General features: G+C 55.6%; 51 protein-coding genes, 1 pseudogene and 1 CRISPR repeat array (2 of these 53 only partly in view). Of the genes and pseudogenes, 31 read left to right on the top strand and 21 right to left on the bottom strand.

Annotated elements, in window-relative coordinates; translation table 11 throughout:
* The 3 genes in view from cas4 to cas2 are tightly spaced (at most 12 nt apart) and all read left to right on the top strand, a layout consistent with a single transcriptional unit that may run on beyond the window.
* Window positions 1-244, top strand: the final stretch of a protein-coding gene (cas4, locus tag DPF_RS10805; RefSeq protein ID WP_069859660.1) for a CRISPR-associated protein Cas4. The gene continues 383 nt to the left of window position 1, outside the view; only the last 244 of its 627 coding nucleotides appear in the window; the start codon falls outside the window, past its left edge; its stop codon occupies window positions 242-244.
* On the top strand, window positions 241-1,272 hold the full coding sequence (gene cas1c / locus DPF_RS10800; protein ID WP_069859659.1) for a type I-C CRISPR-associated endonuclease Cas1c: 1,032 nt from the start codon (window positions 241-243) through the stop codon (window positions 1,270-1,272). The genes cas4 and cas1c overlap by 4 nt, the downstream gene beginning before the upstream one ends.
* Window positions 1,273-1,284: 12 nt before the next feature.
* On the top strand, window positions 1,285-1,575 hold the full coding sequence (gene cas2 / locus DPF_RS14120) for a CRISPR-associated endonuclease Cas2 (protein WP_069859658.1): 291 nt from the start codon (window positions 1,285-1,287) through the stop codon (window positions 1,573-1,575).
* A 175-nt stretch (window positions 1,576-1,750) separates the two neighbouring features.
* A CRISPR array of direct repeats spans window positions 1,751-2,644; the repeat unit is 32 nt; unit sequence GTCGCCCCTCACGCAGGGGCGTGGATTGAAAC.
* Window positions 2,645-2,749: 105 nt separating this feature from the next.
* Here the strand turns inward: cas2 and DPF_RS10790 are convergent.
* Window positions 2,750-4,039 (bottom strand): acetamidase/formamidase family protein, encoded by a 1,290-nt coding sequence (locus DPF_RS10790; RefSeq protein ID WP_069859810.1) that lies wholly within the window; start codon window positions 4,037-4,039, stop codon window positions 2,750-2,752.
* Window positions 4,040-4,490: 451 nt separating this feature from the next.
* Here DPF_RS10790 and DPF_RS10780 point away from each other — a divergent pair, with 451 nt between their 5' ends.
* Both DPF_RS10780 and DPF_RS10775 read left to right on the top strand, forming a co-directional pair.
* Entirely contained in the window at window positions 4,491-5,156 is a 666-nt protein-coding gene (locus tag DPF_RS10780; RefSeq protein ID WP_088178336.1) for a SagB/ThcOx family dehydrogenase, read from the top strand.
* A 57-nt stretch (window positions 5,157-5,213) separates the two neighbouring features.
* On the top strand, window positions 5,214-5,873 hold the full coding sequence (locus tag DPF_RS10775) for a nitroreductase family protein (protein ID WP_069859656.1): 660 nt from the start codon (window positions 5,214-5,216) through the stop codon (window positions 5,871-5,873).
* Window positions 5,874-5,897: 24 nt separating this feature from the next.
* On the opposite strand, the gene DPF_RS10770 is transcribed toward DPF_RS10775, so the two are convergent.
* The gene (locus tag DPF_RS10770) at window positions 5,898-7,340 is read right to left on the bottom strand and encodes a heterodisulfide reductase-related iron-sulfur binding cluster (protein ID WP_176724242.1); all 1,443 of its coding nucleotides are present in this window, start codon (window positions 7,338-7,340) and stop codon (window positions 5,898-5,900) included.
* A 332-nt stretch (window positions 7,341-7,672) separates the two neighbouring features.
* Here DPF_RS10770 and DPF_RS10765 point away from each other — a divergent pair, with 332 nt between their 5' ends.
* Together DPF_RS10765 and DPF_RS10760 are read left to right on the top strand one after the other, a co-directional pair.
* On the top strand, window positions 7,673-9,064 hold the full coding sequence (locus tag DPF_RS10765) for an MFS transporter (RefSeq protein ID WP_069859654.1): 1,392 nt from the start codon (window positions 7,673-7,675) through the stop codon (window positions 9,062-9,064).
* A 132-nt stretch (window positions 9,065-9,196) separates the two neighbouring features.
* The gene (locus DPF_RS10760) at window positions 9,197-9,736 is read left to right on the top strand and encodes a ferritin-like domain-containing protein (RefSeq protein WP_069859653.1); all 540 of its coding nucleotides are present in this window, start codon (window positions 9,197-9,199) and stop codon (window positions 9,734-9,736) included.
* A gap of 105 nt (window positions 9,737-9,841) precedes the next feature.
* Here DPF_RS10760 and eutC read toward each other — a convergent pair whose 3' ends face one another.
* From eutC to DPF_RS10735, 5 genes are all read right to left on the bottom strand, one after another.
* The gene (gene eutC / locus DPF_RS10755; RefSeq protein ID WP_069859652.1) at window positions 9,842-10,642 is read right to left on the bottom strand and encodes an ethanolamine ammonia-lyase subunit EutC; all 801 of its coding nucleotides are present in this window, start codon (window positions 10,640-10,642) and stop codon (window positions 9,842-9,844) included.
* Window positions 10,635-12,020 carry an ethanolamine ammonia-lyase subunit EutB gene (locus tag DPF_RS10750; RefSeq protein ID WP_069859808.1) on the bottom strand — a complete coding sequence of 462 codons (1,386 nt, stop codon included), beginning with the start codon at window positions 12,018-12,020 and terminating at the stop codon, window positions 10,635-10,637. Before DPF_RS10750 ends, eutC begins: the two co-directional genes overlap by 8 nt.
* A 121-nt stretch (window positions 12,021-12,141) precedes the next feature.
* A complete protein-coding gene (locus DPF_RS10745; protein WP_069859651.1) occupies window positions 12,142-13,467 on the bottom strand; it encodes a TRAP transporter large permease in 1,326 nt (441 codons plus the stop codon).
* The gene (locus DPF_RS10740) at window positions 13,464-14,000 is read right to left on the bottom strand and encodes a TRAP transporter small permease subunit (protein WP_069859807.1); all 537 of its coding nucleotides are present in this window, start codon (window positions 13,998-14,000) and stop codon (window positions 13,464-13,466) included. The genes DPF_RS10745 and DPF_RS10740 overlap by 4 nt, the downstream gene beginning before the upstream one ends.
* Before the next feature lie 140 nt (window positions 14,001-14,140).
* Window positions 14,141-15,190, bottom strand: a complete 1,050-nt coding sequence (locus DPF_RS10735) for a TRAP transporter substrate-binding protein (protein WP_069859650.1) — start codon at window positions 15,188-15,190, stop codon at window positions 14,141-14,143.
* Window positions 15,191-15,777: 587 nt separating this feature from the next.
* Here DPF_RS10735 and sfsA point away from each other — a divergent pair.
* From sfsA to DPF_RS10685, 10 genes are all read left to right on the top strand, one after another.
* Window positions 15,778-16,491, top strand: a complete 714-nt coding sequence (sfsA, locus tag DPF_RS10730; RefSeq protein WP_088178340.1) for a DNA/RNA nuclease SfsA — start codon at window positions 15,778-15,780, stop codon at window positions 16,489-16,491.
* Window positions 16,492-16,770: 279 nt separating this feature from the next.
* On the top strand, window positions 16,771-17,535 hold the full coding sequence (locus tag DPF_RS10725) for a hypothetical protein (protein ID WP_069859649.1): 765 nt from the start codon (window positions 16,771-16,773) through the stop codon (window positions 17,533-17,535).
* Entirely contained in the window at window positions 17,532-18,674 is a 1,143-nt protein-coding gene (locus DPF_RS10720) for an AI-2E family transporter (RefSeq protein ID WP_069859648.1), read from the top strand. Before DPF_RS10725 ends, DPF_RS10720 begins: the two co-directional genes overlap by 4 nt.
* Before the next feature lie 18 nt (window positions 18,675-18,692).
* Window positions 18,693-19,691: a lipoate--protein ligase gene (gene lplA, locus DPF_RS10715; RefSeq protein WP_069859647.1), complete on the top strand. Its 999-nt coding sequence runs from the start codon at window positions 18,693-18,695 to the stop codon at window positions 19,689-19,691.
* Between the two features lie 132 nt (window positions 19,692-19,823).
* Window positions 19,824-21,629 (top strand): tetratricopeptide repeat protein, encoded by a 1,806-nt coding sequence (locus DPF_RS10710; RefSeq protein ID WP_069859646.1) that lies wholly within the window; start codon window positions 19,824-19,826, stop codon window positions 21,627-21,629.
* An 81-nt stretch (window positions 21,630-21,710) separates the two neighbouring features.
* The gene (locus DPF_RS10705) at window positions 21,711-22,856 is read left to right on the top strand and encodes a hypothetical protein (RefSeq protein ID WP_069859645.1); all 1,146 of its coding nucleotides are present in this window, start codon (window positions 21,711-21,713) and stop codon (window positions 22,854-22,856) included.
* Between the two features lie 47 nt (window positions 22,857-22,903).
* The gene (locus tag DPF_RS10700) at window positions 22,904-24,613 is read left to right on the top strand and encodes a uracil-xanthine permease family protein (protein WP_069859644.1); all 1,710 of its coding nucleotides are present in this window, start codon (window positions 22,904-22,906) and stop codon (window positions 24,611-24,613) included.
* A 179-nt stretch (window positions 24,614-24,792) separates the two neighbouring features.
* On the top strand, window positions 24,793-25,995 hold the full coding sequence (locus DPF_RS10695; protein WP_069859643.1) for an argininosuccinate synthase: 1,203 nt from the start codon (window positions 24,793-24,795) through the stop codon (window positions 25,993-25,995).
* 21 nt (window positions 25,996-26,016) lie between these two features.
* A complete protein-coding gene (gene argH, locus DPF_RS10690) occupies window positions 26,017-27,426 on the top strand; it encodes an argininosuccinate lyase (RefSeq protein ID WP_069859642.1) in 1,410 nt (469 codons plus the stop codon).
* Window positions 27,423-27,758, top strand: a complete 336-nt coding sequence (locus DPF_RS10685) for a hypothetical protein (RefSeq protein WP_069859641.1) — start codon at window positions 27,423-27,425, stop codon at window positions 27,756-27,758. Before argH ends, DPF_RS10685 begins: the two co-directional genes overlap by 4 nt.
* A 97-nt stretch (window positions 27,759-27,855) precedes the next feature.
* Here DPF_RS10685 and DPF_RS10680 read toward each other — a convergent pair whose 3' ends face one another.
* From DPF_RS10680 to DPF_RS10650, 7 genes are all read right to left on the bottom strand, one after another.
* Complete coding sequence (locus tag DPF_RS10680) at window positions 27,856-28,842, bottom strand: patatin-like phospholipase family protein (RefSeq protein WP_176724241.1); 987 nt, start codon at window positions 28,840-28,842, stop codon at window positions 27,856-27,858.
* A gap of 101 nt (window positions 28,843-28,943) precedes the next feature.
* Window positions 28,944-30,896, bottom strand: coding sequence for a PEP/pyruvate-binding domain-containing protein (locus DPF_RS10675; protein ID WP_069859639.1), 1,953 nt, complete (start codon window positions 30,894-30,896; stop codon window positions 28,944-28,946).
* Entirely contained in the window at window positions 30,893-32,983 is a 2,091-nt protein-coding gene (locus DPF_RS10670; protein ID WP_069859638.1) for an ATP-binding protein, read from the bottom strand. Before DPF_RS10670 ends, DPF_RS10675 begins: the two co-directional genes overlap by 4 nt.
* Window positions 32,980-33,978 carry a phosphate/phosphite/phosphonate ABC transporter substrate-binding protein gene (locus DPF_RS10665; protein WP_069859805.1) on the bottom strand — a complete coding sequence of 333 codons (999 nt, stop codon included), beginning with the start codon at window positions 33,976-33,978 and terminating at the stop codon, window positions 32,980-32,982. The genes DPF_RS10670 and DPF_RS10665 overlap by 4 nt, the downstream gene beginning before the upstream one ends.
* A 133-nt stretch (window positions 33,979-34,111) precedes the next feature.
* The gene (locus DPF_RS10660) at window positions 34,112-34,681 is read right to left on the bottom strand and encodes a hypothetical protein (RefSeq protein ID WP_069859637.1); all 570 of its coding nucleotides are present in this window, start codon (window positions 34,679-34,681) and stop codon (window positions 34,112-34,114) included.
* Window positions 34,682-34,820: 139 nt separating this feature from the next.
* Window positions 34,821-35,978 (bottom strand): sulfite exporter TauE/SafE family protein, encoded by a 1,158-nt coding sequence (locus DPF_RS10655; RefSeq protein ID WP_069859636.1) that lies wholly within the window; start codon window positions 35,976-35,978, stop codon window positions 34,821-34,823.
* Window positions 35,979-36,040: 62 nt separating this feature from the next.
* Entirely contained in the window at window positions 36,041-36,811 is a 771-nt protein-coding gene (locus tag DPF_RS10650; RefSeq protein WP_176724240.1) for a DUF169 domain-containing protein, read from the bottom strand.
* Between the two features lie 560 nt (window positions 36,812-37,371).
* On the opposite strand from DPF_RS10650, the gene DPF_RS10645 reads away from it, so the two are divergent.
* The 5 genes from DPF_RS10645 (at window position 37,372) to DPF_RS10625 (ending at window position 42,391) form a co-directional block, all read left to right on the top strand.
* On the top strand, window positions 37,372-37,728 hold the full coding sequence (locus DPF_RS10645) for a response regulator (RefSeq protein ID WP_069859634.1): 357 nt from the start codon (window positions 37,372-37,374) through the stop codon (window positions 37,726-37,728).
* Window positions 37,729-37,742: 14 nt separating this feature from the next.
* On the top strand, window positions 37,743-40,163 hold the full coding sequence (locus DPF_RS10640; RefSeq protein ID WP_069859804.1) for a PEP/pyruvate-binding domain-containing protein: 2,421 nt from the start codon (window positions 37,743-37,745) through the stop codon (window positions 40,161-40,163).
* A complete protein-coding gene (locus tag DPF_RS10635) occupies window positions 40,160-41,215 on the top strand; it encodes a phosphatase domain-containing putative toxin (RefSeq protein ID WP_069859633.1) in 1,056 nt (351 codons plus the stop codon). Before DPF_RS10640 ends, DPF_RS10635 begins: the two co-directional genes overlap by 4 nt.
* Before the next feature lie 167 nt (window positions 41,216-41,382).
* A complete protein-coding gene (locus DPF_RS10630; RefSeq protein WP_069859632.1) occupies window positions 41,383-41,880 on the top strand; it encodes a DUF456 domain-containing protein in 498 nt (165 codons plus the stop codon).
* Window positions 41,881-41,899: 19 nt separating this feature from the next.
* Window positions 41,900-42,391: a CinA family protein gene (locus DPF_RS10625; RefSeq protein ID WP_069859631.1), complete on the top strand. Its 492-nt coding sequence runs from the start codon at window positions 41,900-41,902 to the stop codon at window positions 42,389-42,391.
* 112 nt (window positions 42,392-42,503) lie between these two features.
* Here the strand turns inward: DPF_RS10625 and DPF_RS10620 are convergent, their stop codons facing one another.
* Window positions 42,504-43,004, bottom strand: a complete 501-nt coding sequence (locus DPF_RS10620) for a hypothetical protein (RefSeq protein ID WP_069859630.1) — start codon at window positions 43,002-43,004, stop codon at window positions 42,504-42,506.
* 187 nt (window positions 43,005-43,191) lie between these two features.
* Here DPF_RS10620 and DPF_RS10615 point away from each other — a divergent pair, with 187 nt between their 5' ends.
* The gene (locus tag DPF_RS10615) at window positions 43,192-43,812 is read left to right on the top strand and encodes an L-threonylcarbamoyladenylate synthase (RefSeq protein WP_069859803.1); all 621 of its coding nucleotides are present in this window, start codon (window positions 43,192-43,194) and stop codon (window positions 43,810-43,812) included.
* A 325-nt stretch (window positions 43,813-44,137) separates the two neighbouring features.
* Here the strand turns inward: DPF_RS10615 and DPF_RS10610 are convergent, their stop codons facing one another.
* Window positions 44,138-45,070, bottom strand: a complete 933-nt coding sequence (locus tag DPF_RS10610) for a glycosyltransferase family 9 protein (RefSeq protein WP_069859629.1) — start codon at window positions 45,068-45,070, stop codon at window positions 44,138-44,140.
* A gap of 282 nt (window positions 45,071-45,352) precedes the next feature.
* Between DPF_RS10610 and glgA the strand changes: the two genes are divergently transcribed.
* Both glgA and DPF_RS10600 read left to right on the top strand, forming a co-directional pair.
* Window positions 45,353-46,858 carry a glycogen synthase GlgA gene (glgA, locus tag DPF_RS10605; protein WP_069859628.1) on the top strand — a complete coding sequence of 502 codons (1,506 nt, stop codon included), beginning with the start codon at window positions 45,353-45,355 and terminating at the stop codon, window positions 46,856-46,858.
* 125 nt (window positions 46,859-46,983) lie between these two features.
* Complete coding sequence (locus DPF_RS10600) at window positions 46,984-47,292, top strand: isoamylase early set domain-containing protein (RefSeq protein ID WP_069859627.1); 309 nt, start codon at window positions 46,984-46,986, stop codon at window positions 47,290-47,292.
* 140 nt (window positions 47,293-47,432) lie between these two features.
* On the opposite strand, the gene DPF_RS14115 is transcribed toward DPF_RS10600, so the two are convergent.
* Entirely contained in the window at window positions 47,433-47,576 is a 144-nt protein-coding gene (locus DPF_RS14115; RefSeq protein ID WP_176724239.1) for a hypothetical protein, read from the bottom strand.
* Between the two features lie 46 nt (window positions 47,577-47,622).
* Here DPF_RS14115 and DPF_RS10590 point away from each other — a divergent pair, with 46 nt between their 5' ends.
* From DPF_RS10590 to DPF_RS10565, 6 genes are all read left to right on the top strand, one after another.
* Window positions 47,623-48,183, top strand: coding sequence for a helix-turn-helix domain-containing protein (locus DPF_RS10590; RefSeq protein WP_069859625.1), 561 nt, complete (start codon window positions 47,623-47,625; stop codon window positions 48,181-48,183).
* Between the two features lie 161 nt (window positions 48,184-48,344).
* Window positions 48,345-49,955, top strand: coding sequence for an AMP-binding protein (locus DPF_RS10585; RefSeq protein WP_069859802.1), 1,611 nt, complete (start codon window positions 48,345-48,347; stop codon window positions 49,953-49,955).
* Between the two features lie 330 nt (window positions 49,956-50,285).
* Window positions 50,286-51,443: a CgeB family protein gene (locus DPF_RS10580; RefSeq protein WP_069859624.1), complete on the top strand. Its 1,158-nt coding sequence runs from the start codon at window positions 50,286-50,288 to the stop codon at window positions 51,441-51,443.
* 131 nt (window positions 51,444-51,574) lie between these two features.
* Window positions 51,575-52,582, top strand: coding sequence for a glycosyltransferase (locus DPF_RS10575; RefSeq protein WP_069859623.1), 1,008 nt, complete (start codon window positions 51,575-51,577; stop codon window positions 52,580-52,582).
* Between the two features lie 111 nt (window positions 52,583-52,693).
* Entirely contained in the window at window positions 52,694-53,233 is a 540-nt protein-coding gene (locus tag DPF_RS10570) for a glycosyltransferase family 2 protein (protein WP_141721113.1), read from the top strand.
* A gap of 108 nt (window positions 53,234-53,341) precedes the next feature.
* Window positions 53,342-54,571 (top strand): glycosyltransferase family 2 protein, encoded by a 1,230-nt coding sequence (locus DPF_RS10565; protein WP_069859622.1) that lies wholly within the window; start codon window positions 53,342-53,344, stop codon window positions 54,569-54,571.
* A 409-nt stretch (window positions 54,572-54,980) separates the two neighbouring features.
* Here DPF_RS10565 and DPF_RS10560 read toward each other — a convergent pair whose 3' ends face one another.
* The 4 genes and pseudogenes from DPF_RS10560 to DPF_RS10545 all read right to left on the bottom strand — a co-directional run.
* Window positions 54,981-55,940: a UDP-glucuronic acid decarboxylase family protein gene (locus tag DPF_RS10560; protein WP_069859621.1), complete on the bottom strand. Its 960-nt coding sequence runs from the start codon at window positions 55,938-55,940 to the stop codon at window positions 54,981-54,983.
* 194 nt (window positions 55,941-56,134) lie between these two features.
* Window positions 56,135-56,674: pseudogene (locus DPF_RS10555) on the bottom strand (transposase); the annotation flags it as partial.
* A gap of 34 nt (window positions 56,675-56,708) precedes the next feature.
* On the bottom strand, window positions 56,709-57,428 hold the full coding sequence (locus DPF_RS10550) for a formyltransferase family protein (protein WP_069859620.1): 720 nt from the start codon (window positions 57,426-57,428) through the stop codon (window positions 56,709-56,711).
* On the bottom strand, window positions 57,425-57,671 hold the 3' portion of the coding sequence (locus DPF_RS10545) for a hypothetical protein (RefSeq protein ID WP_069859619.1). Its footprint extends 329 nt past the window's final position; only the last 247 of its 576 coding nucleotides appear in the window; the start codon falls outside the window, past its right edge; it ends in the stop codon at window positions 57,425-57,427. The genes DPF_RS10550 and DPF_RS10545 overlap by 4 nt, the downstream gene beginning before the upstream one ends.

Genomic DNA, 57,671 nt, shown 5'->3' with positions numbered 1-57,671 from the left:
TTGTGGCGCACTTTTTTATGGAAAACAAAAACGGCGACTGCCCGTCGAGTTCGATGAAATGTTACGCGCAAAGACCGAAAATACCGCACGTGCCATTCACGAAATGCTCGCACAAGGTGTGACCCCTGCAGTCAAATGGACAAAAAAATGTGAGCGTTGTTCATTGTTGGAGGTCTGTATGCCGGAGAAAACCGGGAGCAGATGTTCAGCTTCCCGATATCTAGCTTCGATTTTATCGACATGAAAAAACATCTGAACACGTTGTTTATTACAACGCAGGGGACATATCTTGCCAAGGAAGGCGAATGTGTTGTCGTTCTGGTTGAGAAAAAGGCCCGGGCCAGAATCCCCATTCATACTTTGAACAGCATCGTGTGTTTTGGACAGGTATCATACAGTCCGTATCTTCTGGGACATTGTGCCGAAAACAATGTTTCTCTCTCCCATTTAACGGAGTACGGAAAGTTTCTGGCCAACATGCAGGGGCCTGTTTCCGGGAATGTACTTCTACGCAGGGAACAATACCGGAAGGCAGATGACCCTGACGCCTGTGGAAAGATCACCAAGGGGCTTCTTGCAGGGAAAATTGCCAATTGCCGGACGGTGTTGCAGCGGGGAGCTCGTGATCATGGAGACAAGGGGAACAAGGATTATCTGCGTCGAGCTGCCGATCAACTCACTCTGGGAATGCAACGCTTGAAAAGTGTGAATTCCGTGGATTCATTGCGTGGAATTGAGGGCGATGCAGCCAATACCTATTTTGGAGTGTTCAACCATCTGATCACAAGTAAAGATCCCTGTTTTTGTTTTTCCGGTCGTAATCGTCGTCCCCCTTTAGATGCTCCCAATTGTTTGTTATCGTTCATATATACATTACTTGTCCATGATGTGAGAAGTGCCCTGGAATGTGTCGGTCTTGATCCGGCAGTGGGATATCTCCACAAGGATCGCCCCGGCAGACCCAGCCTCGCTCTTGATCTTATGGAAGAATTCAGGCCTTTTTTTGCAGATCGTCTGGCCCTGACCCTCATTAATCGTGGGCAGATTACTTCCAAGGGGTTCCAGGTGACGGACAGCGGGGCGGTTCACATGAGTGAGGATGCCCGCAAGACTCTCTTGGTAGCCTATCAGAACAGAAAGCAAGAGGAGGTGATGCACCCCTTTCTCAGAGAAAAGATGACCATAGGCATGCTCTGGCATATTCAGGCCCGTCTGCTGGCCCGTCATCTAAGAGGCGACCTGGATGCTTATCCGCCTTTTGTCTGGAAATAGGAGGCGAAGTGTATGATGGTCTTGGTAAGTTATGATGTTTCCCTGAAGGATGCAGACGGGCCGCGCCGGTTGCGACGCATTGCCAAGGTCTGCACCAATTATGGACAGAGAGTACAATTCTCGGTTTTTGAATGTATTGTTGACCCTGCTCAATGGGCCTGTTTACGGGCTCAACTTATTCAGGAGATGGATGAAACCCAGGACAGTCTTCGTTTTTATTTTCTTGGAGCCAACTGGAGACGTCGCGTTGAACATATCGGTGCTAAAGCCGGAATTGACCAGGAAGGTCCCTTGGTTTTGTGACCCGCGAACCCCGAGCTGACATGTTTTATTAGGGAGGTTCGCAATATATTTTGTTGTTGTTTTACAGTATGTTAAAATGAAATATCAACAATGTTTGTTCCTTTGAGCTTACTGGTTGCTTGTTCGCGGGATCATGCCGCTCAAGGTATGACCCATAAGGCTTCTCAGATGAGCAGTCGCCCCTCACGCAGGGGCGTGGATTGAAACGCCCTGCCTTATTTTGATAAGTTATTTGTACAGTGGTCGCCCCTCACGCAGGGGCGTGGATTGAAACAAATAATGTGTGAAGTTGAGGAATGTCTAACCAAGTCGCCCCTCACGCAGGGGCGTGGATTGAAACGCCATCTTTTTATGGCGATCAAACGGACCGCCTTGTCGCCCCTCACGCAGGGGCGTGGATTGAAACTTGCAAAAACGATTAGGCACGCTTGATGATGCGAGTCGCCCCTCACGCAGGGGCGTGGATTGAAACAATGGCACATGGAAGACAACTGGAAGTGACATAAGTCGCCCCTCACGCAGGGGCGTGGATTGAAACCCTATCTCGCTCATCCGTGTTGCCGCAAGTTCGTGTCGCCCCTCACGCAGGGGCGTGGATTGAAACCAACCTGCAGAGCCTGAACCGAAGAGCGCCCATTGTCGCCCCTCACGCAGGGGCGTGGATTGAAACAACACCATCTTTAGTCGCTGAAACCAATTTTGCCCGTCGCCCCTCACGCAGGGGCGTGGATTGAAACTTTTTCACGACCAGGACCGGCAACAATCACTAAAGTCGCCCCTCACGCAGGGGCGTGGATTGAAACTTTCCCGCAATTTGTCTCAAAGCCTTTGTCCGGCGTCGCCCCTCACGCAGGGGCGTGGATTGAAACTAGCATGTACGTCCTCCATCAATTGCGGCATCAAGTCGCCCCTCACGCAGGGGCGTGGATTGAAACGACTCCATCATCCGTCGTCTCGGCATGGCAACTGGTGTCGCCCCTCACGCAGGGGCGTGGATTGAAACATCCACAACAACGCAACCAGCGAATGGCTGCGATGTCGCCCCTCACGCAGGGGCGTGGATTGAAACACGATTGGGTACAAATCAACGGCATGTCCCCAAGTCGCCCCTCACGCAGGGGCGCGAACCAGAAAGGCCCCCGGGAAGTCATTCCCGGGGGCCTTTTTCCTGAGGTTATTTCAAGTATTGCTCAGCAACCATTTCATACAAGCCCAGTTCTTTCAGCTTGTCCACCGGCACTCTGAATGTTGCCGTGACAACACCTGGCGCTCTTCCTATTTCTATATTGCCCGTGATGGTGCATCTGTTCATGACTTCGGGAACGGTCATGCCCAGAAGATTGCCCGCTCTGGTAAGGGCTACCTGAACCGCGTGGTTGAGGTCTTTGCCTGTGCCCACAAAGGCCAGGGGGGCGGAATCTTCAACAGGAACGTTCCATTTTGCTGACTCGGCCTGGGCAAGGGCCTTTTCTTTTTTGGATAAGGGTTTGGCCAGATAGGGGAGATCTTCGGGAACCGGGAGGATGATGGGGCCTTCTATGTTCAGGCCTTTCAGAACAGTGACCTGCATGGTCACAATGCCGCACACATCCGTGGTGTGCCCGGCAATTTCACCATCACCCTGCATGGCATGCATGTCACCCACGTACACCCCGCCGCCTTTTACCCGAACAGGCGCGATGACCATTGCTCCCTGCCTGACTCTGGCAATATCCATGTGTCCGTCAGTCACCTGCAGATCATCATAATCCTGTATGCCGAATTCGTGCGGTGCATTGACCAGGAACGCACCAAAATCACCGGCATTGTGGGAATCGGGTCTGTCCACTGCAGGCACTGTACCCAACTGGCCCACAAAGGGGCGCATCCTGGCAACCACTCCGGGAATATCATGGGCCTGCATGACAACTGCCGGATTCTGAATGGAGTTGTCAGGGGTATGCATGTAGTGTTTGGCATTGCTGGCTGTTTTCTTGCTGGCCTCTTCATCAAGGGTAATGCCAATGGTTTTGGAACTGTCAAAAGCTATGGTGTACCCGTTGGAAAAGGTGAAGGGTGAACAGGGCTGTTTGCATTTTTTGCACACAACACTGTTTTCACCAATGCCGATGGTTTCCGTAGGTGGATTGACTGTTCCGCAATGGGGGCATTTGCCTGCCACGTAGGGATCGCCAACACATTTTTCCGGGTCAATGATATCATTGCCCGATGTGGTGACTTCAGAGGTGACATCAATGGATACCAGTCTGATGGCAATGGCATCACCTATTTCGGCATTTTCCACCAGAACCGGTGAGGTGACTTCATGGCCGCCATGAAGTTCCGGGGTAATCATGGGTCCCCAGCACCCTGCGGCTGTCTGGGCAACAATAAATCCCCCATCTACAACAGGTCCCACCATTTTGGCACTGGGTCCTACAATGCCGTTGGTAAAGGTGTTCACAAAGACTGTTTGTTGAGCCATGTTTTTGTCCTCCTTTGGAATCTGTTTTTCGTGCAGGCCATAATCGATATCACACTGTTTTTTGGACATTTGATCACAAAGTCGCCTTCCCAGGAATCCTCAGGCAGTATGGCGGGATTCCGGATGGGCTCCCAAGGCGTTTTTGTCCGGGTGTGGTTGAAAATCTCAGGAACGGGCTTCAAAGGCAAGGGATTTTGGCCAGGGTAACAGACCCGTGGCACCCGGGCAATGCATGGTGTTCATCTGATGTTTTTTCTGATTCCCGGGAGTGGTCTGCGGCAGGGAATGCGCGACAGGCCTGTTTGTGTCAGGGAAACCTGTACAAGGGGAGACATCATGGGCTAGAATATCATGCCGGAGTGGGACCCGGGACAGCTTCAAAGGGGCCGGGTGATCATGACCCGGACTGGTTTGCTGGAAGACAGAACATTCAGACAACAGGGGAGGTTTCATGAAGGTTTCACGAAGAAAGGTTTTGGGAATGCTGGCAACAGGAGCCGTGGCCGGGGTCATGGGGTCACATCATGTACTGGCTGCTGACAAGGATCCGGGTGCTTTGCCCGAACCCGCTCCGGGTGCTGCCGGATCCCTTGTCAGGGCACTTAAGCTTCGCCAAAGCACCAGATCCTTTTCCCCCGAACCGATCCCCCGGCAATTGCTTTCGGATCTCCTTTGGGCGGCCTTTGGCATCAACCGGCCCGCATCAGGCAAACGCACGGCACCCTCGGCTTTTAACAGCCAGGAAATCGATCTGTATGTGATCATGCAGGACGGGGTGTTTGTGTATGAACCCCAGGCTCACCGTCTGAACCTGGTGACCTCGGCCGATGTGAGGGAGCTGGCCGGTCGCCAGGGGTATGTGCGCAAGGCGCCGGTGAATATCATGTATGTTGCTGATTACGCCCGGATGAAACGGATTTCCCCGGAGCAAAAACCCGTGCTCACGGCCGCCAATGCCGGGTGCATCAGCCAGAATGTCTATCTGTTTTGCGCCCTGAACGCTTTGGGCACTGTTGTTCGGGACGGCATCGACAGGGATGCCCTGGCCCGGGCCATGTCCCTGGGTAAGGATCAGCACATTGTTCTGGGCCAAAGTGTGGGCTATCGGAAATCATGAGTTATTTGAGAGAAATATAACCAGTTTTACATTTGATTGTTTTCTAAGGAGAAATACATGACACACCCCGTTATCAAGGATCTCACCCGTCGGTACGCCACCAAAAGATACGATGCCACCAGGCGCATTGCCCCCCGGGACATGGAGGTGATCAAGGAGGCGCTGCGTCTCACCCCCTCTTCGGTCAATTCCCAGCCGTGGAAGTTCATCATCATTGAAAGCGATGAAGCCAAACAGCGCTTGCATGCCACCTTTGCCCGCAAATTCCAGATGAACCAGAAGCATGCCCTGGAGGCCTCCCATATCATCCTGTTTGCCTACAATCCCTGTTTTACCCGGGAGAACTACAAAAGGGTGGTGGACGTGGAAGTGGCCTCGGGGCATCTGCCGGCTGACAAGTATGACGAGATGATGGACAAGGGGTTTTTCTTTGCCCAGATGAACATGGATGAAACAGGGTGCAATGGCCATTGGACCAGGGCCCAAACCTATCTTGCCCTGGGCAATGCCCTGCACACGGCTGCCCGTCTTGGCATTGACGCCACGCCCATGGAGGGGGTTGACAAGGATCTCATTGGAGAGGTCTTCCGCAAGGAGCTTGGGGGATACGTGTGCGAGGTTGCCCTGGCCCTGGGGTATCATCTGGAGGGCCAGGACTATAACCAGGGGCTTCCCAAGGCGCGATTGCCCCTGGAAGATGTTGTTACGGTGATATGAAGGACGCCTTAAGCCCCGCCGGGGTCACTGGTTATCGGGAACCCGGTTCAGCAGTTCCACGGGATGGCGCACCGGGTAGTTGCTCATCTGCTCAAATTGCAGGCGGCAGCTCAGACATTCGGTGACCAGCAGGTCGGGTGACAGGGCGTTGATGTGCTCCATGAGTCTGCTGCCCAGTTGCAGGGATGCCTGGTGAAAGGTGTCCTTGAAGCCCATGATCCCGCTGCACCCGCAGCACAGGGTGGAGTTGTTTTCAATGGCGCCCAGGCGGGAGAGGTCCATGAGGCCAAGGAGCTCCATGTAGGGATTGCCTGGGCCCATTTCCCGCTGGTGGCAGGGCGGATAGTAGAGCACATTGGCTTCAAGGGGAGCAAAGGAAGTGGAAAGCCCGCCCTTGTGGTAAAGGCCCAGGAGATATTCCCCCAGATCCTGGCAGTTTTCCGCCACATGGATGCGCTGCAAGGGGTCGATGTCGGCCAGGTAGCCATCATCTTTCATGATCCGGCCATAGGTGGATCGGTCAAGGACGCGCAGGGTAACCTCCTGGTGGCGGCCCGTACCGGGATGTTTCAGGGTTACGGTTTCCTGGCTCTTGCCAGGGCGGGCCAGGGAAGAAAGGGGTGTGGGAGACGGTGTGGAGGAAAACACGTGTTCCGGCACCTTGATCTGCCTGTTGGTTCCGCCCACCAGGTGCTGGTACGCTTCTGAATAATAGGCCCCCTGGGGGATGACTTTTTTGAGCATGTACCCGCAGGTGGGGCAGGAGCAGACAATGGTGTATCCGTCCCGGACCAGTTGGCTCAGGTGATGGATGGTTTCCCGGGCCGAGGCAAGGGTCTTTTGCCGGTCCCCCTCCACCATGCTGGGCATGCCGCAGCAGGGCAGCCGGGGACATGTTACCGTGACCTGGTTGCGTTCCAGAAGCTCCACGGTTGCTCTGGCCACTTCTGGAAAGAGATGGGTGGCCGTGCAGCCTGCAAAATAGGCAACTTTGGGATTGGAACCGGATGCAGGCGGGTGGTGCAGGTTGTTGCGCCGGGCCCAGGTTGTAAAATTCTCCCGGGGAATGGAAGGAAGCCGGCGGTCAGGATGGATGCCTGTGCAGGCGCGAACAAGTCGTCCCGTGACCCGGCCCTGGAGAAGACGGTTGGAAAGCCAGGGCATGGCCCCGCACCAGGTGCCCACCCGCTGCACATCTTCCAGAAAACGGATGGAAAGGGGCAGACCGTCCCGGTCCATGAACAGGGTTTTGGCGGTGATGATGTCCTGGCGGATATGGGGGCAGGGGCACAGAGTGCAGTAGTGGCACAGGTGGGCCAGGGCACGCAGCTCCTGGGGAGTGATCTTTTCGCCTGTGTCCTCTTCCCGGTCCCAGAGTTCATGGAGGCGGGGAAAGAAATGGCAGTTGGTGTCCATGAGATCGCGGCAGCAGCCGCAATCCGCACACTCTTCAACAATCTGTCGCATCAGTTGTTCCGCCCTGTCCATCTGGTACCTCCCTGACTGTTCAAACATTGTCCCATGTCCCTGTTCAAGGGTGCTGTGCCGGATACGAAAAGAGGGGTGCAGGGCGCAGTGGGTATGCAATTTCAAACCCAATGTCCACCATCCCGATTCCGCCATCTTTCGGAATCGGCCGGATGTGTTGACAGGTCAGTACTCCCGGACATACCCGGGCGTTTTTTTCGGAGAAGCGATCAAGCATGGGCGCTCATGATTGCTGCTCCGAGTCGTGTCCCGGTTGGGCCGTGAGATCAAACCGGGATACGAGTACGGTTTACACCACAACGGAGGAATTCATGGCCCGGATGGATGAGCGCACGGCAGGGTTGTACACCATCACCCTTTCCCAGTTCGCCCTGGTTTTCATGCTTTCGGCCGTGGCCGTGGCCGTGCCTGCCCTGGGGCGTGAATTCGGGGCCAGCGCCTCCCGTCTGGGGCTGGTGGAGTCGGGGTATATTTCCGCAGCCGCCATGCTGCTTTTGCCCGTGACCCGCCTGGCCGAGAAAATCGGACGCGGCACAACCTTTGCCGGGGGCATTCTGCTCTTTTCCCTGATCAGTTTCATCCTTCCCCAGGCCCGGACCATTGATCAATTCATTGTTCTGCGCGTGTTCCAGGGAGGCGGTGGGGCCATGATGATCTCCACGGGTCTGGCCATTCTGGCAGATCTGTATCCCGGAGCCGGACGGGCCCGGGCCCTGGGCATTGCCTCGGCCGGCATCTACCTGGGACTTTCTGCCGGACCGTGGCTGGGGGGCATCCTTGTCACCCATCTGGGCTGGCGCTGGATTTTCTACAGCGGAGCTGTTCCCTGTCTGCTGGGATTTTTCCTGTCCCTGAAAACCCTGCCTGTCCGTCCTGTCATTGTACCCAAGGTGCGCTTTGACTGGCTGGGCGCCCTGTTGTGCGCCCTGGGCATGATCATGATCTCCCAGGGCGGTTCCCATCTGCAGGATGCAACAGGCATCCTTCTGGTGGTGGGCGGTCTTTTTTGCCTGGTCGCCTTTGTGTTCTGGGAAAGCCATGCCAGGGCCCCCCTGCTGGACATGAGCATCTTCAGCAACAATCCGTCCTTTTCCCTGGGAAGTCTGGTGCAGTTCATGAGCTATGCCTCAACCTTTGGGGTGACCTTTTTGCTCTCCCTGTACCTGCAGGTGGTCCAGGGCATGACCGCCAGCCAGGCCGGGATCATTCTCATGGCCCAGCCTGTGGTGCAGGTGATCTTTTCCCTGGTTTCCGGCAACTGGTGCGAGCGGTGGCCTGCCCATCACGTGGCCACCCTGGGCATGACCATCGCCACCCTGGGTCTGGCCGCGGCCATACCTGTGGGGCATGGGGCCACGCTGCCCCATCTTCTCACGGTGCTGATCCTGTGCGGGGCAGGAAACGCCATTTTTGCCACGGCCAACACCGCGGTCATCATGGGGGCTGTGCAGCGGGAATGGTATGGCGTGGCCTCTGCGGTTGTTGCCGGTGCCCGGACCACGGGCATGACCTTTGGTCTGGTGTTCATCAGCGGGATGTTTGCCCTGATCATCGGTCCCGGGGCCCTGGACGCCCAGGCTGCACCCCTTTTTGTGCGGGCCATGCACGGGTGTTTCATTGTCCTTACCCTTATCGGCGGTCTGGGTGTTGCCCTGTCCCACAAGGCCCGGCTGGCACAAAAAAAGGGATCCATGTCCAGGTGATTGTGGGCGGACGTGTTGAAAAAGGCCCTTTTTGCGCGTATGCAAATCCTCATGGAATGTTGGAAATGGTTTTGATCATGAGCCCACGGGCTCATGCACATCGCAGACTTGAGCATGCCTCAGGGAGGAACCATGACACAAGCATCACGCGAGCAAAGACGGGACAAGGTGATCGAGGTTTTGAACACGGCCCGGGAAATGGAGCTTCATGCCATCTACCAGTACATGAATCAGCACTACGGCCTGGATGACATGGATTACGGCGAACTGGCCAAGAACATCAAACTGGTGGCCATTGACGAGATGCGCCATGCCGAACAATTTGCCGAACGCATCAAGGAACTGGGGGGCGAACCGGTTGCCGCCTCTGCCCAGGAGGTGCACAAGGGGCAGAAGGTTGATCAGATTTTCACCCATGATTCCGGGCTGGAGGAAAACACCATTGATGCCTACAACCGGTTTTTGCAGGTGTGCCGGGACAATGGTGACAGCATCACGGCCAAGCTCTTTGAGCAGATCATTGACGAAGAGCAGGAACACCTGAGCTATTTTGAGAATGTGGACAACCACATCCAGGAGCTGGGCACAACCTATCTGGCTCGCATTGCCGGGACACCGGCCAGTACCGGCGGCTTTTCCAAGGGGTTTGTCCTTGCCAGCGACGCGGAATGATCCTGATGTGACAACCTCACGTCCATATTGACGCAAAACAGCCTGCACACCCGGTGTGCAGGCTGTTTTCATTGGGGCAGGAGAAAAGGCATCGCCAAGGCGGCATCAGGACCCGGTGAGACTTTCCAGGGATATGCCAAAGGGCAGGTGGCCCGCTGTCATGCGGTCCTTGAGTTCCACACCGCTGGTGCCCAATTTGAAGGCCTCTTCCACCAGATAGCCCAGCTTGCGCACCCCTTCCAGGGGAGGCAGACCGCCCTGGCGGATATTGGAGATGCAGTTGCGGCGTTCGTCCGTGGTGCCGGTACGTGGATGCATGGTCATGTACACGCCCATGGAATTGGGCGCAGAAAGACCCGGGCGTTCGCCAATGAGCATGACAGTGAGCCTGGCCCCCAGGATCTCGCCGATTTCATCCCCAATGGCCACCCGGGCATTGCGCACAAGGCAGATGGGGCTGATCCTGAATCCGGCCCGGTGGAGCAGGGGCACGGCCAGCAGGGTGAATTCCCGGGCATTTTCATGGATGGCCCTGGCGGACAGACCATCGCCAATGACCAGACAGATGTCGCAACCAGACGCCTTGTTCTTCAGCTGGTCACGCGAAGCCGTGCTCAGGCGGCGGCCCTTGTCGGGCCGGGTCAGATATTCCATGCGATGGGCAACTTCTGATTCCAGCTGGACACATTCCATGCCGGCAGTCTGCAGCTCCCGGGCCAGCTGGGCCTGTTGAAAAGGGGAGTGCACGGCATCCCGGGCCCGGGCATGATCCAGTTTGAAGGCCATCCAAGCGGCCAAAGGCAGGCTGGACCCGGCTCTTCCCAGGGCAATGCGCGCATCGGTTATGCGGCGCAGTCCCTTCCAGGGGTCTTCAGCCACCCAGGTTTTCTGGTTGTTCTCAGTCATGGGGCATCTCCTCGACCATTTGGGGCAGTTGGAGGAGCACGTTGGAACCTGTTATTGGAATCAGTCGGCCTCCTTCGTCCATGATCCCCGTGTTTTCCAGCCAGCGGGCAAATTCCGGCGCGGGTTGTTTCCCGAGGAGTTTGCGCAGGTACGCGGCATCGTGAAAGGAGGTGGACTGGTAGTTGAGCATGATGTCGTCGGCTCCGGGAATACCCATGATATAGGTACATCCGGCCGTTCCCAAGAGGGTGAGCAGGGTGTCCATATCATCCTGGTCTGCTTCGGCATGGTTGGTGTAGCAGACATCCACTCCCATGGGCAGGCCCATGAGCTTGCCGCAGAAATGATCCTCCAGACCGGCACGGATGATCTGCTTGCCATTGAGGAGATATTCCGGGCCGATGAACCCCACCACCGTGTTCACCAGAAGGGGGTCGTACCGCCTTGCCACGGCATAGGCCCTGCATTCAAGGGTCTGCTGATCCACCCCGTGATGGGCGCCGGCCGACAGGGCACTGCCCTGGCCGGTTTCAAAATACATGACATTATCCCCCACGGTTCCCCGTCCCAGGGACCGGGTGGCATCAAGGGCCTCGTCCAGAAGGGAGAGGGATATGCCAAAGCTCTTGTTGGCGTCCTCGGTCCCGGCAATGGATTGGAAACACAGGTCAACAGGCACCCGGCGTTCAATGGCCTCCATGGTTGTGGTCACATGGGTGAGCACACAGCTCTGGGTGGGGATGGCATACCGGTCGATAAGTTCTCCGAGCATCTCGGAAATGCGGCAGACATTGTCCAGGCTGTCGGTGGCCGGATTGATGCCAATGACCGCATCCCCGCATCCGTAGCACAGACCGTCCAGGGTGGAGGCGGCAATGCCCTGCAGATCATCGGTGGGATGGTTGGGCTGCAAGCGGACGGAAAAGGTGCCCGGCAGGCCGATGGTATTGCGAAAGGCCGTAACTACCCGGCATTTGGAGGCGACCAGCACAAGATCCTGGAGCCGCATGACCTTGGAGACGGCAGCAGCCATTTCCGGGGTTACGCCTTTGGCAATGTGTTGGAGCATTTCCGGAGTGGCGGCATCGGACAGCAGCCAGTCGCGCAATTGGCCAACAGTCATGCTGCTGATGGGAGCAAAGGCCTGGCGGTCGTGGGTGTCCATGATCAGCCGGGTCACTTCGTCCTGTTCATAGGGAATAACGCATTCGTCCAGAAATCGTTTCAAGGGAACTTCTGCCAGCTCCATCTGGGCCAGCACCCGTTCCTCTTCCGAAGCTGCGGCCACACCGGCCAGCACATCCCCGGAGCGCAGGGGAGAGGCCTTGGCCAAAAGTTCCTTGAGGGTTCGCTTGGTTGTCTTTTCTGTCCATGGCATGGGAGCAATTTCTCCGGTTGGATCACGTATCATCCTTGATGGCTGACGCACGGCAGGCATTTCCTGGGGTGAGGTTTTTGTGCCAGGAACGCCTGCCGTGGTCAAAGGGGGCATCAAAGTTTTATGAGCCGTAGTAGAGCTGGGGAAGGTACAGGGCAATCTGGGGGAAGATCATGATGAGCAGCAGCCCGATGACCATGAGGGTCACAAAGGGGATGATGGAATTGTAGATGTCCACCAGGGTAATCTCCTTGGGCGCCATGGCCTTCATGAGGAACAGATTGTACCCGAAGGGCGGCGTCATGTAGGCGATCTGGCAGGTCACGGTGTAGAGCACCCCATACCAGACGGGATTGAAACCGAGCTCGATGATCAACGGAATGTACAGGGGGGCTACAATGACCAGCATGGCCGTGTCGTCCAGAAACATACCCATGATGATGTAGGAGACCTGCATCATGATGAGCACTCCCCAGGGGGACAACCCCCACTGGTCCAGAAACAGGGTTTCAATGGCATGGACCGCACCCAGGCCGTCAAAGACCGCCCCGTAGCACAGGGCCGCAAGAATGATCCACATGAACATGCAGCTCACGGACAGGGTCTTGTGCAAAGACAGATCCATGACCTTTTTGGTCAGCCGTTTTTTCCACAAAGCGGCCAGCAGGGCGGCACCGGCACCCACGGCCGAACTTTCCACCAGACTGGTCACACCCATCATGAACAGGCCGGTGACGGTGAATACAATGACCAGGGGCACGATGCCGGCCTTGAGCAGGGCGAATTTTTCCGCCGTTGAATAGCTGTTTCGTTCTTCAAGGGACAGGGTCGGTCCCAGATCCGGGTTCAGTTTACAGCGAACAACGATATAGCCGATAAACAGCACGGCCAAAAGCAGGCCGGGAAAAACGCCTGCCAGCCAGAGTTGACCCACGGGCTGCCGGGCGATCATGCCATAGAGTACAAGGACAATGCTCGGGGGGACCATGATGCCCAGGGAACTGCCTGCCTGAATGACACCGGTGATCATTTTTTTGTCGTATCCGCGCTTGAGCATTTCAGGCAGGGCAATACTGGTTCCAATGGCCATGCCGGCCACTGACAGGCCGTTCATGGCGGATATGGCCACCATGAGCACCACCGTGCCAATGGCCAGACCCCCATGCAACGATCCCATCCACACATGGAACATTTTGTAGAGATCATTGGCAATGCCTGATTCGGACAACATATAGCCCATGAAAATGAACAGGGGCAGGGTGAGCATGGGAAACCAGTTCAAGAGAACCATGCTTGCGTTGAACGGCATTTCCGCGCCGCCGTTACCCCACAGAAACAGGGATGCGGCAGCGCCCACAAATCCCACCACACCGAACACGCGCTGACCGGTCAAGAGCAGCACCAACAGCGAGGTACACATCAAAAGAGCGATCATTTCATGGCTCATGACAGATAATCTCCAAATATTTTTCGTACATCCAGGCCCTTGGCCATGCACACGTCTTTGATGAATCGAGAGATGCATTGCAGCAGCATGAGAAAGATGCCGATGACCATGATGATCTTGATGGGGGCCAGAGGCGGTGCCCATGCCGAATAGTTGTGCTGGTTATACTGCAGGGAATAGGCCGTGCTGGATACGGAGCCGTACAGGAGCACCGCCAGATAGAACAGCAGAACAACGCCTGTGAGTGAATCTGCCAGGGCACGTTTTTTGGGAGACCATTTGCTATAGAGTACATCCATGCGCACGTGGCCGTGGAGGATGATGGAATAGCCACCGCCCAGCAGATAATAGGCGGCCATGAAAAACTGAGCCAGTTCCACGGCCCAGACCACAGGCGAATTGAGCACGGTCCGGGAAAACGATGCATACAGCAGGATGAACATCATTCCGAACATGAGATACATGGAAAATCTGCCCACCAGGCGATTGATGGCGTCCACGTATCGGGTGAAGGTAACAAGTGCTTTGAACACACGACACCTCATCAGTATTTGCAGATCCTTTCCCGCCCAGGGGCGGTGAAAATCCCGATTCCGGTGGGAACACGGATGTCCGGTTCCCCAAAAGTCGGGAACCGGACGGATCAGAGGATAGGCATAAGGACAATCAGCAATTAATAGCGGTAGGGCTTGCCCGCTTTTTTCATGGTTTCCGTGTAATTCTTGAGGATCTGCACGACCTTGGCACACCGGGGGCTGCGCTGGGCGATTTCATCCCAGTACTTCATGGCCTCGGCCTCCACCTGGGCCCATTCGTTTTCAGGAATGGTGGTCAGTTCCAGCTTGCCTCCGGTGGTGCGGTAATGGGCCTCGCCCCACCAGTACCAATGCTGGCGGTAGTAGTTGGAACTGTCCATGGTGACCTTGAACAGGGTTTTGAGGTGGTCGGGCACCTGCTCCCACTTTTCGGAATTGGCAAAATAGGAACCGATCCAGGCCCCGTTGATGTTGTTGGTCAGGTAGTATTTGGTCACATTGGCCCAGCCCACGGTATAGTCTTCGGTGATGCCGGACCAGGCTATACCGTCCAGTTCTCCGGTCTGCAGGGCCACTTCCACGTCTTCCCAGGGCAGGGTGACCGGGACCACGCCGAAGCGCTGCAGAAATTTGCCGCCCGTGGGAAAGGTAAAAACGCGTTTGCCTTCCAGATCCTTGAGGGATCTGATGGGCTGCTTGGTGGCGAAGTTGCACGGATCCCAGGCCCCGGCACCGAGCCAGGTCACGCCTTTGACCTCATTGTAGGCTTCCTGCCAGATTTCATTGAGCCCATAGTGGTTGAACAGGGTGGGCACATCCAGGGAATACCGGGTGGCAAAGGGAAAATAGGCAGCAAAAATGGCCACATCCACGGGTGCGGCAATGGAGTCGTCATCACTTTGCACGGCATCAATGGTACCGCGCTGCATGGCGCGGAACAGTTCGGGGGTGGGCACGAGCTGGTCTGCGTTATACAATTCAATGACCATGTCTCCGGCTGCGATTTTATTGAAGGCCTTGATCTGGGGTTTGATGACATGTTCGGCCAGGGCGGGTCCGGCATAGGTCTGCAGGCGCCAGCGGATGGGGGTCTTCTTGGACGCGTGCACAAAAGGTGCGTTGACTACGGAGGTGGCAGCGGTTGCGGCTCCAACGCCGGCCAGTTTGACAAAGTCTCTTCTTTTCATGGAAAACTCCCTTGGGGTGAAAAGTGCATGGCAAGATCAATGGGGATCATCCCCAGGATCCCGGTACCAACTGACAACGGGTTCACCCCCTAGCAAAAAGGCGACCAATATATGTAAAATTTGTTATTTTTTGGTAAGTATTCAGATTTAAAAGATAATATTTTCATTTTTTGGTATGACCATTGGAGAGAGTTCATGGAAACAGAACAAAACCAGGATGTTTGTGTGTTATTTTTAACAAAATCGTAAATAAAAAATAGCCATACTGGCCAAATCCCTTGATTTTGGGTTCCAGGCCCAAGGAACAGAGGATGATATGCTTGAATGTAGGACAGAAAGAAATTCCAGGCGTTAAAAAATCCATGTTTATTCGGGTAGTAACCTTTATTTGCCAAGTCGTTTGGTGAAAAAGTTGTTTTCTCCATTTTTGTTAAAACACTGTTCGGGTTTCCCTCTGCGCGAGCAGAAAGGGGTGTCTCTGCCTCCGGGGTACTGGTGGGGCATCATCATTAACGGATTGCCTGTTCCCGGGCATGGGGCATGACCGGCTCTGGCCTCTTGGAGACCTTTGGGCTATGCAGGCGGCCATGACAGATGACATCCTTCTTCCCTTTTCCCCGCAGTGCAGGACGGCCAGGTTTGTGCAAAGGGAAAAACGGTTTCGCGTGGAGGCCCGGCTGGATGGCCGCCAGGTCTGGGCCCATACCAACAACTCCGGCTCCATGCTTGGGCTGCTCCGGCCGGACATGGAGATCCTCCTGTCCCCGGCTGCCAATCCTGCCAGAAAACTTCCCTATACCCTGGAACTGGTCAGTCCCTGGGGAGAGTGGATAGGGGTGAATACCCTGACTCCCAACAGGTTGCTCAAAAAGGTCTGGGAGCAGGGACTCATTGCCGAATTGCGCCAGTACGTGACCTACAAGGCCGAGGCCCGGGTCGGGCACAGCCGGTTGGATGCCCGGCTGGACGGGCCAAAAGGCACCTTCTGGATCGAAGCCAAGAACGTGACCCTGGTGGAGGATGGGGTGGCCTGTTTTCCCGATGCCGTTACCCTGCGGGGGCAGAAGCATCTGGAGGAACTCATCCTCCTGGCCGGACAGGGGGCCCGGGTGGGGTGTTTTTATCTGGTGCAGCGTCCGGATGGGGAGTGCTTTGGTCCGGCCGATTTCATTGATCCGGAATTTGCCCGGCTTTTTTATCTTGCCGTGCAGGCCGGTGTGGAAATGCTCCCTTTTGAGGCCCGGGTTTCTCCCCGGGGCATTGGCCTTGGGAAACGACTGCAGGTGGTAACCGGGACCTGAAGCTCATGGCATGTCGCCTGGTATTGCCTGGTGTTTCGAACAGGGGCGCCCGGCCATTTGCCAGGATCAGCAGAACCGACGGTCAGGGCATGGTGACCTGCTTGTTGCCGGCTCTTGGACCAGGGCCCAGGAAGGGTTTGATCATCTGACGGATCGCTGGTAGCTTGGGCAATGACCGGCAGAGACGCTGGCACAAAGGCATCAGGGCCTTTACTGCCCGGGATCAGGCAGTCCGGAACACGCCAGCGTTGGTGCCCTGGGGACCACAGGAGGACGAGGATGAGCACTCTTTCGGATTATGCCGACGCCCTGGTTGAGGAAGGTCTGGTGGAAGCCGCTGACACCTTTTTCGGGGCGCGCAAGCGTCTTGAAGACGAGATCACCGTGTTTCATCAAAAGTGCCGGGAACTTGAGCATATAGGCCAGGAGGTTGTTGCCTGGGGGCATGGTCTGGGGTTCCTGCTGCTGGAAGGAGACCGGGTGGAAGCGTTCTATAGGGCCATCGGGGTTGATCTGACCGGGCAAAGTCCTCTGAACGGAAGCCGACTGCACAAGGACATGCGTCCCGGTCCGGGTCTGCTTGCCGGAACACGGTACTGGAAAACCGTGTACAAGGTGTATCAGGAGCTGTTCCAGGCCGTGGACACCTATCTGCACGGCCGCCACTATGACGATCCTTCCCGGCCTGGCGGGAAAAAGAGAACCATCTGTTTGACGACCCTGACCACCTGGGCGGAGCGCATCAATGAGCGGATCAAGGACCTGAACAACAATCACCAGGCCTCGCAGGTGCTGCAATTTGCCAAGCAGTTCCGGGGGGACGAGGTGGAAAAGGAAAAGATCACCGGCGCCGGAGTGGTGTACAATCTGGATGCCGAACTGGCCTTTGAGCCCCTTGATCTTTCCCAATGCGGTCTGCTGGATTTTCCCGAACTTCCCGCGCCCCAGGGAGTGAAAAAAACTGTCAAATCCTTTTGCCTGGACATGTACAAGCACGACAAATCACGCATTCTCACCATCCTGCACCAAATCGAACCCTCATGAACCTTTTTGGAGACCGTCCCTATACCCTGGACCGGGTGGTCCGTCTGGCCCTGGCCGTTGGCCTTGCCTGGGGCGCAGTCATGCTCCTCGGGTACCTGAGCGATGTGATTCTTCCCTTTGCCGTGGCCGTTCTTCTGGCCTACATGCTCCATCCCCTGGTCACCTGGGTGCAGCAGCGGGTCAGGTCCCGGGCCCTGGCGGTCTGGCTGACCCTGCTGGGTTCCTCGGTTGTGTGCATCGGCCTGCTCTGGCTGATTGTCCCCCTTATCGGTCGTGAAATGGCCCACATGGGGTCCCTGGTTTCCGACCTGGTCAACAATTCGGGATTTGCCGAGCAGGCGTCCAGGCGCCTGCCCCCGGACATCTGGCTGTGGATCAAGGAGCAATTGGCCCGGCCCGAGGTGCGCTCCTTTTTTCAGACGGATAACGTCTTGACGCTTCTGCGTTCTCTAGGGCAACGGTTGGTGCCCGGTTTGTGGAACATCCTCGCCGGAACAGCCAATTTTGTGCTCTGGGTGGTGGGGCTGGTGTTCATCCTCATGTACCTGGTGTTCCTGCTGCTGGATTTTCAGCGGTTTCGGGACAGTGGACGCGAGCTTCTGCCTGCCTCGTGGCGCGAGCCCGTGACCGCGTTTCTCCGGGATTTTGATCAGGGCATGAGCCGGTATTTCAGGGCCCAGGCCGGTGTTGCCGCCATTGTGGGCGTTCTTTTTTCCATTGGATTCACCCTGATCGGCCTGCCCATGGGCATCCTTCTGGGTCTGTTCATGGGTCTGCTGAACATGGTGCCCTATCTGCAGGTCATCGGGCTGTTGCCGGCCCTGTTTCTGGCCAGTGTGCACGCCCTTGAAACAGGAAGCAGCTTTCTGCTTGTGTTCGGTCTGACAGGACTGGTGTTTCTGGTCATCCAGGCCCTTCAGGACATGGTTCTGGTTCCCAGGATCATGGGCCGGGTCATGGGGTTGTCCCCGGCCATGATTCTGCTCTCCCTGTCCATCTGGGGCAAGCTCCTCGGTTTTCTCGGCCTGGTCATTGCCCTGCCTGTAACCTGCATGCTCCTTGCCTATTACAAGCGCATCATCAACAACCAGTGTCGTCTGGTGTCCGGGCAGGAACCGGAATCCCCCAGGGACGACTGATTTTTCAGGATCATCTTCATGTATTTCATCCCCAACAACAACATCACCGATCCCCGCATCAACCTGGCATTGGAAGAATATTGCCTGAAGCGTTTTGACCCCTCCCACGACTATCTCCTGTTCTACGTGAATGACCCTTCCATCATTGTGGGGCGGTTTCAGAACACCGTGGAAGAGATCAATCCGGAGTTCGTGGAAGCCAACAACATTCACGTGGTGCGCAGGAATTCCGGGGGCGGGGCCGTGTACCACGATCACGGCAATCTCAATTTCAGCTTCATGACCCGGTATGCCCGGGAAAATCTTCTGAATTTTCGCAAATTCACCCAACCGGTCATCCGGGTGCTGGCCGGCATGGGCGTGGATGCCGAGCTCACCGGGCGCAACGATATTGTTGTTGCGGGCAAGAAGATTTCCGGCAACGCCCAGTATGCCACTCGAACCGCCATGCTCAGCCATGGAACCCTGCTCTTTGATTCGGACATGTCCACCCTGGTCAAGGCCCTGCATGTGAGCGATGACAAGATCACTTCCAAGGCCCTCAAGTCCGTGCGCAGCCGGGTGACCAACATCAGGGAATGCGCCCCCCGGCCCGTGGACATGGAGACCTTCAGAAACCGGCTCCTTGAAACCGTGTTTGCCCCGTACGGCGACATCCGGACCCGCGAGCTGGACGCGAACCAGTGGGCCGAGGTCCATGAACTGGCCCGGACCAAGTATGACAGCTGGGAATGGAATTTCGGCAAATCTCCCCGATACAACGTCAAGAGAAGAAAACGATTTCCCATTGGCATCATTGATGTGCGCATCCAGGTGGCCAAAGGGGTCATGACCGGTGTGAAAATTTTTGGAGATTTTTTCGGTCATGGCGAAATCCTGGATCTGGAAACCCTGCTCACGGATATTCCCTACACCCGGGAAGCATTGGAGCAATGTCTCAAAGGGGTGGATCTTTCCAAGTATTTCGGGGCCATGGAAACGGATTGCTGGATTGCCTTTCTCTTGGGCCACCAGTAGCAATCCGGTACCTGTTGGGCGCGGTTGTTGCATCCCCGAAGATGCCGGTTCTGTTCAATCACATCGTGTACTCACCTCATCATAGGGCAAGTCTTGTTCATCTCCACCGTTGGTGAAGTTTGCGGAGAAATCATGAATTCCAGAAAAACATGGGTAGCTGTCTGTTTGCTGGGCGTCAGCCTGCTGGTGACGGCCTGCTCCCGGGAAGAAGAGGAAAAGACCTTCTATTTCAACCAGGGCAACGAGTTCTTGGTCAATGGAGAATTTGCCGACGCGGAAAAGGCCTTTTTGCAGGCCATTGCCCTGGATGACCGCTACAAGGATGCCTATGTGCAGCTGGGCATTGTCCAGATGCGGCGGGGCGCCCTGAAACAGGCCTTTGACAGCTTTACCCGGGCCGCGGCCATTGATCCTGCTGACCTGGATGTCCAGCTTCGCCTGGCCACCTTTCACATGCTGGGAAGAAACCTGCCCGAGGCCCTGAACATCCTGGATGGGGTCCTGGCCCGGGATCCCCAGAACATCGAGGCCCTGTTCCTCAAGGGATCCCTCATGGCCCAGCAAAAGGCCCTGCCCCAGGCCAAGGCGCTCTTCAGCAAAATCATCGAACTTGATCCCTCCCAGGTGCGGGCCTACCTCGCCCTGGTGAAAACCCAGGTTCTGCTGGGCGAAACCGGCGAGATCATTCCTGTTCTCCACACGGCCATCAGCAACAATCCCAACGCCCTGGATCTCAAACTGGCCCTGGTTGATCGTTATCTGAGCATCAAGAAGATCGCTGACGCCAAGGGAGTGCTTTTGGATGCCCTGCAGCACGATCCGGGCAATCCCAGGCTGCAGGAAATTTTGGGGGCCTTTTATTTTCGCATCGGGCAGATGGCCATGGCCGAGTCGGCCTACAGGGAGGCGATCAAGCTGTCTCCCGGTCAGGTTCGCCCCCTCATGCACCTGGCCCGATTCTATGACCTGACCGGCAAGGAGCACCAGGCTTGTCAGATCTATGAGCAGGCCCTGGAAATGGCCCCGGACAATGTGCAGGTTCTGGATACGGTTTCCCGCTTTTATGCCCATGCCGGCAAGCTGGACCAGGCGGAGCACTATGTGCTCATGGCCCTTGATGCCAATCCCTCGTTTTTGCCCTCGCGCATTCTGCAAACAGAACTGGCCCTGAAAAAAGGTGATTTCACTACCGCATTGGCCCTTGCCCAGGAGCTTCTGGACCAGGGCAAGAACCTTCCCAAGGTCCAGTATCTCAAGGGCATGAGTCTGCTGGCCTTGAAGCAGTACATCCCTGCCGCCCAGACCCTTGAACAGGCCGTCAAGGTCTGGCCGCGATTTATGGCGGCACGAGTGGGCCTGGCCAGAACCCTGTACGATGCGGGGGAAACCTCCCGGGCCCGGGCCCAGGCCATGGTTGTGCTGCAACAGGATCCGGCCAATCTGGAGGCCATCCTGCTTCTGGGCAATCTGGCCGATAGACGGGGAGATCTCAACGAGGCCGCCCGGTATTACCGGCAGGCATTGAGCATCAACAGCCACTACGGTCCGGCCGCCAACAACCTTGCCTATGTCCTCATGAGGCAGGGCCGCGACCTGGACAGGGCCCTTGAGCTGGCCTCCATGGCCCTCAGGCAGATGCCTGATGACCCCCAGGTTCTGGACACGGTGGGGCTTATCCATCTCAAGCGGGGCGAATCCCGGTTGGCACTGCCCTATCTTGCCCGCAGTGCGGCAGGGGATGCGGACAACCCGGTCTTTCTCTACCATTTGGGCCTTGCCCACTGGCAGCAGGGCAATGCGGACGAGGCCGCCCGGTTTTTGACCCGTGCGCTGGAAGGCAATGCCACCTTCAAGGGGCAGGAGCATGCCCTGGAGCTTCTGAACCGCCTCAGCGAGGATGGCGCGGTCGGCCGTACGGAGGATCCGTCTGATGACTAGTGTATGCCCTGTTTCAGAACGTGATCGTGCCCGGCATGCCGCCCTGGGAACCCGGACGGATCTGTCCGTGTGGAGGCATGGATGAAGTATTTTCCGTTCAGGTTGCTCATTGTGTGCATCCTGCTGCCGCCGTTATTGTACATCGGTTCGCTGCAGGGCGTGTCTTCGGGGCTGGAGAAAAAGTATTCCACGGATCTGTCCAATATCTATCTGGGCGATACCACGGAGCTGCTTCAGGGCAAGGAGCGACTGCGTGATGCGGTCAACAGGAACATCAACGCCTATTTTGCCAAAAGCAGCGCCCAGTATTGGGGTGTGAAGCCCAATGTACTGGTCACCACCAAGGACAATGAAATCATCTATCCGGCCTCCTTTGACAGCCAGGCCGGGATCGGTCCGGATGACACCCTTGCTATTGCCCAGGAAAACTACGAGCTGCTCAACAAGGGGCTTGGCCTGAGTGTCAGCCTTTCCCTGTCTCCTGGTTCACCGGCCGGTCTTGCCCTGCTTGGCCTGTACGTGGTCGTGGATATCATTGTCCTGTTTGTGGGGTATCGAAGGGGCCTTGCCCGGGCCCTGCGGGAAGAAGAGGAAAAGGATTCCAGGATCAGGGAGCTTCGCGAGCAGGAGCGCCGGTTTGCCGAACGCATCGAGGAGCTCGACGGTCTCAAGGAAAAGCTCGAATCCAAGGTGGACCGGGTCCGAAATGAACTGGTGCAGGAGCGGCAGCAGGCCTCGGCCAATGAAGACGACATGCTCGACGAGATCGAGTCCCTGGAAGCGCAGCTGGAAAAGACCCGTTTGCGTCAGGAGATCCAGCGTGCGGAAATCGACAAGCTCAGGGAGCAGATCAACGAGCTGAACACCAAACCGACCCGTCGCCAGGCCCGCAAGGCCAGGGGAGCGGACAACCTGGAAAAGCGCATGCGGGTTCTGTACAAGAATCTGGATATCCACGAGCGAACCATTCAGGGGATCACCGATCTGGGCGAGGATATGCGCCTCAAGGCCGAGGAGGTCATTCTCCAGCTGAACACGGATCCCTCGCTGGTGAGCGTCAAAAGGAAGGTTTTCGGCAAGGGACGTAAGACCAAGGTGTTGGAAGTTGCCTTTGGGTATAACGGACGCCTTTATTTCCGGCACAAGCCGGCCGGGGGTATTGAAGTGCTCTGCGTGGGAACCAAGAATTCCCAGAGCAGGGACCTGGATTTTCTGGACCGGGTATGACGGCTTGTTGAGGGTGAATCAGCGTATTGTGCGAGGTTGAAAAAGGTATGGCCGAGAACCGTCTTCGTTATGACGTGGAAGAAGAACCGCCCTTTTTCCAGTCTTTTGTTCTGGCAGGCACCCATGTTCTGCTCATTTTTGATGCCGTTATTTTTGTGCCCAACATATTGGGCAAGGTGGGCAATGTCCCCCCTGAAACCCTCAGGTTCGCCACCTTCGGGATCATTCTCATTGCGGCCCTGTTCACCTATCTGCAATCATGGCACAAGCGGGGATTCGGGGCCGGAGCCATTTTGTTCACGGGATCGTACAGCGCGTTTCTTGCCTGTTCCGTTGACGCCGTGCACATGGGAGGGATGGGACTTCTGGCCTGGATGTCCCTGTTGAGCGTTCCGGTGGTTTTTTTGTACACCTATTTTATCAGGTTTTTCCGCCACATCATTACCCCGGCCGTGGGCGGGGTGGTCATCCTGCTGGTGGCGGTCTCCCTCATTCCCCTGGCCATGGATCTCTGGACAGGGGAGGCTGGTCTTGCCCGATCGGTTGTTTCCTCCCGCTTCATGGTGGGCGGGCTGACCGTGGCCGTGCTTGTGGTGCTCATGCTTTTTGGCAAGGGAGCCATGCGCATGTGGAGTCCCCTTATCGGTTTGGGAAGCGGGTATGTGGCCGCAGCCTGTGTGGGGCTTCTGGAACTCAAGCATTCTGCCCACGCGCCGTGGATCGGCCTGCCGGAATGTGCCTGGCCAGGTATGGACATGGGATTTTCCAGCGCTCATCTGCCCCTGTTTCTGGCCTTTTGCATGGCCATGCTGGCCAGTGTCATTGAAAACACGGGAAACCTGATGCTTGTTCAGCAGGTCTCCACCAGGGATTTCAGGCGGGTTTCCTATGACCGGATTCAGGGGGGATTGTACTGTGACGGACTCAGCAAGATCATGGCCGCGCTTTTTGGTACGGCCGTGCCTTCCATTTATTGCGACAACATTCCCATCATCGAGATGACCGGGGTTTCGTCGGCCCGGGTGGGGAGATTCGGAGCACTGATTCTTTTGTGTCTGGCCTTCATGCCCAAGGTGAGCGGCTTTGTGCTGGACATGCCCGCTCCGGTCATCGGCGGATTTCTGCTGGTTATTGCGGCTCTGCTGTTTCAGGCCGGTCTGGGCCTTGTGACCATGAACTCCTTTGGTGCCCAGAACGGGCTCATCCTGGGGATCTCCCTGACGGTAGGGCTGGTTGCCGAAAGCGGTTCCATGTTTCCGGAACTTGTTCCGGAAGAGCTTGCCCCCATGCTTGAAAACAGCGTGGCCATCGGCGGATTCACTGCGTTCATCCTGAGTACTCTGGCCTATATCGCACCCAAGAAGCGGATTCAGGGGGTCTTTGCTGCCCATGCCGACAGCTTTCAGGCCCTGCGGGATATGATCGACAACGGGCAGACCAGGCTGGGGATAGCGGATGCGAAAAAGTTCCGCCTCATGCTCTGCTGCGAGGAAATGTTTTTTTACATGATCGGTAAGGGAGAAAACCGGGACAGGCTGCTCAACATCCGGATCACCAAGACCGAAGAAGGCCTTTTTACCGAGGCCATCTGTGGGCACCAGATGGATGATATCAACAATTTCGTCATGCCCGACAGCCTGTTCCGGGCCGGTCCCGAGGAACTGGATAATCTGGGACTGGTCCTGTTTTCCAAGTATGCCCGCGACGTCAAACACATGGAGATCTCGGGATATTCGTACATCTCCTTTTTCATCTGACCTGATCACCCGGGTGGTACTCCGGTTTGAGCCACGGGTCCGCATTGACACGCCATGAGCTTGGCAATATCGTCCTTGTCATTGCACATGGATAACCCACGGCATGTCGGAAATCTCCAACATGCCCTTTTTTTATCCGTCCATGCTTTTGTCCATCAATCAAACACGTGGAGACATATATGAGCGATATCAAGAAAGTGGTTCTTGCCTATTCCGGTGGTCTGGATACCTCGGTGATTCTCAAATGGATTCAGAAGACCTATGATTGCGAGGTCATTACCCTGACCGCAGACCTGGGCCAGGAAGAGGAGCTTGACGGGTTGGAGGCCAAGGCCCTGGCAACAGGCGCTTCCAAGGCCTATATCGAAGACCTGCAGGAGGAGTTTGCCAAAGATTTCATTTTTCCGGCCTTTCGGTCCGGGGCCATTTACGAAAGCCGGTATCTGCTGGGCACCTCCATTGCCCGGCCCCTCATCACCAAGAAACTGGTTGAAATCGCCCGCAAGGAAGGGGCCCAGGCCCTTGCCCACGGAGCAACGGGCAAGGGAAACGATCAGGTCCGGTTCGAGCTTTCGGCCATGGCCCTGGCTCCCGACTTGGTGACCATCGCCCCCTGGAGGGATTGGGATCTGGGATCACGAACCGCCCTCATCGCCTTTGCCAAGGAGCACGGCATTCCGGTTCCCGTGACCAAGGAAAAACCCTATTCCTGCGACCGCAACCTCCTGCACCTGAGCTTTGAGGGCGGAGAACTGGAAGATCCGGGCCACGCTCCTGCCCCGGCCAGCCATCTTTTGTGCGTGCCCATTGAGGAAGCACCCGACCAGCCTGAAATCATCACCATTGATTTTGAACAGGGTGATCCCGTGGCCGTGAACGGGGAGCGCATGAGCCCGGCTTCCTTGATCAAGCACCTGAACCGTTTGGGCGGCAAGCACGGCATCGGCCGCCTGGATATGGTGGAAAACCGGTTCGTGGGCATGAAGTCCAGGGGCGTGTACGAGACCCCCGGCGGCACCATCATCCATGCGGCCCACCAGGATCTTGAGGGACTCTGTCTGGACCGGGAGCTCATGCATTTGCGCGACACCCTGATTCCCAGGTACGCGGAAATGATTTACAATGGCTTTTGGTACTCTCCCGAACGCGAGGCCCTGCAGGCCTTCATGGACAAGGCCCAGGAATGCGTCACCGGCCAGGTGACCCTCAAGCTGTACAAGGGCGGTGTGTGGCCCCTTTCCCGGACCTCTCCCAACTCCCTGTACAATCCGGACCTGGCCACCTTTGAAGAGGATGATGTCTACAACCAGGCTGATGCGGCCGGTTTCATCCGTTTGCAGGGGCTTCGCCTCATGGCCTACAACAAGGTGCACGGCAAATAATCCGGACAACAAGGACGAATCATGGCTTCAAGCAAGAACAAGCAGGAAAAGTTGTGGGGCGGGCGGTTCAAACAGTCCACCGCCCCCCTGGTGGAGGAGTACACGGTTTCGGAAACCTATGACCGGCGGCTGTATGCCCAGGACATTGCCGGTTCCAAGGCCCATGCCCGGATGCTTGCCAGGCAGGGCGTGCTCACCAGGGACGAGGCCCAGATCCTTGTGGACGGTCTTGATCAGGTGGCCAGGGAGATCCAGGAAGGCACCTTTGTCTGGCGCGCTGATCTTGAAGACGTGCACATGAACATTGAAAACCGTCTCACCGAGATTGTGGGGTCGGTGGGCCAGAAGCTGCACACGGGCCGCAGCCGCAACGATCAGGTGGCCCTGGATTTCAGGTTGTGCGTGGTTGAGAGCCTGCAGACCTGGGAGAGAGCCCTCAAGGGCCTTGTGGAGTCTCTGCTGGAGCAGGCCAGGAATCATCAGGAAACCCTGCTTCCGGGATATACCCACATGCAGCCGGCCCAGCCCGTTTCCCTGGCCCACCATCTCCTCGCCTACTGCCAGATGTTCTGTCGTGATGTGCAGCGGGTTCAGGATTGTGCCCGACGGGCCTCGGTCTCTCCCCTGGGGGCGGCCGCCCTGGCCGGGACCACCTATCCCCTGGATCCTGATTCCGTAGCTCAAGAGCTGGGATTGCAAGGGGTTTTTGCCAACAGCATGGATGCGGTTTCCGATCGGGATTTCGTGCTGGAATCCCTGTTTGTGGGTTCCCAGATCATGGCCCATTTGAGCCGGCTGTGCGAGGAGATCATCATCTGGTCCAACCCGGGCTTCGGGTTCATCAGGCTTCCCGACGCCTTTGCCACGGGTTCGTCCATCATGCCCCAGAAAAAGAACCCTGATGTGGCCGAGCTCATGCGCGGCAAGACCGGCCGGGTCTATGGCAATCTCATGGGCATGCTCACCACCATGAAGGGGTTGCCTCTGGCCTACAACCGGGACATGCAGGAGGACAAGGAACCCTTTTTTGACACGGATACCACCGTGACCATGTCCGTGACCATCATGGGGCAGATGGTCGAGGCCCTGATGTTCAACCCCGAGGCCATGCACGCGGCATTGCGCAAGGGGTTTCTCAATGCCACGGAACTGGCCGACTACCTGGTGGGCAAGGGGATTCCCTTCAGGCAGGCTCACCACATAACAGGCAATGCCGTGGCCTATGCCGAGAAGAACAACAAATGTCTGGAAGATTGTTCCCTGGAGGAATTGCAGACCTTCAGTCCGCTGGTGGATCAGGACGTCTTTGAGGTGCTGGCCTATGATGCAGCGGTCAAAAGGCGTGAAGTGCCCGGCGGCACCGGTCCCCGATCCGTTGCCGCGCAGATCAGGGCTGTGCAGGAGTGGCTGGACAGGAGCAAAGAGGTATGAACGGATTTGCCAAGGACAGGCCCGAGGTTCCCGAAGCGTTGATGCAGGAGAACAAATACGTCACTGACGAGCTCAAGCGCAATCTCGAAGCCGCCCTCACCTGGATCAGACCCCGCTGGGACGAACTGCTCAAGCGAGGGTGGACCTGGGACAAGCTTTTTTGCATGAGTGATCTTCCCTATCCTCTGGGACAATGGGGCGTGGCCTGGTTCAGCCTGTGGACCCGCAAGAACCGTGAAATCGAGTTTTCCGACGAGGGTGATCTGGTGTGCATCCTGAACGAACCCGGGGGCAAGGTCATTCAGACCATGCGCAGGGATCTCATTCCCTGAACACCCCGGCCTGCTTGTTTATTGTCGGTATCACTATCAATGCCCATCGGGAAAACCCGGTGGGCATTGTGCGTTTCCGGACCGGCTGCAAGGTGGGTTACTTCCTGGCGGGAGATGGTGTTGGGGGGTGCTTTTCCAGGTGCTCCATCATCTCCTGCACACTGGTCTTGCCGGCCTTGATGGCTTCCCGGGCCAGGTGGATGTCCAGGAAGCTGATCTGCCGGGTATCCGGGCGCAGGAGAATCTCCGGCGGGTCCTTGGCCAGCCGGGTTTCCTTGAGGGCGTTCTCCATGATGTCAATGGTGTTGGAAACGATTTCAAACAGGGACATGTCCGGGGAGCCATTGGTGTTCCTGCGCTGGACGAGCTTGCGGAAGAACGGGGCCGGAAAGAGGTCGTGTCCCTCCAGCCGGGCGGCCCAGGAGGCAATGAAATTTTGCTGGCTCAGAAACGACGCCTGGGGTCTGGTTTTGTTTTTGCCCTGCATCTTGGACTTGATGAATCTGGAATTGGCATCCACGCCAATGACCAGATCCGCGCCCATGTTTCTGCAGACATCAACGGGCAGGGGGTTGACCAGGGCCCCGTCCAGGAAGATCCGCCCGTTGTACTGGGCCGGGGTGATGAAGCCCGGAACCGAGATGGTTCCCCGAAGGGCCTTGCAGATGGACCCCGTGCGCGCCACCACCTCTTGGCCGGTGCGGGCATCGGTCATGATCATGGCCATGGGAATGTCGCACTCCTCGAAGCGGAACATGTTCAAATACTGGCGGTGGAATTCGATGAATTTGTTCCCTTCGATGAGCCCTGATCTGGGAAGAACAGGGTCCAGGATGTTCAGGGTGTCCTTGCGGGTCCACCGTTCGAGCCGGTCGGCATAGGCCTCAAATCTGCCTGCAACATACATGGAGCCCATGATGGCCCCGGCGCTGGTTCCGGCAATGCAAAAGGGGGTGATACCCAGCTGGTTCAGGGCCTGGAGCACACCGATATGGCTGATGCCCCGGGCAGCGCCGCTGCCAAGGGCAATACCGATTTTGGCGGAAAAGAGTTCGTCCGGGGAAATGGGTCGGGAGAATCGCATGGGAGGCACCCTCTGGATGTCAGGTCTGTAGAGTGAAAAACGCTGCAGCAGGTTCGTGCTGGTGTGGGCCAAGGGTCGGCCGGAATGCCTGTCCTGGTTTCTCATCCTCCCTGCTGGTGCATGGCGGCGTCAGGTCCCTGTTTGGCAATGAGTCTTCCCAGGACAGCCAGCCGTTTCTGGATCTGGGTTTCCTCCAGGTTCTCACAGCGGGCTTCTATCATGTTGCCCTGCCGGTTGGTGGTGAAACCATGGTCCTGGAGCATGGTTTCCATTTGGAGGATGCAGGCGCTGGGCGGTGAAAAAACCGTTGATTTGTAACGGAAACCGATATGGTTGCGGGACGCATCCTGGCCGCATACCGTGTCGATTTCAGCAAAATCCCGGTTGGCGTGAAGGCTCACGTGCAAATAGGTGCGCGAGAGGATGGCATGGCCGTATAAAAGGGGCCGGTATTCGCGTTGTGCTGTTTCGCTGGCAGGACTCTGTCCTTCCAGGCTCGACTCCATGCCAAACCACAAGGCCCACATGGGAATGGATTTGAATTCGTTGGGACCCACATGGCTCTTGCCTGCTGCCGTGGGAAAGAATCCGCCCGCCAGGTTGAGAATCCAGATCCTGACAGGGGGACGATCCAAAAGCTTGGCCCCTTCAAGGCCCAGGCCCGAACGGTTGACCAGACCGAACATCTCCTTGATACCCTTTTCCCGGGCAAAGGAGATGATGTCGTACATGGACCTGATGTGCTTTGCCGTGACCTTCCGGGTCGGATCAATGGGCGTCAGGGTCAGGCGGCTCACCAGTTCCAGTGTCTTGTCGAACCGGATCCGGTTGGACGTTCTGGTTTCCAGGGGGAGTGCAGAGGTTATCCAGAGACGATGCCGTGTATCCAGAAGCCAGCCAATGGCATGGGGCGCGGGGAGCAGATCCTGGATGGCCAGTCCCTGCATGGTCAGCTGTTTGGCATTGTGCGGACTCATGAAGGCCGGTTCAGGATGGAGGAGTACCCGGTGCCCCTCGTCCCTGGCCAGGAGCATGGTGGCCGTTTCTTCCCGGGAGGAAGAAACGTTGCTGATGATGGAGACCATGTCCCGTTGTCGGGTCCGTTCGGGCAGATCAAGGGCCGCCCGGGTGGGTTCGGGCCGAAACCATCCTGATTCCACATGGGCTGTCATGGCCTGGACCATGACCACCATGGGGGCCTCGCTGTCGGCCAGCCCCTGTTCAATACGCTCGCTGATGCATTGGGGACGGTATTTGACCAGAAGACATTCCTTCCAGGCCTGGAGTATTCCGGAAAGAGTGATGCCCGAAAGTCTGACATGGTGCGCTGCAAGCCCCAGGGTGGCCGGGGTGCATCGGGGGTCCGCATCCATGTCCACGGTACCGGAACCGCCCACAAGATCCAGGGTGGCAATTTCCAGGGCATCGGCCACGCTGTCGGGAATGGGGGCTTCCATGATGATCTCCTGGATGGCCCTGGAAATGTGGGTGATGCCCTCGGGATGGTGCAGATTGATCTCCCTGAGCATCTTGTCGATTTTGGGCCTCAGGTCGTTGGCCTCGATGAAATAATGATAGGCGCTGGAAGAAATGACAAATCCCCTGGGAATGGGCAGCGGGGAGGAGCTGGCAGCCATGATGCGGGACAGGGCGGTGGAGGCGTAGTTGGCGTGTTTTTTCCGCTTGAAGGCCTCGGCCAGGGGAAAGACAAACGGGGGGCTTATTTCCGGGTCGGCCACGCTCACGGCCATGCGCATGTAAAAGCTGGTCTTGGACGCATAATCCATGATGTCCATGAACTGGAGGGGATTGATCCGCTGCAGGTGATCGAGCATCTTGCGCACGTGCAGGTCGAGCCGGAAGGTGAGATGCAGGATCTTGGACCAGTCTGCCATGGGGTGCCGGGCATGGATGTCTTCGATTTCGGCAATGATGCCCAGACAGGTTTCGTCCTCGCGCATGATGCGGGCAAAGGCGTTGTACTTGGAGCGGATAATGGCTCCGGGAGGAAAGGTTTCGTAGGTCCAGTGGGCAAAGATGTGTCGCAGGGTCATGGCTTGCTCATTTTCTCGGATCGCGGAATCACGCAATAGCCCGGGCCGGATTCCTGCAACGGCTCCAGCGGGAGGGAGACCTTGAATACGGTTCCGGGTCCGCTGTCTGCGGGCATATCCTTGGTTTTGAATTCCGGCGGCAGCGGGCTGGTGGCCTCAATGGTTCCGTGGTGGTCCTTGATAATGCCAAAGGACACGGACAAGCCCAGTCCGGTTCCCTTGCCCGTGGGTTTGGTGCTGAAAAAAGGATCAAAAATGGAATTGATCTTGTTGGGAGGAATCCCGCATCCTGAATCCGCAATCCAGGCGGTAATGGTCATGTTGGCTACGTCAAGGCGGGTTCTCACCAGGATGCACCCTCCCCCTTCCAGGGCGTCCAGGGCATTGGACAAGAGATTCATCCAGACCTGTTTGAGCTTTTCCGGATCGCCCTGGATGATGGGGAAGCGATCGTCAAGTTCGGTGACAATGGTCACATGCTCGAGCTGGAAACTGTGACGGACAAGATGAATGATCTCCATGATGGAATTGTTGAAGCACATGATGACCTTCTGGCTCTGGCTCTGGCGGGAGAACCCGAGCATGTCCGCCACGATTTTCTTGCAGAAATGCGTCTGCCGGATGATGATTTCCAGATCATTGTAAATGGGACCGTTCTTGTCCACGTCTTCCTGCAGCAGCTGGGCGTAGCCGAGGATGATACCCAGGGGGGTGTTGATCTCGTGAGCCACGCCTCCGGCCAGTTTGCCAAGGGATTGCAGTTTCTGGGACTGGATGAGCTGGTCTTGATAGCTCTTGAGAACGCTGATGTCCCTGGCCGTGGTCAGAACGCCGGTAATTTGCCGATTTTGATCGCGCATGGCAAGTCGTATGACATGAAACCAGCGGCCTGATGCATCGGCATGTCCAGGCAGAAGCTGCTCTTCGCTGGTGACCGTTCCGGTAACCAGAATATCCTGGGCCTGGGCCATGCGTGCTTCGGCAATCTCCCGGGGGAACAGGTCCTTGTCCGTGCATCCGATGACCGAGTCCACGGTCTTGCCCACGTATCGGGCAAAGGCGGTGTTGGCGGCAATGTACTTGTGGTCGGGCCCGGTCAGGCCGATAAGGTCAGGAGACACGTCCAGGATGGTGCGCAGGAATTTCTGCTGCCGGGCCATGTTCTGTTCGGCCTGCTTGAGATCATCAATGTGCGAGCGCATGGTCAGGGCCATGATGTCAAAGGTCTCCATGAGCTCCTGAATCTCGTCACCGCTGCGGTTTCTGAACACCGAACATTTTCGGCATACGGCAAGCTTTTCCGGAAAGGGCAGGTTGGAGCATTCCGGACACTGGGTGTTGCCCAGGCACCAGCATCTGTAGCGTGTATTGCCCCAGGCCACGCAGGATGTGCGCTGGCAATTCCTGATCTCCCAGCACTTGGTCACCGGACCGGGATAGGTGGGCTGCTCCATGTTGCCTTTGACAATGGCCTCGGCATGACGCTGGAGAAGTCCCAGCCGGAAGGTGATGCGCCGCGAAAACAGGGCCGAAAGAATGAACGCTGCGCACAGGGTCAGGCCGGCGATCATGATGATGGTCATGATGAGGCCCTGGATGACCTGCTGGATTTTGTGCTGGGAGAGACCGACCCTGGCCGTGCCCAGGTGCTTGCCGTCAATGGTCACGGGTGTTGCAAAATCATAGATTTTTGCCTTGCCGGTATCGATGGTTTTGATGCCGGTTGTTGTGAGATCTTGTCCCTGGTTGGCATTTCTGAGATCCGAGGGAAAGCCGTGCTCAAAGGTGTGGACCAGCACCCGCCCCTGGTCATCCTGGATAAAGGCGTAGGCCACATCGTCGTCCACCCGCATGAGTTCATCCACCATGCCCTTGAGGGCGAGCATGTCCGTGGCCAGCAGGGGATCGGTGGCCCGCAGGGCAAGATTGCCGGCCATGACCCTGCCCTGTTTGAGGAATTCATCGATCAGGGCCCTGGAAGTGATGGGGGTGACGAACAGGGTCACCACTAGGGAGGAAAAGAGCACAATCAGGGCAATGCCGATGTTGACCTTGGTCCGCACGCGCATGCGGGAAAAGGTTTTCATGAGTCACCTTCCCGTTGGCCGGCCTGGTTGCAGGAAGGGGTCGAGGCAGGAGGCATGTCATGGATCAGTCGCCGGGCAAGACGACGGATGGGATCGTAGTCCCTGTCCACCGTTGGAATGATCCCGTCCATGCCGGCCGTGCGCAGGATCTCGGCCTGTTGGGGATTGTTCAGGGACAGGGTGAACATGGCCCGGGCGATCCGGTCCACAATGTTCTGATCAAGTCCCTTGCGGGCCGAATAGACCCAGCTTGGATAGGGCGGTGTGGTGGCGATGATCCGGATGGAGTCGGGCTCGATTTTCCGGCTGACAACCGAGAGGGCGCCTTCCCGGATGGAGGCGATATCGTATTTGCCAGCATAAACCGCCAAAATGGCCTTTTCCTGTTTGCCAGCCGGGCCCGGCGCAAAATCAATGCACGCGAAACTGTCCCTGGAAATGCCGTGATCCTTGAAATAGCCCAGGGCCAGGAGGTAGCCGCCGGTGGACAGGGGGTCCACGGCGATCCACCGCTTGCCCGCGCAATCGGACAACCGGGTGACAAAGGGGTTGTCGGCCCGGGCAATGATCTGCCCCCGAAACACGGGTTTGCCCGAAGAGGGTTCGATGATCCGGGCAAAGGCCCTGGCTCCGGCCTCGGCTAGGTGCACGTAGACCATGGGATTGGAAAAGGAAATGTCGATCTTGCCTTGCCGAACCATGTCCAGATGTTCGTCAAAGGTGTTGGGAAAAACCTGGCGTATGGCCAGGCCGGTTTTTTGGGCCAGATAGCGGACAAGGGGATTGTGGCGTTTATAGGAGACCGTGTGGGAGTACTGGGGCAGGTAGGCATAGGTCAGGGCCTGATCCTGGCCGGGCTGGTGGATGGTCTCCCGCTTGCCCATATCCACGGAAACGACTTCTTCTCCCCGGTCGCACCCGTTCATCCAGGGCAGGATGGACAACAGGGCCACCAGGAGAAGGCGCAGACATGTTCGGCATCGGAAAGGGGTCATGGGCATTGTATGATCCGGTTTGGGGCCTGACGTCTCAGCTGGTGGCACTCAGGCCGACGGGTGTTCCTCCGTGCGTGAACGTTGCAATGATCCGTGCACAACGTGCAAGCTGACACAGAATCTGCAAACAGTTCTACTCATTCCACGAGGCCAGTTCGCCGGAGAGCTGGGCATCCTCCTTGTGCATGGCCTCTATGCGGTCAAAAAGGGGCAGCCTGTGTTTGATGCGCGAAAACAAAAACCGCAGCACTATGTAGCCTCCGATAAGGGCAAAGGGGTATTCCAGCTCCCAGTCGATGCCCGGAACCGTGGCAATGGCAATGCCTGCAAAGCGCTGCTGCATCCAGCCCAGAGCAAAGGGCAGGGGCCACAGGGATACGGCAAACAGGGCTGCCTGGGCAAAAAAGACCTTGCCGAAATATTCGTTGGCCCAGGAATTGGCAGATTTGTAGACGGATTTGTTTTTTTGCCTGATGGCGTCCACCGAGATGTTGTGCATCCGGATCATTTCCCTGTTCAGCCGTGCGTAATACCCTCTGTTGACCAGATAGACCAGGGCCATGCTTGCCTCGCCAAGGACAATGCAGACCAGGGCCAAAACCAGGGTGCCGAACCAGAAGGCCAGATCCGGGTAGGGGGAAAGGAGCCGGTAGGGTGCGATGAGCACGGGATCAAGAAAGGAAAGAATGAGAGTCCAGGTCATGGTGGTGTATACAAATCCGGGATAAGGGTGTTTTTAGTGGTATGTAAATCTTCCTGCGCCTCAGGTCAAAACAAAACGGCCCGGATCTCCGTGGCGGTGAACCGGGCCGTATGCATCAGGTGGTCAAACCGTCCCAGAGTTAGAACGGAGGCAGCAGGCTGAATCCCAGGAATCCCTTGGACGTGTATCTGATACCCACGTACAGGGCCAGGACAACAAAGAGCCGCTTCAGCCAGACATCAGGGATGTACTTGGAGGTCCGGGGGCCAATGAAGGAACCCACCAGAACGCCGAGGAGCTCGATACCGATGAGGGGCCAGAAAACCGGGGTGTCCTTGACCACCATGTAGGTGAAGATGGAGGTGGTCATGCCCACGAGCACGGCAAAGGCCGAGGTTCCGGCAACCAGGTACATGGGCAGGCCGGCCACGCTGGTCAGGAAGGGCACCAGGAGAAAGCCGCCACCAACACCGAGGAAGGAGGCCAGAGCCGCGATGACAAAGCCACCGCATACGGGAACCAGGGGGTTGAAGGAGAATTCCACCCCGTAGAAGGTGAAGGAACATTTGGTCAGGGCAAAGTTGAGCACCTTGACGCCCTGATCCTGAGTGGATGCCTGGCCGCGGTTTTTGCCCATGTTGGCCTCTTCAAAGGCCTTGGCAGCGGCACGGGCCTTTTTCTTGCCGGCCTGACCCTTGGGTGTGGTTTCATAGAACAGGTAGCAGCCCAGGAAAAGGACGAACAGGCCGAAATAGCCGATGTACGACTTGAGAGAGATCTTGCCGGCTGTCAGCCAGGGCACCAGATAGGAACCGGCAATGGAACCGGCAGCCAGACACAGGGCCAGGGGAAGAACCAGCCTGCCCATTTTATAATAGTTGAAAGAGGAAGAAGCTGCGGAGGTGCCCACAAGCCACTGGTTGGACACCCGGATGGAGTCGGTGACCAGCTTGTTCAGAACCGGGGAGGTTTTCTTGAACCCGGAGGCAAAATTGCTCAGGCCAAAGATGGTGATGTGACCAACACCTGCCATGATGCCACCAAAGGCGCCCACGGTGGAAAAGATCCAACCCACCCAAATGGCCCAGAAAAAGGCCACGATGAGGTTGATGTCCGGAGCTCCGGGGATGCCCAGGAATCCGGCCGGAGCAGCTGGATTGATCTGACCGGCACCCGTTCCCTTGGGTGTGGCATTGATGGCCTCCTGCAGACGGTCGGCCCAGACCGGATCAAGCCAGATGGCAACGGCCACAAGGGCCAGTCCGAGAATGATGCAGTGTTTTCTGATGGTTGGCATGATTTCTCCTCGCAATATTTTGTTCATGGTTTCTGGGTTCTTGTCATGAAACAGAACTTTGTTTACGCTTTTTTGAAGACGATGAGCGGACAATTCTTGCAGATGTCCTGTCCGGGGAAGCCATCACCCGGTTTGGTGATGGAGGCGCTGGTCTTTTCAATGCGCTCCTTCAACCGGTCCATGACGGCGGGAAACTGTTCGCCGGGAATGATCACGTTGATTTCGCCGCGTTCGGTCTTGCCTGCGTTGTAACTGCCCGAACAGGCAGGGAGCATGTTGAATTCCTTGTGGATGTAGCTGGTCACGTTGCCGCCGCAGGCCGAGGAGTTCATGGTGATGGTCGGCCGCAGGGGGTGGGTGTCTGTGGCGGCCATGTAGTCCACGGCAAGATGGTAGGCCTGCATGTTGTCGCAGTAGAAATGGACGGTATCGGGATCGAACAATCCGTCGATGGATCCGAGGGGTGCTACAACGATCCCCAGCAATCCCTTGGGAAGGCACGTCTTGGACTGGACAAACCGGGCAGCCTGATCCAGGTCTTTGGTGTATTTGGCGTGACTTTTGATTTCGGCATCGTCGAATTCTTTCCAGCCAAAGTTGTACCGGGCATTGGAACATCCCTGATTGTCCATAGTTCCGAAAACGATCTGTCCCTTCATTCGGGCAGCGATTTCCCACTGGCAGAAGGTGGTGGGCTTGACCGGAGTTACGTAGTCCGCCTTGCTCTTGAACGCGTCCACTGCTTCCTGGTCAAAGAAAAATTTGACGGCTATGGGATAATGGTACAGCCGCAATTCCTTCATCAGCATTTCCTGCATTTCCTTGTACGTCATGATCACCTCGTCGGGACATAAGGTTGAAGGGTTATACCAGAGGCCTTGCAGCGGACCTGCAAGGAAATGGGGCCTCGGGTGCGCTTTCGTGATATTTTGCACATGCACGTGTGTCCTTAGGTTCGGGCGGGTGCAAAAGCAAAAATGGGAAAAAAAGAATTTTTTTGAACATGATTTTTTGTGATTTGTGGTAAAAACAATAAAATATTGTGACTTAAATCACAAACAAATATTAACATCTTTTATTTTAAATAATTACGAGATTGCTGAAAATTGATCTCAATTTTATGGTTCGATTTTGAGTCTTTTTTTTGTGCCATCCGTCTCTCTGTCCAGGCAAGGAAAGGGGGCGCAGAGTCACGCCATACGCTGGTTTATTGGCCTGATTATGTGTTTAACTTTTTATAACCATTCGATTTTATTCGAAAACAAGAAATTTTGACTCGTCTGTCCACTCCGGTTGGGCGGGCGTCTCCCTGAACATGCACGTTGATTTTGACCTTTGCAAGGGGGTGGAATAGGGTAGCACAGCTACTTTACATCATGACCCGGGAGCTGTCATGGCAAACATACTTGTACTCGACGATGTTCAGGATGCAGGTACCCTCATCAAGAGGATTCTTTCCCGCAAGGGGCACACGGTCCACTCCTTTACCGAAGAAGAGGAGTGCATTGATTTTGCCCGCAAGAATCCTGTTGATCTGGCCATCTTGGACATGAAACTGAAAAAGATGAGCGGGATGGAAGTCCTTGAGGAATTGATGCGTATTTCTTCGGACATCAAGGTGATGATGCTGACCGGCTATCCCACCCTGGAAACGGCTCGGGAGTCCCTCAGCCTGGGAGCCGTGGAATACTGCGTCAAGCCCATTGACAAGGATGAACTCGAAACCAAGGTGGCCGAGATGCTGGGGTGACCCGTTTTGCTTCCATGAACCATCCTTCCCTTTCCCATCTGGCCCGCAAGGTTTTCATGCCGGGTACCCTCATGCGTGAGCGGTACAATGCCTTCATGGACCTGCTCCATTATGACAACATGGGCCTGGAAATCATCGCCGATCTCCAGGAAATCCGTCAGGGTCACGAATGTGCCGATTGGGCCAGGATTGTCTGGCTGATACGCCGGGCCATCAAGGCAACCCGGAAGATGATCCAGGCCTTTGAAATCATGTCGCCGGGCTCGGCGCGAGCCATTCTTCAATGGCATCATCAGTTGGCCGAGGATCTTCTTGCGGCCTGTTCAGAGCCTTCCCCTCCTTCAGATCCGCCGTATGTGCTGTTTCTTGATGGCCATCTGCTGGATGAACAGCTTGTGGGGGGCAAGGCGGCTGCCCTGGCCCGGGTTATGCCCCATGAGGACATCCGGATTCTGCCCGGTTGCGTGGTCACTTCCAGGGCGTGGCAGCTTTTTGTGGAACACAATGATCTGCGTTTTCGCCTTGACCGGGCCCTGCAGAGTATCCGTCCCCATGATCAGGTCCGGATGGCCAAGCTTGCCCGGTACATGCAGGATCTGATTCTGGCCGGAGACGTGCCCCAACCCGTGGTCGAGGCCCTGAACGCCGGGATTGAATCATGTCTTGGTGCCGGCGGCGGTTCCAGGCTCATCGTGCGCAGCAGCGCCGTGGCCGAAGACGGTTCGTTTTCCTTTGCCGGGCAGTATGAAAGCGTGCTGGATGTGGAGCCGGAAAACCTTCTTCATGCCTACAAGCGGGTGCTGGCCGGCAAGTACAGTCCCAACGCCCTGTTCTACAGGATACACCACGGTTTCACCGATACGGAAACGCCCATGGCCGTGCTGATCCAGCCCATGATCGATCCTCTAGCCAGCGGGGTGGTCTATACCCGTGATCCTTCGGGATCAGACAATGACCTGGGAATCTATGAGGTTGCCGGAAGAGGTGAACACCTTATGGATGGCGAGCAGGTTCCCCAAACCTGTCTGGTGGCCCGGGATACCCGTGAGGTCATGGCCAAGCCGGCAGGACGCCTGGAACCAGAGGCGTATGCCCAGCTCATTGAGACGGCCATGCGGATCGAAGAGATCCAGGGTGAACCCCAGGATCTGGAGTGGGCTTTTGATGATCAGGGTCGTTTATTCATCCTCCAGACACGCCCCTTGACCGGGCCGGTCAAGCCTGTCTGCCAGCCGTCAGCCCCTTCCATTGATGTTGCCCCCTTTCCCCTTGATTTGTGCCGGGCAGCCGCCGGCACAGCCCATGGCCCGGTGCATATTCTGACGGATTGCCATGATTTGAGCGGAGTGCCCCACGGGTGCATCCTGGTGGTTGCCTCGTTGCGGCCCGAACTGGTTGCGGTCATGGATCGCGTTCGTGGTGTTGTGGCCATGTCGGGAAGCAGGGCCTGTCATTTTGCAGCCATTGCCCGGGAGTTCGGCATTCCCGTGCTGGTGGGACAGGACGTTGTTACCTGTCTTGCGGACCAGGACCATATTACCATGGACGGCCATGCGGCCAGAATCTACCCTGGACGGGTGGATGCGTTGGTGGCTGCCTCCACCAAGCGGTTTGACCCGGAAGCTTCCTCGGTGGCCCAGAGACTTGCGCAGGTCATGGATACCATCGGGACCCTGCATCTGACAGACGCCTCGTCTCGGGATTTTGATCTGGACCATTGTCGTTCCCTGCACGATGTTGTCCGCCTGGTGCATGAAAAAGCGGTTCGTACCATGTTTGCCCTGGTGGACAGGACCGGAAGGGGGATGGGCCGGGCCAAGAATCTGGAGTCGAATCTGCCCCTGTCCATGCGTATTGTTGATCTTGGAGGAGGCCTGATCCGCAATCATCGGCGGCGAACCGTCACGCCTTCTGATATCCGATGTCTTCCCATGAGGAAGCTCTGGAAGGGGCTTGCCAGCCCGGACATTTTCTGGGACAGCCGCATGCCGCACATGGACTGGGAGGAATTCGACCGGATCAGTGCCGGGATCTTTGGTGCCAAAAGCGCGCTTTTGGCCAGTTATGCTGTTGTTTCCCATCGCTACACCCATGTTCTTTTGCGTTTCGGATATCATTTTTCGGTTGTGGACAGCCTGCTCGCTGAAAACTCCAAAAACACCTATGTGAATTTCCGGTTCAAGGGTGGCGGAGCAGACAGGGAGGGACGGCTTTTGCGTCTTGAGTTCATCGCCCGTGTCCTTGGGGAAACCGGGTTTCAGGTGAGCATCAAGGGAGACCGGCTGGACGCGCACATGAATCGGTTTTCTCCGGAAAAGACCCGCAAGGCTCTGGTCCGTCTCGGGCGGGTGCTTGCCATGACCCGGCTCATGGATATGCGTCTGGATAACCCGGAACAGATCGATCCCCTGATCAAGGAGTTTTACAGCGGATGACCACTTCCCGGTCCTTTTTTACCTGGGTCACCTCCCAGCTTGCCGTGGGCGGCGCGCCCATGTCCCATGCCCAGCTCGACGCGTTGCGCGACCAGGGGATCCGGGCCATTTTGAATTTGTGCGGTGAGTTCAGTGATCTGCATACCATTGAGCGGGATCACGGCTTTGAGGTCTATTACCTGCCCATTGCCGACGAGGACGCTCCTGATCTCGGGACCATGGAGCCTGCCCTGGAATGGCTGGACGAGTCCTTGTACCTGGGCAAGAAGGTGTACATCCACTGCCGGCACGGCATCGGACGGACCGGAACCGTGCTCAACCTGTATCTTTTGCGCAAGGGGCTCGGGCACAAGATGGCTGCCAAGATTCTCAAAAATCTGCGGGCCAAGCCAGCCAATTTCGAACAGTGGTGGACCGTGCGCAAATACGGCCGCAGGACCGGCAAATTGACCTTGCGGGAACCTTCTCTTGAAGTCCCCAAAGGGGTGGATCTGGTCCCGTTTCTTCAGGAGTATGAGAATATCCGGGATGAAGTGGACCGATTGCGTGCCGGACAACAGGACATGTCGATCTGTGGCAGGGATTCCATGGCCTGTTGTACAACCCCCATCCGCATGACCCTTGTGGAGGCAGAATATCTGCGTCGGGTCCAGGATGCCCAATTGCCCAGCAAGGTGCGCATGGAAATTATTGAACGGGCGGCCATTGTGGCCCGCAAGGAACGGGAAGCCACGGGAACGGTGACGGCCGAAGGCAGACATTGTCTGGTGGGCACGCAAACCCTGTGTCCCTTTTCCGATGAGGGGGCCTGCCTTGTTTTTGCCAATCGTCCCCTGCAATGTCGGACCCATGGCATGCCCTTTATCGCGGCTCATGATCTGTGGGAAGAAATGGCCCCTGCCCTGGATCAGATCTCTGCCGATCTGTATTTCGGATTGACCGGTTCCTTTCCCCCGGCCGAGCTCCCTTTGTTTTCCCTCCCGGATGTTGCCTCGGGAAGGTATGCGTCCATGGTATTCCATCTGATCAAACAGGGCAGGCAGACGGCGTAGCCATCCCCTGGACGGCTGTGCCCGGCCGTAAGATCCCCGACCCTTTCTCGCGATATGACAATCTTGTTCCACGTCCGGTTTGACCTCCTTGCGGAAGCACCCGTCCTTGTTCCTGGCGCAGGTGCATTCCGCTTCATGCATGGGCTTTTCCGCCTCGGGAGCATCCATTGATTCTGGCTGTTTTGTTTGTTGTCCTTCTGGTGCTGAGTTTTTGCACCCATTTTCTGGGTCTGCCCGGCAATTGGTGCATCCTGGTCCTTTTGGGCCTGTGGAAATGGTTGCACCCGGGTGCCGACATGGGATGGATGTTTTTCACAGTGCTCACCTGCCTGGCCCTGGTGGGCGAGGGGCTTGAATATATGGCCCTTTTCTGGAGTGGCAAACGCTCCGGGGGCACGAAAAAGGGAAATGTCGGAGCCATGCTCGGGGCCTTTGTGGGGGCCATCCTGGGTGCTCCCTTTTTCCTGGGCGCCGGGGCCATTCCGGGTTCCTTTGTGGGGGCGTATCTGGGCAGTCTGGGTCTGGAACTTCTGGGGGGCATGCGTTTCGACCTTGCCAGCAAGGCCGCAGTGGGGGCCATGTGGGGCAAGGTTTTCGGGCTGATCGTCAAGATGGGGCTTGGCGGGGTCATGCTCTGGACGGGCATTCCCAAACTTTTTGCGTGAAAGGCATCGGGAGGAGATCATGCACGATCAAACCATGCAATCCCTTGTGGCCGAGCTGGGTGAGAGGCTGGAAGCCAGAAAATGGATGATGGCCACGGCCGAATCCTGTACCGGCGGGCTGGTGGGCCATGAACTCACCAATGTGGCCGGCAGTTCTCACTGGTATCTGGGGGGGATCATATCTTACAGCAATGATCTCAAAATGCGGCTTTTGGGGGTGGATGGGCGGATTCTTCAAACCCATGGCGCAGTCAGTCAGCCCTGCGTTCTGGACATGGTCCGGGGGGTGTGCCGGGTAACGGGCGCGGATGTGGGAGTGGCCCTTTCGGGCATTGCCGGGCCTTCGGGAGGATCTCCGGACAAGCCTGTGGGCACGGTCTGGATCGGCTGGTCGGTCCAGGGACGGGCATGGGCCGTTTGCGGGCATTTTTCAGGGACCAGGAGGGAGATCAAGTGCCAAAGCGCATGGACCGCCCTGGCGGGGCTGGTCCGGGCAATACCCGAAACGTAAAAGGAAAAACAAGAGAAAGGCCGGACAAGGGCGAACCTGCACAAGGTGCCCTGTGGGGAGAAACGGATTGTGGCTTCCGTTCTCCCTTGTTCCGGCCTTTCCTGCTTTGGGGTCAACCAGCGGAGTAGTCGCCCCGATTGAGCTTGAAGGTTTCCGTGGTCGCCAGAATTTCCATTTCCGAATACAGGGCATCAAGTTCCGGCGAAGAAGTTCCCTGGGCCTGCATGGTTTGGCGCAATTGATCCATCTGTTGGCCGACGCCCTGGAGTTCCTCATAGACACTGCGCAGGCTGACGTCCGGAGAGCCCAGTTTTGCCGCATACTGATCCAGTTGGTTCAAGACGCCGTCCATGGTATTCATGAGCTCCTGGTGACTGACAGAAGGATTGACCTGCTGGGTAGCAAACAGGGAATGCAGTCCGAGAATCCCGGAAGAAGGGGGTGCTGTTGCCTGGGTTGCCTGGGGCTCTGTGGCCTTGGTGGCGGCCTGTGAACCCTTTTCCTGCATTTCCCTGGCCAGAAGATCATCAAACCCAGCGGTATCCTTGCGTCCGGACACCTTGGATGTCTGCTTGTCAACAAGGTGCTGGAGTTGTTCGGTTTGTATTTTCATGGTCTTCTCCTGTGTTTGCCTGCATCAAGCAAATAGTCTGCCAGGGAAAAATGTTAATTTTATATTTGAAAAAACAGTATGTTATAAATTGTATGAGCAAAAAATGCCCAGTTGTGAAGCATCCGTTCCCAGGTCCCACGATCAAGGGGAGGCATTTTTTGCTCACCAGGGCAATCAGGAAGCAAGCATGAGCAAATCGTTACTGCAGGCGGCACGGATTATCAAGTCGGGCGGGATCGTGATCTATCCCACGGAAACCCTGTATGCCCTGGGCTGTCTTGGCAACAACCAGGACGCCGTGGACAGGGTGTTTCACGCCAAAAACCGGGATGCGGCCAAACCCCTTCCCCTGATTGTGGGGACATGGGAGCAATATATGCGTTTTACCCGGGTTGATGACGCCATCACTTCCATTGTCCGGGCATTCTGGCCGGGTCCATTGTCGGTATTGGTGACCATGAAGGGCGTGTTTCCCTCCCAAGTCATGGATGACTACAAACGCACTTCCATCAGATGGACGCCCCATCCCGTGGCCCAGGCCTTGTGCTGCCTGGCCAACGCACCTCTTGTGGCCACTTCGGCCAATCCCAGCGGCCAGCCGGGACCGACCCGATTGGAAGATCTTGATCCCGGGCTCAGATCACGGGTGGACAGCGTGGTTGAAGATCAGCCTTTTGCCGGCGGGGGAGATCCATCCACGTTGATCGAGGTACTGGCACCGTCCCGGGTGCGGGTCCTTCGCCAGGGAGCCATTGACCTGTCACGATTCAGGGCACGCGGGATCACTGTTGTGGACAACGGAGGCTAAGGGGTCGCCTGATAGCTTTGGACTGATTGATCCGGGGCTGCCGGGGATGACATCTGAACTTATGGCAGCCGGAGGTTCAGGCCGGTATAAAAAATTGAACCCTTCTGGCCGGGAGACAGGGCCGGTACAAATTATTGTACCTTTCGCTCGGACAAGAGCTCAAAGGGTGAAGGATATGGCGTCATGCAACATGCTGTAATATAATTAATTTTTATTTTTTTGGGCACAAAAGGGAAAAGTGGCCTGACGGTTGCAATGTAAAGAGCACTTCCTCTTTTTGTCAAAGCCGGGTCATGAGAATGGGTAACTCATGACCCGGTTTTGTTTATGGGGCCTGGAACAGACGGGCAAGGGCCGGCCTGATTCTGGCGATGACCTGGTCCAGGGTGATATTGTGGATGCACACGGGATCGGGGCAGACAATTCTGGCCGTTCGGGTGCAGGGGCTGCATGCCAGGCGCAGGCTCAGGACGTCCATTCCCAGGGGGCCCCATTGTTCGGGCGAGGTGGGACCAAAGATGCTCAATCCGCGTATGCCCATGTATCCGGCCAGGTGCATGGGGCCGGAATCATTACCTATAACATATACGGCTTGCTGAAGAAGGGCGATGAGTTCATGGATGGTTTCGGGACAGGCGCGCTCCATGGTCTCCGGCAAGGCCAGACCGGTTTCCTGTTCAACCGGACCAAGGACCATAATGGGATGCCATCCCTGATTCTGCAGCCAGTCGGCCAGTTCAAGAAATTGAACCAGAGGCCAGTTCTTGGCTGGATTTCCTGATCCGGGAAAAAGCAAAATCCTTTTGTCGCCCTGCCGGACCTGACGGGGAAACATGGTCTGAAAAGTTGTCTGCCACTGCGGGTCAAAGGGAATGTTGTGTTGTGTCAATCCCCGGGCAAACATCTTCCACGGGGGACAACATGTTCCCTTGTCCATGCCGTGAAGAAAAAAAATGTTTTCATGCTTGATCAGAGCTGGTTTTTCCCTTAAAACAAACCAAATTATCAAGTCATTGGCGTCCACCAGCCCCGAAGAGCCAACATCGCCCAGGTGCAGCAGGCGTACGGTTCGCAACAAGGCGGGCGAAGCATAGGTGATGTCCAGCGGATGGAGCAGGGGGAGGCGAGCCGAGGATCCCGCCCAGAACAATGCGGATGTGGGCAGTGCCTTGCGCAGGCTGGCGAGAACCGGCCACGTCATGAGAAAATCGCCAAGGGCTCCCTGATGGACAAGGATGAATCGTTTATCAGTGTTCATGGTCGCTGTGATCTGTTTGTGCTGATGATGTTCTGTGCCAACGGCTTGGCTGCAAGCGGGAATCCGTGTTGGTGATCATGCCCGCACGCGGGATGGGGGCTATGTCACATCACGGTTGTCTCCATGCGGGTGATCTGTCCCAGGTACAGGGCGTATCAGACCGTTGGGGTTCATCCCGGCGAATGGATGGTGTGTGGAGCATTTTTCCCGACCTGACAAGTATGATGTGCCCGTGTTTGTCGACCATGGTGGCATCAAACAAAATGTGAGGAGCTATCGCGCATGCTCGATACGGAGCCGCCACGGCTCGTGTTTATCGCCTCCGAGGTGTATCCCTTTTCCAAATCCGGGGGGTTGGCCGATGTCATGGGTATTCTTCCCCTGACGCTGCACCGCATGGGGGTTCCCACAGCCGTCATGACTCCTCTTTATGGCCGGTTGTCCACGGCCTCATATCCCCTGCGTCTGGTCTACGAGGATTGTCCGGTGGGGTATCCCTGGCCCACGACCACCGCAGATATTTATGAGGCGGATTACAAGGGCGTGCCGGTCTATTTCATCTCCCGGGGTGAATATTTTGATCGGCGTCATTATTATTGCACGGCCAAGGGCGACTACTTTGACAATTGCGAGCGTTTTATCTTTTTTTGCCGGGCAGCCCTTTCGGCCATGGAGCATCTCAAGTTTCCCGTTCGTGTCGTTCATGTGCATGACTGGCATGCTGCTCTTGCTGCGGCCTTTGTGTATTATTGGCGCAAGGGCAATCCCTTCTGGTCCCGTGTGCGTACAGTGATGACCATCCATAATCTGGCCTTTCAGGGCAGGTTTTCCAACCGTCTTTTCTGGGACAGCGGCCTTCCCCACGAGGCCTGGAACATGGATGGGGTTGAATACTACGACAGTTTCAATCTGCTCAAGGCCGGCATTGTGTATGCCGATTTGATTACCACGGTCAGTCCGACCTATGCCCGGGAGATCGTCACGGCCAAGTTCGGGTGCGGTCTGGAGGGTGTTCTTGCCCAGAGGAAACGCGATCTGGTCGGGGTTCTGAACGGGGTGGACTATACCGTGTGGGATCCTTCGCGAGACAAATTTCTCGAGCAGACCTATGACGCCGGAAACATGGCTGGCAAACAGGCCTGCAAGAACAAGCTGATCCAGATCATGGGCATTGATCCCGCTTTGAGAAACCGGCCGGTGCTCGGATTTATCGGGCGACTCCGGGGGCAAAAGGGCATTGATCTGCTACTCGATATCATGGACAGGCTGATGAAGGAGCAGGTGGCTGTTGTTGTCCTGGGCGAAGGCAAGCCAGCCCATGAAGCCAGGCTTTTGGATCTGGTTGAAAAATATCCCGGCCGGCTGTGTGCCCATGTGGGGTATACCGAGGAGCTCGCCCATCAGATCCAGGCTGGATCAGATATTTTCTTGATGCCTTCGCGGTATGAACCCTGTGGTCTGACCCAGCTTTACAGCCTCCGTTACGGAACCCCGCCTGTAGCTACCGATGTGGGAGGATTGAGCGATACCATTGTTTCCCACCCCAATCCGGGGGCAACAGGGTTCACCTTTGCAGAATCCTCTCCCGAAAGTTTTCTGGCCGGGATACGACAGGCCCTTGCTGTTTGGCGGAACAAGATGGCCTGGAACGCCCTGTGCGCCAATGGCATGCGGGCTGATTTTTCCTGGGAACAATCGGCCCGGATCTATACCCAACTCTATAGGTCGCTGGGTCTTGACGATACCGTTGTGCAACACGCCCCAGCCGCCCGGTCCTCGAAATCATGATGGCCAGCGGGTGATGTGCGCGGTGGCCATCATGGTCCATATGGCAACCAGCCTGCTTTTTGGCGTTGAGCAGGCATCCCTTGCAAACGCTTTCATCATCTGAATTCCGCCAAGGAGATACACCCATGAGTATTCAGAAAAAATATCTCAAGACCAAGCCGGTATGCAAAGTGACCTTCAGGGTTGCTGCAGACGTGGCCCCCAATGCAAAGCAGGTGAATCTGGTGGGGGATTTCAACAATTGGGACGCCAGCGCAACTCCCATGACCAGACTGAAGAACGGCAGTTTCAAGGTGTGCGTGAACCTTGAAATCGGTCGTGAATATCAGTTTCGCTATCTCGTGGACGAAAAGGAATGGGAAAACGACTGCGAGGCGGACAAGTTCGTGGCCACTCCCTATGGGGACAGTGAAAATTCCGTCATTGTTGTCTGAGTTCCCCCTGTATGCATTTCAAGACTGATGAGCCGGATCGGGAAGGTTTCCCGGTCCTTTTTTATGGGCAAACATCTCCCGGGGTGGCAGGACCACGTCAAGGAAAAGAAGGATGTTTTTCACCGAACCTTTTCTTCCGTTTACCCGAACCCCATTGTCATGGTGACCACCATGATGGAGTATGTACCTTGTGGAACAGGCTTGATTTCCCTTTCCGGATGGGCAATGATCTGATCCTTGCAGGAAATGGAACCGGGGAACAGCCATGTTCCAGGTGTTTCCATGCATTTTTGTGCGCAGAACATACGCTAACTGGCAAGGAGATGTTTGATGGAAGAAGCGACTCCCATTTACAAGGAGATAGCGCCCCGCCTCCGGGGGCTGAGGGACGCCATGGAGCTGTCTACGGAAGCCATGGCCGGTGATTTGGGCGTTGGGGTTGACGAGGTGGAAACATATGAGTCCGGCGAGGTGGAAATTCCGGTGAGCTATCTGTTTCGGGTGGCCCAGGCCTACCATGTGGATTTGACCGTGCTCATATCCGGGAATGAGGCCCATCTGCACAACTATTCCATGGTCAAGGCCGGCAATGGATTGTCTGTGGAACGGCGCAAGGATTACGATTACAAGAGTCTTGCCTACCGGTTTGTGGGCAGGAAGATGGAGCCTTTCTACATCAAGGTACCGCCCAAGGATGTGAACAGCCTCAATTACAGCCATCACGAGGGGCAGGAATTCATTTACATGCTCAAGGGCAAACTGGAGATCCATCTCGGGGACAAGGTTTTTGTCATGGAACCGGGGGACAGTTTTTATTTTGATTCCACCACGCCCCATGCTCTGCGCGCACTGGGTGAGGCCAACGCGGAATTTCTCGATGTGATTATCTAGGGAATTCTTGTTTGATGCCACGAGTCTGAAGGCTTGGTATCTTACGAGAATTCCCTTTTCATGTTGTGTAGTTATGACATGGGTAACCAGATGAACATTATCAAGAACAGGGAGAATCCAGCGTGATCACCAAAGTACGGCCTACATCCTATGAACACTTTATGGAGACATACCAACAGATCGCTCCAGAACATTTCAACTTTGCCTTTGACGTGGTTGACGCCAAGGCAGCTGCATCACCCCAACAAAAAGCCATGATCCATCTGGATGATCACGGCGTGCGTCGGGAATATACGTTTGATTTTTTTGCCAGGGAGTCCTCAAGACTGGCCAACAGCCTCAAGGGGCAGGGCATTGGCAAGGGCGACACCGTCATGCTCATCCTCTACCGCCGGGTGGAGTTCTGGGTGGCCATGCTCGCCCTGCACAAGCTGGGTGCAGTGGCCATACCAACTCCTTCTCTGCTGACCACCCATGATATTGTTCAGCGGGTCAATGTGGCCAATGTCAAATGCATGATCGTGGAAGATTCCATTGTCTCCAGAGTTGATGCGGCCAGGAAGGATTGTGCAGGAATCAGGTTGTACGTGCAGGTGGGAGGGGATGCAGCGGCTCCTGGGTGGGAGCTGTATGAGCCGTTTGTGGCTCAGGGTTCGGATCAATTTTCCCGGCCTGATGATTGCGCTGACGGTGATGATCCGCTGCTCATCTTTTTTTCTTCAGGCACAACAGGTCCGCCGAAAATGGTGGAACACACCCATACCTATCCCCTGGGGCATGTGATGACCGGGGTGTATTGGCACGATCTTGAACCCGGAGATATCCATCTGACCGTGGCCGACACCGGCTGGGGAAAGGCAGTCTGGGGCAAATTCTATGGCCAGTGGATGGCGGATGCCATTGTTTTTGTTTATGATTTCAGAGGGAAGTTTTCCCCCAGCAATCTCTTGACCGCCATCTCCCAAAACAAGGTGACCTCCTTTTGCGCTCCCCCCACGGTGTACAGATTTTTGATTCGCGAGGATCTGGCCGCTTATGACCTTTCGGCATTGCGCCATTGCACCACTGCAGGCGAGTTGCTGAACTATTCGGTTTTTCATACCTGGGAAGAACTGGTGGGGTTGCCCATTTACGAGGGGTATGGTCAGACAGAGACCTCCCTGCAGATCGCCACGTTCCCGTGCATGAAACCCAAACCCGGGTCCATTGGAAAACCGGTACCCGGATGGGATATTGTGCTTCTGGACAGCGAAGACAATGTCTGTCCTCCTGGCGTGGAAGGGGAGATCTGCGTGAAGATCAAAGAGGGCAAACCCTTTGGTCTCATGGATGGCTATCTCAAGGAACCCGAGAAAACCGCAGATGCCACCCGCAACGGGTATTACCGCACCGGAGACAAGGCCTGGATGGATGAAGACGGGTATTTCTGGTTCATGGGCCGTGTGGACGATGTGATCAAAAGTTCGGGGTATCGCATCGGACCTTTTGAGGTGGAAAGCGCTCTGGTTGCCCATGATGCCGTGGTGGAGGCTGCTGTGACCGGGCTGCCCGATCCCTTGCGCGGCCAGGCGGTCAAGGCCACCATTGTGCTTGCTCCCGGGTTTGAGCCCTCTGAAACGTTGACCAGGGAATTGCAGAATTACGTCAAAAAAGTGACTGCTCCCTACAAATATCCCCGTGTCATCGAATACGTCACCGACCTGCCCAAGACCATCAGCGGCAAGATCAAGCGCGCCGATATCAGGGCCAGGGATCTGGAAAACATGAAATAGGCTGTCGTGATCGTTTATGATGCCAAAAGGCCACCTGTTCCGTAGCGGAAGAGGTGGCCTTTTTTGGGCTGCTGGAACGTGTTCATGCACACCGCCACGAGCTGTTGTCGTAGGACCGGGAATTGCATTTCAATGGTTTATCCAAAGGATCACTCAGGATTTTGGCAGCCCAGGCCCCATTGGGCGAGTGATGTTGGCTTGTTTTCTTTTGCAACACAATCCGGTCACAACTGGGGATGGGTACAGGCATCACGAACAGGAACGGACGCAACATCAGTGGAAACCAGAGTGCAAAGAGGGCGAAGGCGGGTTGCCAGTCGCCAGGGAAGTATGCCCAGGATTTTGTTCATCAATATGGGCTATTATCTTTCCCGTGAGATTCCAAGTGCATTGACAAAACTGCAGTGTCCCTTTCTGAACTTTCAGCCGGGCAGGCTGCCTGACGGACGCGACTGCGAGCTGTTCCTGCCCCGACTCCTCAAGGCCATTGCACAGTACAAGCCTCACATGGTTCTGACGGTCAACGGGCTTGGTCTGGACAAGGACGGGGTGGTGGCCGAGTTTCTCAATACGGCTGGAATTCCTTTAGTGGTCTGGTTTGTGGACAATCCCGAGCTGTTCTGTCTTGGTTGCGAGTCCAGCTATCCTGACAAGACGATTTTTTTTACCTGTGATCCGGATGGACCGGCCAAGGTGCGACGATGGGTACCCTGTGTTACCCATGTGCTTCCTTTGGCCGCTGACACCAATACCTTCAAGCCCGTAACCACGACCCATGCCCGCAAGGTTTCCTTTGCCGGTGATACCTGGACGGGTAAGATAGCGGTATGTCACAAGAACCATTTTTTTCCCCGCGTTCTTGTGCGCCAGGCTCTCGGGGTTGCACGGGCATTGGTTGATCAACAACCTGGAGACGGGATCGGTTTCATCCAAACTCGTTTTCCCGATATTTACAAACAGGCTCTGACCCTTCCACCCAATGGGCAAAACGGATTTTGGCATTTGGTGTACTGGCAGGCCAACAGGCTGTATCGGATCAACTGTGTGGAGAAGATACTCCCTTTTCGTCCGTTGATTGTGGGGGACAGATATTGGAAACGATTGCTTCCTGAAGAGCATTTCGAAGCCCATCCTCCTGTTGCTTACGGCGAGGAGGTGTTCAGGCTCTATGGCATGAGCGCGATCAATTTTGCCTGTTCCAGCATGCAGATGGCCGGGGCCGTTACCCAGCGGGTTTTTGATGTTCCTGCTTCCGGAGGATTTGTGCTCACTGACGCACGCAGACAGCTGGATGATCTTTTTGACAGGGGAAAAGAGGTGGTTTGCTTCGACTCCACCGATGAGATCGGTCCATTGATTCAGCGCTATCTCGAAGATGAGGGCAAACGGCGCAATATCATCAAGGCAGCCAGAATGCGGATAGCTTCCGAGCACACCTATGTACACCGGATGCAGACGCTGATTCAGATGGTGAATGCATCCCTGTAGTCATGGTTGGCGTATTATGACCGGGAAGGGGAAGTCAGACTCTTCCATATGGTTATGAGACGTTGTTCCTCGCGTTGCAGGGGCATATGGTCGTTTTCGATAAATGGCATGAAACCGGTTGCAGGATAATAATGAAACGATTGTGCATTTTTTATCCTCCCCTTGGCAGGAAGAGCGGGGGAACCGAAGTGCTTTTGCAGCTGGCTGGGAACTCCCTGGATCTGGGGGTCGAGACCTTGCTCGGATTCTGGGAGCCTCCTGATGCCCCTTTGGCGAAAGAACTTTCGGCCAGGGGACTTGTCTGGTGTCTTTGCAAGGATCTGCATCTTGGTCCAGATGCTGTCTGGCTGGTACCTGATGGCTGGGTCAATGCCTTGTCCCTTGGCTTCCAGACTAAAGCCCGAAGTGTGCTCTATTGCCAGAACTGGGCCTATCTCTTTGATGGATTACCTGAAAACGTACGCTGGCATGACCTGCCCGTGGAGTTTCTGGCTGTTTCCCATCCTGTGGCCCTGTTTATGGAAGAGGTGCTGGGAAATCGTCCCTGCATTGTTCGGCCCTACATCGATGAAACGCTTTTCCATCCCCCTGCGCGAAAGCCCCGGACCCCGTCCGTTCGTATCGCGTACATGCCTCGAAAGAACAGTCGCCTTGTCAACCAGGTGCAGCGTATTGTTGGCGAACGGCGACCGGATGTGTCCGCACAGATCCAGTGGGTGGGCATTCAGGGAAAACCAAGATCCGAGGTTGCTGCTCTCCTGCGCACCTGTCATTTGTTTCTTGTCACGGGATTTCCCGAGGGCTGCCCCTTGCCTCCCCTTGAGGCCATGGCCTGTGGCACCATTCCTCTGGGTTTTACCGGTTTGGGGGGATGGGATTACATGCGTCAGACAGGATCGGAACGGTATGCACCCCCCTTTGCGGTGCGACCGGTTGCCTGGAAAGACAATGGACGGTTCTATCCTGATGGTGAAGTGCTTGGCCTGGCCAGGGGTGTGGAAGAGATGGTTCTTGGCGTGCTGGAAAAGCATGCGCAGATTGAGGCCATAGTGCATGCGGGAAGAGAGACGGCCATGGCCTATAACAAGGTTCGTCAACAGGATGAACTGGAACGCTGGATAGAGGAGCTTCGGTCATGAAGAAGCCGTATCGATTGGCGACTGTTATCCTTCATTACGGGGATCCAGGCATAACCGCTAGGCTTCACAAGCAACTCCTTGATGCAGATCCCGGGGTATGGTCAGGACATTATGGTCGTAGACAACAATGCCCCTCAGCCATACGCCAAGGCCGATTTGCGGATAAAGTGCAACCTGTTCTGGGCCGGTGGCCTTGATTATTGTGTTCAGCATGTTGTGCATAAGGGTTATACGCACCTGTGGTTTTTGAACGATGATATCCTGTTTGTGTCGCCTGCCCCTTTCATTCATCGTGTCTGGAACCGCATGTTGCATGTTGAGAAACATTGTGGACCTGTGGGGGTCTATTCTCCATCATTTACCACGAATCCCTATCACCCTCACATGGTTCAATCCGTTGGACAAGGGTTCACGCGGATCGGTTATGTAGATGGCATCGCTCCTTTGATCTCCCTGGACTGTTTGCAAGAGATTGGCGGATTGGACATGGGAGACAACCATGTCGGCTATGGGGTGGATGTGTGGTTGTCCACTCGTTCAGCAGAAAAGGGCTGGGTGGTGATCGTGGATCACGAGCTGGTTGCCCGACACCGGTATCATGGAACGGCGCGTACCATAAGCGGAATGATGGAGCGGGCCCGCAGTTCTTGAGCACGATTATTTGGTTCCCCGTTTGGGAGAAAACTATCAATCCCGTTTGCGTATGTTGGCTGACGATATCGGGACGATCATGTAACTTGTACCTATCGGGGGGAGTGTATGTCCTATGCGGTTTCCATTATTATTCCCGTGTTTAATCAATGGCATCTGACCTGTGATTGCCTTGTCAGTCTGCAGAAGACGATTTTGCGATCCGATATCGAGATCATTGTTGTGGATAATGGATCCAGCGATGCTACCATGTCGCAATGTCCCAAACTGGGGACACATCTCTTTGGCCAAAGATTTACCTACATCCGAAACGAAGAAAATCGCAACTTCGGGCCTGCCTGCAATCAGGGAGCTCGGCAAGCCTCTGCCAAGTATTTGTTTTTTTTAAATAACGACACCATTGCCAAGAAGGGATGGCTCGAGCCTTTACTGGAATCCATGGGAAAAGATGATCGTCTGGGTGCTGTGAGTCCCTTGCTGGTCTATCCGGATTCCGAACGGGTCCAGCATCTGGGGGTCACTTTTGCTCCGGGAGGAACGGTTAAACATCTCTATGAATATTTTCCCAAGGATCATCCGGTCGTTTATCAGGAAAGAGAGCTTCAGGCGATTACAGGAGCCGCTTTTTTTATTGATCGTGGAGAGTTTCTACGGTGCGGGTCGTTTTTCGAAGGGTATGCAAACGGGTTTGAGGACCTGGATTTATGCTTTGAACTCCGGGCGCACGGAAAAACATTGCGATGCATACCGGAGAGCTGTTTTGTTCATTTGACAAGCCAAACCCCGGGACGATTCGATTGTGACACCGTCAATGCCGCGCTTCTTTCGCGCCGACATGGCCATGATTTGTACCCTGATCTGCATGTTCTTGTTCGCAACGATGGCTTTTGCCTGAACCTCACTTCCTGGTTAATGCATTATGCGACGTTGCCCAAAGAGCGGAGATCGACCCTTGAGAAGGAGGCACACGGGATGGATAGTGATGCCCTGACTGCCCTGCTCCACAAGGAACCCCTTTGGGAAGACGGGTATGAACGACTGGCACGGTTACGGGAACAGCAGGGAGACCACGCTGCCGCCAACCAGCTGCGTTGGTTGCGGGTTCGCCTGTGTCCGTCCGAAAAGGCGTATTTTCTTCTTCAAAAAAGCAGTCAACGCTGCCACGACGATCTTTTGTATGATTATGCCAAGAACTTTTTGGCTTTCCTGGCCAAGAATAAGGATAAGCACCAAAGAACCAAAATGATTTCCCGGGCGAGAAGTCTGCAGGCATGGGCACGGGCCCATGATGAATCCGGACTTGTCACCCTGTACGAACAATGGCTTGGGACACAATGATGAATCTTCATGGGAGAGGATATCGGTAGAGGTACCGACGACCTCGTTTGAAGTGGCCCCCAAACGGGTGGATGCTTACGGGCAGGGGGTTCAGGCGGTACTTTAAAGATGTATCCAGTTGGAAAAAGGCGGCATTGTTTTCGGGTATTGGGTGAACGATCCCCATAGGTGTGGGGTGGTGGATTTTGATGCGCAGGGAAACGTGCGCAGTATCAAGGAAAAAATCAAAGCAGCCTAAATCCAATTTTGCCATCTCTGGCCTCTATTTTTCCGACAATTCCGTGGTGGATATTGCTCGATCCATACACCCTTCTCCCCGGGGAGAATTTGAAATCATGGATGTGGCCTCCATGAGGGACTCATGGAGGCCGGCATCCCCGGCCAGGCAAACCCGCGGCCAAGGAGCATCCTATTGGTAATCGTCGTTTTCCAGAAGTTTTCTAAAATACGAGATTGTCTGCGCAAGTCCTTCATGCAATCGAAATTGTGGCTCCCATCCGTAACGTTCTCTGGCTATGGCGATATCAGGCTTCCTTTGTTTCGGATCATCTGTTGGCAGCTGTTTAAATGATATTTCCGATGAACTTTCTGTCATCTTCACGACCTGCTGCGCTAGGTCCAGAATGGTGAATTCCCTAGGGTTACCCATGTTCAAAGGACCGCAAAATCCGGACTCATCTTCCATGAACAGAACCATCAGTTTGATCAGATCGTCTACATAACAAAAAGATCTGGTCTGAGAGCCATCGCCGTAGATGGTAATGGGCCTGTTTTGCAGGGCTTGCATGATGAAGTTGGAGACAACCCGGCCGTCGTTGGGATGCATTCGAGGGCCATAGGTATTGAAGAGGCGTCCTACACGAATATCAAGGCCGTGTTGGCGTTGGTAGGAGAAGAAGAGGGATTCAGCACATCTTTTGCCTTCATCGTAACATGATCTGAGACCAATAGGATTGACGTGCCCCCAATAATCCTCTGTTTGGGGGTGTATGGTTGGATCACCATACACTTCGCTGGTGGAGGCTTGAAAAATTTTCGCTTTGACCCGTTTGGCTAAGCCAAGCATGTTGATGGCGCCGTGAATACAGGTCTTGGTGGTCTGGACGGGATCGAATTGATAATGGATGGGCGAGGCAGGGCAGGCCAGATTATAGATTTCATCTACTTCCAGATAGAGGGGGAAGGTGATGTCGTGACGGATGATTTCAAAGCGTGGGTTGGGCAGGAGATGTTCTATATTACTGCGTGAGCTGGTGAAGAAATTGTCCACGCAAAGTACCTCATAACCTTTGGCAAGTAATCGTTCACAGAGATGCGAACCTAAAAAACCGGCACCGCCGGTGACCAAAACCCGTTTGCGAAGATGCACGAAAGTCTCCTCGTGATGTGTGCTGTAAAAGTCGTCAAAAAAATGTCGTTTTTATGACGATATGCTTGTTTAAAACAACTTGAGAATCAAGGGGAAATATTATTGTAATTCTGGGTTGATAGCAAATTTTAAGGTGGAGCCACAACGCAGTGACCCTGCAAATTTAATTGGTTCTTCGACGTTTTGTGTGGAATTCATGTAGCAACCAGGATCTGAATCGGAGCCGCAATCAGGTAGGCCATGGTGATAAAGTTCTCCACGTTTCGGTAACCTCGGGCTCTGGCCCTTGCCGCTTGGAACAGGCCATTGAAGCCTTCGAGCCTTGCATTGGTGTGCAGGGAATGCCAACGATGGAGGATGCGTGGCATGTGCCTCTCAAAACTGGCCAAGGCATTTCTTACTGGCTCCAGAAGTGGACAATCAGCGGTATACTCAGTTGCATGCTTGAGAAAATGGGTAATGCGCCACTTGGCAGCCTGCCTTGATTCAGCCCGACGAATCAAGCGTAAAAGTTCTTTGACGCGGTAGGCCTTGGCTGTAGCAAAGCCCTGTTCAACGAGCTCAAGAAGAGCATTCTCCTGGTTTTGCGTGCGTTTTTTCTCAGCGCCTTTGAGTACGGCCCAACGGGTGTGATCTGGAAGCTTTGTCTGTCTGCCCTCAAGTTTCCGGACATCATCGGCGGCCTTGGTGAAAAGCTGGACAACATGGAACCAGTCGACTGATCCTGCTACATGAATTCCACACAAAACGTCGAAGAACCAACCTTTTTTAATCCAAAGTAAGAATTGCTATATGTTTCAAAACAGGATGAATTACATAATAAGTATTCCCTTTATCGGGTTGTTGCGGGATTACTTGGGGCAAAACATGATGATTCCCGTAGTGAAGGAGCACTTGGCATAAGAGATCAGCCCGGATAGCGCAGTCGTATAAGTAATCAATGTCAATATTTTTTGGAGGTTTGGGGTACGATTTCCTGGCGAGAATTGGTCCTGTATCGATTTCTTTTTCCAGAAGTATGGCTGATACACCGCAATTGCGAGTAGCCAGCAAATGAAAATACGTGGTTGTAGACCCCCTGAAATCCGGCAACCACCCAGAATGTATGTGTAGGAAGGGTGCTGAACCGTTTATGAGGTGTTCTCCTACTATCTGACTTCCGTAACCGGAATAAATTATTAATTCTGGTTTTAGCTCTGTGATCGCTTCAGATATAGGAGCATCATTGATATGCGTTGCTGTCACCGTTTTGACTGTTTTACAAGCTTCATGCAGGCTTTGTTCAAGGTTTAGGCTTAGATCAGGAAGATATACCGGAGAACCAGGCCACTCCCTCTCTGGAATCTTTTTTGTCTGTCCAGTTTTGGGGCCGCTAGCTTCAAAAAAGATGCCTCCTTTAATCTTAATGCCGTTCTCAATCATTGCTTGGGTGTAGGCTTTAGAACGAGCTGTGTCAGCTGTAATGATTATCGTGTCTTCAAGTGTCATATTTTCAGTCCATTTTTATCAGCAAGTGCACCAACATGATAGATTTCTCTTTTGATCAACCAAGCCAGTCTTGCTTGATTCTCCGGGAGGAGATATTTACTGTACGCAATCAGCGTGTCGATTACTTTTAACAATACATTCAGGTAAGGTAGATCTGCATTTTGCCTGTAGGCAAACTCCATGATCTCTGCGTATCTGAGATAATTGCTTAAGTCGTCATATTTATCTTTTGTAACGGGTTTA

The organism is Desulfoplanes formicivorans (genome assembly GCF_001748225.1).
In the GTDB taxonomy this organism is placed as follows: Bacteria; Desulfobacterota; Desulfovibrionia; order Desulfovibrionales; family Desulfomicrobiaceae; genus Desulfoplanes; species Desulfoplanes formicivorans.
Note: the sequence above shows the minus strand (reverse complement) of the source record. Positions and strands in the feature narration are given on the sequence as shown.

Coding starts and splice junctions, on each gene's coding strand:
- cas1c (WP_069859659.1), top strand. CDS start 241: ATGAAAAAACATCTGAACACGTTGTTTATTACAACGCAGGGGACATAT.
- cas2 (WP_069859658.1), top strand. CDS start 1,285: ATGATGGTCTTGGTAAGTTATGATGTTTCCCTGAAGGATGCAGACGGG.
- DPF_RS10790 (WP_069859810.1), bottom strand. CDS start 4,039: ATGGCTCAACAAACAGTCTTTGTGAACACCTTTACCAACGGCATTGTA.
- DPF_RS10780 (WP_088178336.1), top strand. CDS start 4,491: ATGAAGGTTTCACGAAGAAAGGTTTTGGGAATGCTGGCAACAGGAGCC.
- DPF_RS10775 (WP_069859656.1), top strand. CDS start 5,214: ATGACACACCCCGTTATCAAGGATCTCACCCGTCGGTACGCCACCAAA.
- DPF_RS10770 (WP_176724242.1), bottom strand. CDS start 7,340: ATGCGACAGATTGTTGAAGAGTGTGCGGATTGCGGCTGCTGCCGCGAT.
- DPF_RS10765 (WP_069859654.1), top strand. CDS start 7,673: ATGGCCCGGATGGATGAGCGCACGGCAGGGTTGTACACCATCACCCTT.
- DPF_RS10760 (WP_069859653.1), top strand. CDS start 9,197: ATGACACAAGCATCACGCGAGCAAAGACGGGACAAGGTGATCGAGGTT.
- eutC (WP_069859652.1), bottom strand. CDS start 10,642: ATGACTGAGAACAACCAGAAAACCTGGGTGGCTGAAGACCCCTGGAAG.
- DPF_RS10750 (WP_069859808.1), bottom strand. CDS start 12,020: ATGCCATGGACAGAAAAGACAACCAAGCGAACCCTCAAGGAACTTTTG.
- DPF_RS10745 (WP_069859651.1), bottom strand. CDS start 13,467: ATGAGCCATGAAATGATCGCTCTTTTGATGTGTACCTCGCTGTTGGTG.
- DPF_RS10735 (WP_069859650.1), bottom strand. CDS start 15,190: ATGAAAAGAAGAGACTTTGTCAAACTGGCCGGCGTTGGAGCCGCAACC.
- sfsA (WP_088178340.1), top strand. CDS start 15,778: ATGACAGATGACATCCTTCTTCCCTTTTCCCCGCAGTGCAGGACGGCC.
- DPF_RS10725 (WP_069859649.1), top strand. CDS start 16,771: ATGAGCACTCTTTCGGATTATGCCGACGCCCTGGTTGAGGAAGGTCTG.
- DPF_RS10720 (WP_069859648.1), top strand. CDS start 17,532: ATGAACCTTTTTGGAGACCGTCCCTATACCCTGGACCGGGTGGTCCGT.
- lplA (WP_069859647.1), top strand. CDS start 18,693: ATGTATTTCATCCCCAACAACAACATCACCGATCCCCGCATCAACCTG.
- DPF_RS10710 (WP_069859646.1), top strand. CDS start 19,824: ATGAATTCCAGAAAAACATGGGTAGCTGTCTGTTTGCTGGGCGTCAGC.
- DPF_RS10705 (WP_069859645.1), top strand. CDS start 21,711: ATGAAGTATTTTCCGTTCAGGTTGCTCATTGTGTGCATCCTGCTGCCG.
- DPF_RS10700 (WP_069859644.1), top strand. CDS start 22,904: ATGGCCGAGAACCGTCTTCGTTATGACGTGGAAGAAGAACCGCCCTTT.
- DPF_RS10695 (WP_069859643.1), top strand. CDS start 24,793: ATGAGCGATATCAAGAAAGTGGTTCTTGCCTATTCCGGTGGTCTGGAT.
- argH (WP_069859642.1), top strand. CDS start 26,017: ATGGCTTCAAGCAAGAACAAGCAGGAAAAGTTGTGGGGCGGGCGGTTC.
- DPF_RS10685 (WP_069859641.1), top strand. CDS start 27,423: ATGAACGGATTTGCCAAGGACAGGCCCGAGGTTCCCGAAGCGTTGATG.
- DPF_RS10680 (WP_176724241.1), bottom strand. CDS start 28,842: ATGCGATTCTCCCGACCCATTTCCCCGGACGAACTCTTTTCCGCCAAA.
- DPF_RS10675 (WP_069859639.1), bottom strand. CDS start 30,896: ATGACCCTGCGACACATCTTTGCCCACTGGACCTACGAAACCTTTCCT.
- DPF_RS10670 (WP_069859638.1), bottom strand. CDS start 32,983: ATGAAAACCTTTTCCCGCATGCGCGTGCGGACCAAGGTCAACATCGGC.
- DPF_RS10665 (WP_069859805.1), bottom strand. CDS start 33,978: ATGACCCCTTTCCGATGCCGAACATGTCTGCGCCTTCTCCTGGTGGCC.
- DPF_RS10660 (WP_069859637.1), bottom strand. CDS start 34,681: ATGACCTGGACTCTCATTCTTTCCTTTCTTGATCCCGTGCTCATCGCA.
- DPF_RS10655 (WP_069859636.1), bottom strand. CDS start 35,978: ATGCCAACCATCAGAAAACACTGCATCATTCTCGGACTGGCCCTTGTG.
- DPF_RS10650 (WP_176724240.1), bottom strand. CDS start 36,811: ATGACGTACAAGGAAATGCAGGAAATGCTGATGAAGGAATTGCGGCTG.
- DPF_RS10645 (WP_069859634.1), top strand. CDS start 37,372: ATGGCAAACATACTTGTACTCGACGATGTTCAGGATGCAGGTACCCTC.
- DPF_RS10640 (WP_069859804.1), top strand. CDS start 37,743: ATGAACCATCCTTCCCTTTCCCATCTGGCCCGCAAGGTTTTCATGCCG.
- DPF_RS10635 (WP_069859633.1), top strand. CDS start 40,160: ATGACCACTTCCCGGTCCTTTTTTACCTGGGTCACCTCCCAGCTTGCC.
- DPF_RS10625 (WP_069859631.1), top strand. CDS start 41,900: ATGCACGATCAAACCATGCAATCCCTTGTGGCCGAGCTGGGTGAGAGG.
- DPF_RS10620 (WP_069859630.1), bottom strand. CDS start 43,004: ATGAAAATACAAACCGAACAACTCCAGCACCTTGTTGACAAGCAGACA.
- DPF_RS10615 (WP_069859803.1), top strand. CDS start 43,192: ATGAGCAAATCGTTACTGCAGGCGGCACGGATTATCAAGTCGGGCGGG.
- DPF_RS10610 (WP_069859629.1), bottom strand. CDS start 45,070: ATGAACACTGATAAACGATTCATCCTTGTCCATCAGGGAGCCCTTGGC.
- glgA (WP_069859628.1), top strand. CDS start 45,353: ATGCTCGATACGGAGCCGCCACGGCTCGTGTTTATCGCCTCCGAGGTG.
- DPF_RS10600 (WP_069859627.1), top strand. CDS start 46,984: ATGAGTATTCAGAAAAAATATCTCAAGACCAAGCCGGTATGCAAAGTG.
- DPF_RS14115 (WP_176724239.1), bottom strand. CDS start 47,576: ATGGAAACACCTGGAACATGGCTGTTCCCCGGTTCCATTTCCTGCAAG.
- DPF_RS10590 (WP_069859625.1), top strand. CDS start 47,623: ATGGAAGAAGCGACTCCCATTTACAAGGAGATAGCGCCCCGCCTCCGG.
- DPF_RS10585 (WP_069859802.1), top strand. CDS start 48,345: ATGGAGACATACCAACAGATCGCTCCAGAACATTTCAACTTTGCCTTT.
- DPF_RS10580 (WP_069859624.1), top strand. CDS start 50,286: ATGCCCAGGATTTTGTTCATCAATATGGGCTATTATCTTTCCCGTGAG.
- DPF_RS10575 (WP_069859623.1), top strand. CDS start 51,575: ATGAAACGATTGTGCATTTTTTATCCTCCCCTTGGCAGGAAGAGCGGG.
- DPF_RS10570 (WP_141721113.1), top strand. CDS start 52,694: ATGGTCGTAGACAACAATGCCCCTCAGCCATACGCCAAGGCCGATTTG.
- DPF_RS10565 (WP_069859622.1), top strand. CDS start 53,342: ATGTCCTATGCGGTTTCCATTATTATTCCCGTGTTTAATCAATGGCAT.
- DPF_RS10550 (WP_069859620.1), bottom strand. CDS start 57,428: ATGACACTTGAAGACACGATAATCATTACAGCTGACACAGCTCGTTCT.